At 71.2% G+C, this 57,671-nt stretch carries 44 protein-coding genes (1 of these 44 running past the window's edge); 24 read left to right on the top strand and 20 right to left on the bottom strand.

Features of this window, described 5'->3' with window-relative positions; all coding sequences use genetic code 11:
* Window positions 1-733 carry the 3' portion of a threonine--tRNA ligase gene (gene thrS, locus ACIBSV_RS20235; protein WP_395864826.1) on the top strand. The gene continues 530 nt to the left of window position 1, outside the view, so 733 of the gene's 1,263 nt are visible here — the last part of the coding sequence; its start codon lies off the left edge, out of view; its stop codon occupies window positions 731-733.
* Window positions 734-1,093: 360 nt separating this feature from the next.
* Complete coding sequence (locus tag ACIBSV_RS20230; RefSeq protein WP_395864824.1) at window positions 1,094-2,284, top strand: serine hydrolase domain-containing protein; 1,191 nt, start codon at window positions 1,094-1,096, stop codon at window positions 2,282-2,284.
* A gap of 246 nt (window positions 2,285-2,530) precedes the next feature.
* On the opposite strand, the gene ACIBSV_RS20225 is transcribed toward ACIBSV_RS20230, so the two are convergent.
* Both ACIBSV_RS20225 and ACIBSV_RS20220 read right to left on the bottom strand, forming a co-directional pair.
* Entirely contained in the window at window positions 2,531-2,875 is a 345-nt protein-coding gene (locus ACIBSV_RS20225; RefSeq protein WP_395864822.1) for a hypothetical protein, read from the bottom strand.
* Between the two features lie 348 nt (window positions 2,876-3,223).
* Window positions 3,224-3,793: a TetR/AcrR family transcriptional regulator gene (locus ACIBSV_RS20220; RefSeq protein WP_395864820.1), complete on the bottom strand. Its 570-nt coding sequence runs from the start codon at window positions 3,791-3,793 to the stop codon at window positions 3,224-3,226.
* A gap of 175 nt (window positions 3,794-3,968) precedes the next feature.
* On the opposite strand from ACIBSV_RS20220, the gene ACIBSV_RS20215 reads away from it, so the two are divergent.
* Entirely contained in the window at window positions 3,969-4,610 is a 642-nt protein-coding gene (locus tag ACIBSV_RS20215) for a DUF2867 domain-containing protein (RefSeq protein ID WP_395864818.1), read from the top strand.
* Window positions 4,611-4,671: 61 nt separating this feature from the next.
* Here ACIBSV_RS20215 and ACIBSV_RS20210 read toward each other — a convergent pair whose 3' ends face one another.
* On the bottom strand, window positions 4,672-5,064 hold the full coding sequence (locus tag ACIBSV_RS20210) for a DUF1801 domain-containing protein (RefSeq protein WP_395864816.1): 393 nt from the start codon (window positions 5,062-5,064) through the stop codon (window positions 4,672-4,674).
* A gap of 203 nt (window positions 5,065-5,267) precedes the next feature.
* On the opposite strand from ACIBSV_RS20210, the gene ACIBSV_RS20205 reads away from it, so the two are divergent.
* Complete coding sequence (locus tag ACIBSV_RS20205; protein WP_395864814.1) at window positions 5,268-5,462, top strand: hypothetical protein; 195 nt, start codon at window positions 5,268-5,270, stop codon at window positions 5,460-5,462.
* 35 nt (window positions 5,463-5,497) lie between these two features.
* On the opposite strand, the gene ACIBSV_RS20200 is transcribed toward ACIBSV_RS20205, so the two are convergent.
* The 4 genes from ACIBSV_RS20200 to ACIBSV_RS20185 form a co-directional block, all read right to left on the bottom strand.
* Window positions 5,498-6,289: a DNA polymerase beta superfamily protein gene (locus ACIBSV_RS20200; RefSeq protein ID WP_395864812.1), complete on the bottom strand. Its 792-nt coding sequence runs from the start codon at window positions 6,287-6,289 to the stop codon at window positions 5,498-5,500.
* A 309-nt stretch (window positions 6,290-6,598) separates the two neighbouring features.
* The gene (locus ACIBSV_RS20195; protein ID WP_395864810.1) at window positions 6,599-7,585 is read right to left on the bottom strand and encodes a ricin-type beta-trefoil lectin domain protein; all 987 of its coding nucleotides are present in this window, start codon (window positions 7,583-7,585) and stop codon (window positions 6,599-6,601) included.
* A gap of 47 nt (window positions 7,586-7,632) precedes the next feature.
* On the bottom strand, window positions 7,633-10,266 hold the full coding sequence (locus ACIBSV_RS20190; protein WP_395864808.1) for a right-handed parallel beta-helix repeat-containing protein: 2,634 nt from the start codon (window positions 10,264-10,266) through the stop codon (window positions 7,633-7,635).
* Entirely contained in the window at window positions 10,263-18,884 is an 8,622-nt protein-coding gene (locus tag ACIBSV_RS20185) for a hypothetical protein (protein WP_395864806.1), read from the bottom strand. Before ACIBSV_RS20185 ends, ACIBSV_RS20190 begins: the two co-directional genes overlap by 4 nt.
* 183 nt (window positions 18,885-19,067) lie before the next feature.
* On the opposite strand from ACIBSV_RS20185, the gene ACIBSV_RS20180 reads away from it, so the two are divergent.
* The 3 genes from ACIBSV_RS20180 (at window position 19,068) to ACIBSV_RS20170 (ending at window position 20,893) form a co-directional block, all read left to right on the top strand.
* Window positions 19,068-20,084, top strand: a complete 1,017-nt coding sequence (locus ACIBSV_RS20180) for a serine/arginine repetitive matrix protein 2 (RefSeq protein WP_395864804.1) — start codon at window positions 19,068-19,070, stop codon at window positions 20,082-20,084.
* Window positions 20,085-20,193: 109 nt separating this feature from the next.
* Window positions 20,194-20,502, top strand: a complete 309-nt coding sequence (locus ACIBSV_RS20175; protein ID WP_395864802.1) for a hypothetical protein — start codon at window positions 20,194-20,196, stop codon at window positions 20,500-20,502.
* Between the two features lie 52 nt (window positions 20,503-20,554).
* Complete coding sequence (locus ACIBSV_RS20170) at window positions 20,555-20,893, top strand: hypothetical protein (RefSeq protein ID WP_395864800.1); 339 nt, start codon at window positions 20,555-20,557, stop codon at window positions 20,891-20,893.
* A gap of 83 nt (window positions 20,894-20,976) precedes the next feature.
* Here the strand turns inward: ACIBSV_RS20170 and ACIBSV_RS20165 are convergent, their stop codons facing one another.
* From ACIBSV_RS20165 to ACIBSV_RS20150, 4 genes are all read right to left on the bottom strand, one after another.
* Window positions 20,977-25,668: an FtsK/SpoIIIE domain-containing protein gene (locus ACIBSV_RS20165; protein WP_395864798.1), complete on the bottom strand. Its 4,692-nt coding sequence runs from the start codon at window positions 25,666-25,668 to the stop codon at window positions 20,977-20,979.
* Between the two features lie 91 nt (window positions 25,669-25,759).
* Window positions 25,760-27,430: a hypothetical protein gene (locus ACIBSV_RS20160; protein ID WP_395864796.1), complete on the bottom strand. Its 1,671-nt coding sequence runs from the start codon at window positions 27,428-27,430 to the stop codon at window positions 25,760-25,762.
* Between the two features lie 123 nt (window positions 27,431-27,553).
* Entirely contained in the window at window positions 27,554-28,117 is a 564-nt protein-coding gene (locus tag ACIBSV_RS20155; RefSeq protein ID WP_395864794.1) for a sigma-70 family RNA polymerase sigma factor, read from the bottom strand.
* 624 nt (window positions 28,118-28,741) lie between these two features.
* Window positions 28,742-28,960, bottom strand: a complete 219-nt coding sequence (locus ACIBSV_RS20150) for a hypothetical protein (protein WP_395864792.1) — start codon at window positions 28,958-28,960, stop codon at window positions 28,742-28,744.
* Window positions 28,961-29,190: 230 nt separating this feature from the next.
* On the opposite strand from ACIBSV_RS20150, the gene ACIBSV_RS20145 reads away from it, so the two are divergent.
* The 5 genes from ACIBSV_RS20145 (at window position 29,191) to ACIBSV_RS20125 (ending at window position 35,292) form a co-directional block, all read left to right on the top strand.
* A complete protein-coding gene (locus tag ACIBSV_RS20145) occupies window positions 29,191-31,350 on the top strand; it encodes an MMPL family transporter (protein ID WP_395864790.1) in 2,160 nt (719 codons plus the stop codon).
* A 178-nt stretch (window positions 31,351-31,528) separates the two neighbouring features.
* Complete coding sequence (locus ACIBSV_RS20140; protein WP_395864788.1) at window positions 31,529-33,007, top strand: MFS transporter; 1,479 nt, start codon at window positions 31,529-31,531, stop codon at window positions 33,005-33,007.
* Between the two features lie 53 nt (window positions 33,008-33,060).
* Window positions 33,061-33,651, top strand: a complete 591-nt coding sequence (locus ACIBSV_RS20135) for a TetR/AcrR family transcriptional regulator (RefSeq protein ID WP_395864786.1) — start codon at window positions 33,061-33,063, stop codon at window positions 33,649-33,651.
* Between the two features lie 544 nt (window positions 33,652-34,195).
* Window positions 34,196-34,492 (top strand): hypothetical protein, encoded by a 297-nt coding sequence (locus ACIBSV_RS20130; protein WP_395864784.1) that lies wholly within the window; start codon window positions 34,196-34,198, stop codon window positions 34,490-34,492.
* A gap of 104 nt (window positions 34,493-34,596) precedes the next feature.
* Window positions 34,597-35,292, top strand: coding sequence for a DUF305 domain-containing protein (locus ACIBSV_RS20125; protein ID WP_395864782.1), 696 nt, complete (start codon window positions 34,597-34,599; stop codon window positions 35,290-35,292).
* Between the two features lie 196 nt (window positions 35,293-35,488).
* On the opposite strand, the gene nadE is transcribed toward ACIBSV_RS20125, so the two are convergent.
* Entirely contained in the window at window positions 35,489-36,331 is an 843-nt protein-coding gene (gene nadE / locus ACIBSV_RS20120) for an ammonia-dependent NAD(+) synthetase (RefSeq protein WP_395864780.1), read from the bottom strand.
* Between the two features lie 252 nt (window positions 36,332-36,583).
* Between nadE and ACIBSV_RS20115 the strand changes: the two genes are divergently transcribed.
* Window positions 36,584-37,726 carry a hypothetical protein gene (locus ACIBSV_RS20115; protein WP_395864778.1) on the top strand — a complete coding sequence of 381 codons (1,143 nt, stop codon included), beginning with the start codon at window positions 36,584-36,586 and terminating at the stop codon, window positions 37,724-37,726.
* 361 nt (window positions 37,727-38,087) lie between these two features.
* Entirely contained in the window at window positions 38,088-38,318 is a 231-nt protein-coding gene (locus tag ACIBSV_RS20110) for a hypothetical protein (RefSeq protein WP_395864776.1), read from the top strand.
* A gap of 232 nt (window positions 38,319-38,550) precedes the next feature.
* Here the strand turns inward: ACIBSV_RS20110 and ACIBSV_RS20105 are convergent, their stop codons facing one another.
* Window positions 38,551-38,751, bottom strand: a complete 201-nt coding sequence (locus ACIBSV_RS20105) for a hypothetical protein (protein WP_395864774.1) — start codon at window positions 38,749-38,751, stop codon at window positions 38,551-38,553.
* Window positions 38,752-39,368: 617 nt separating this feature from the next.
* Between ACIBSV_RS20105 and ACIBSV_RS20100 the strand changes: the two genes are divergently transcribed.
* Window positions 39,369-39,668, top strand: coding sequence for a hypothetical protein (locus ACIBSV_RS20100; protein WP_395864772.1), 300 nt, complete (start codon window positions 39,369-39,371; stop codon window positions 39,666-39,668).
* A 398-nt stretch (window positions 39,669-40,066) separates the two neighbouring features.
* Window positions 40,067-40,432: a hypothetical protein gene (locus ACIBSV_RS20095; RefSeq protein WP_395864770.1), complete on the top strand. Its 366-nt coding sequence runs from the start codon at window positions 40,067-40,069 to the stop codon at window positions 40,430-40,432.
* A gap of 86 nt (window positions 40,433-40,518) precedes the next feature.
* Here ACIBSV_RS20095 and ACIBSV_RS20090 read toward each other — a convergent pair whose 3' ends face one another.
* Window positions 40,519-40,764, bottom strand: coding sequence for a hypothetical protein (locus ACIBSV_RS20090; RefSeq protein WP_395864768.1), 246 nt, complete (start codon window positions 40,762-40,764; stop codon window positions 40,519-40,521).
* A gap of 413 nt (window positions 40,765-41,177) precedes the next feature.
* On the opposite strand from ACIBSV_RS20090, the gene gyrB reads away from it, so the two are divergent.
* A complete protein-coding gene (gene gyrB / locus ACIBSV_RS20085) occupies window positions 41,178-43,268 on the top strand; it encodes a DNA topoisomerase (ATP-hydrolyzing) subunit B (RefSeq protein WP_395865272.1) in 2,091 nt (696 codons plus the stop codon).
* A 144-nt stretch (window positions 43,269-43,412) separates the two neighbouring features.
* Here the strand turns inward: gyrB and ACIBSV_RS20080 are convergent, their stop codons facing one another.
* Window positions 43,413-43,943: a MarR family winged helix-turn-helix transcriptional regulator gene (locus ACIBSV_RS20080; protein WP_395864766.1), complete on the bottom strand. Its 531-nt coding sequence runs from the start codon at window positions 43,941-43,943 to the stop codon at window positions 43,413-43,415.
* Window positions 43,944-44,046: 103 nt separating this feature from the next.
* Between ACIBSV_RS20080 and ACIBSV_RS20075 the strand changes: the two genes are divergently transcribed.
* The 4 genes from ACIBSV_RS20075 (at window position 44,047) to ACIBSV_RS20060 (ending at window position 46,897) form a co-directional block, all read left to right on the top strand.
* Window positions 44,047-44,991 carry an EamA family transporter gene (locus tag ACIBSV_RS20075; RefSeq protein WP_395864764.1) on the top strand — a complete coding sequence of 315 codons (945 nt, stop codon included), beginning with the start codon at window positions 44,047-44,049 and terminating at the stop codon, window positions 44,989-44,991.
* 2 nt (window positions 44,992-44,993) lie between these two features.
* On the top strand, window positions 44,994-45,893 hold the full coding sequence (locus tag ACIBSV_RS20070) for an SDR family oxidoreductase (protein WP_395864762.1): 900 nt from the start codon (window positions 44,994-44,996) through the stop codon (window positions 45,891-45,893).
* Window positions 45,894-46,035: 142 nt separating this feature from the next.
* On the top strand, window positions 46,036-46,476 hold the full coding sequence (locus ACIBSV_RS20065; protein ID WP_395864760.1) for a helix-turn-helix transcriptional regulator: 441 nt from the start codon (window positions 46,036-46,038) through the stop codon (window positions 46,474-46,476).
* A 10-nt stretch (window positions 46,477-46,486) separates the two neighbouring features.
* Complete coding sequence (locus ACIBSV_RS20060; protein WP_395864758.1) at window positions 46,487-46,897, top strand: VOC family protein; 411 nt, start codon at window positions 46,487-46,489, stop codon at window positions 46,895-46,897.
* A gap of 165 nt (window positions 46,898-47,062) precedes the next feature.
* On the opposite strand, the gene ACIBSV_RS20055 is transcribed toward ACIBSV_RS20060, so the two are convergent.
* Window positions 47,063-48,208, bottom strand: coding sequence for an isochorismate synthase MenF (locus tag ACIBSV_RS20055; RefSeq protein WP_395864756.1), 1,146 nt, complete (start codon window positions 48,206-48,208; stop codon window positions 47,063-47,065).
* 869 nt (window positions 48,209-49,077) lie between these two features.
* Here ACIBSV_RS20055 and ACIBSV_RS20050 point away from each other — a divergent pair.
* On the top strand, window positions 49,078-51,546 hold the full coding sequence (locus tag ACIBSV_RS20050; protein WP_395865270.1) for an ATP-binding protein: 2,469 nt from the start codon (window positions 49,078-49,080) through the stop codon (window positions 51,544-51,546).
* A gap of 147 nt (window positions 51,547-51,693) precedes the next feature.
* On the opposite strand, the gene ACIBSV_RS20045 is transcribed toward ACIBSV_RS20050, so the two are convergent.
* The 3 genes from ACIBSV_RS20045 to ACIBSV_RS20035 are packed head-to-tail and all read right to left on the bottom strand — an operon-like array spanning window position 51,694 to window position 54,779.
* Entirely contained in the window at window positions 51,694-52,950 is a 1,257-nt protein-coding gene (locus ACIBSV_RS20045; protein ID WP_395864754.1) for an MFS transporter, read from the bottom strand.
* Entirely contained in the window at window positions 52,941-53,441 is a 501-nt protein-coding gene (locus ACIBSV_RS20040) for a MarR family winged helix-turn-helix transcriptional regulator (RefSeq protein WP_395864752.1), read from the bottom strand. Before ACIBSV_RS20040 ends, ACIBSV_RS20045 begins: the two co-directional genes overlap by 10 nt.
* A gap of 33 nt (window positions 53,442-53,474) precedes the next feature.
* Window positions 53,475-54,779: an MFS transporter gene (locus tag ACIBSV_RS20035; protein WP_395864750.1), complete on the bottom strand. Its 1,305-nt coding sequence runs from the start codon at window positions 54,777-54,779 to the stop codon at window positions 53,475-53,477.
* A 154-nt stretch (window positions 54,780-54,933) separates the two neighbouring features.
* On the opposite strand from ACIBSV_RS20035, the gene ACIBSV_RS20030 reads away from it, so the two are divergent.
* Window positions 54,934-55,923 (top strand): ArsR family transcriptional regulator, encoded by a 990-nt coding sequence (locus tag ACIBSV_RS20030; RefSeq protein WP_395864748.1) that lies wholly within the window; start codon window positions 54,934-54,936, stop codon window positions 55,921-55,923.
* A 30-nt stretch (window positions 55,924-55,953) separates the two neighbouring features.
* Here ACIBSV_RS20030 and ACIBSV_RS20025 read toward each other — a convergent pair whose 3' ends face one another.
* On the bottom strand, window positions 55,954-56,913 hold the full coding sequence (locus ACIBSV_RS20025) for a hypothetical protein (protein ID WP_395864746.1): 960 nt from the start codon (window positions 56,911-56,913) through the stop codon (window positions 55,954-55,956).
* A gap of 412 nt (window positions 56,914-57,325) precedes the next feature.
* Here ACIBSV_RS20025 and ACIBSV_RS20020 point away from each other — a divergent pair, with 412 nt between their 5' ends.
* Window positions 57,326-57,529 carry a cold-shock protein gene (locus tag ACIBSV_RS20020; protein WP_331771990.1) on the top strand — a complete coding sequence of 68 codons (204 nt, stop codon included), beginning with the start codon at window positions 57,326-57,328 and terminating at the stop codon, window positions 57,527-57,529.
* The last annotated feature ends 142 nt before the right edge of the window (window positions 57,530-57,671 follow it).

The following is a 57,671-nucleotide window of genomic DNA, read 5'->3' as shown; positions in this document are numbered from 1 at the left end:
GATCGCTCGCGCGTACCGGGCGCTCGGCATCGGTGCGGCGCGATATCGACTCTCGCTGCCGGGTGCGGGAGGCAAGTACGTGGCCGCGCCCGAGATGTGGCGGCGGTCCGTCGCGCTGCTGACCGACGTGCTCGACGGCTCGGGGGTCGCGTACGAGGCGGTCGAGGGCGAGGCCGCCTTCTACGGCCCCAAGATCGACGTCCAGGTGGTCGACCCGGCCGGGCGCGAGTCCACCCTTTCCACCGTCCAGATCGACTTCCACCAGCCCGAGCGGTTCGACCTGCACTACATGGGCGCGGACGGCGCCAAGCACCGACCGGTGATGATCCATCGCAGCATCATCGGCAGCGTGGAGCGGGCCGTCGCGCACCTCATCGAAGAACACGGCGGCGCCTTCCCCGCGTGGCTCGCGCCCGTGCAACTGGTGGTGCTCCCGATCGCGGCGACCGAGCTCCCGAACGCGCACGCGTTCGCGCGGCGTTGCCTGGAGTTGGGACTGCGGGTCGAGATCGCCGAGCCCGAACGCGGCACCCTGGGTGCGCGTATCCGCGAGTCCCGTCTCGTTCCCTACCAGGCCGTCATCGGCGCCAAGGAGGCCGCGAACGACCACATCGCCCTACGCCTGCGGGACGGCCGCCGCATCACCCCGCAACCCGCCGAGGATGTCCTCGCACGCGTGGGCGCCCTCGTGGACGCCCACGTGAGCGAACTGTGGGACGAGGCGGCGGTGTAACGCCCGCATCCGCCGTTTCCGTCGGGCCGCCCGCCCGTTCGGCCGACAGGGAGGCCGAACGGGTCGGCCCGGCTTCTCGAGCGGAGCCGCCGGCAGGGTGTACACGATCGAACCGGTCGTGCTCGGGGCCGCGCGAGAACCGGCTCCGGATTCCCGGTGTCGGGCGGGACGGTGGGGCGAACACGCCCACCGGTGGCGCAACACCGGGCACGCGTGGGACGTGGCCGGTATCTGTGGGGTCCACCGCTCCCCAACGAAACGGACCACCTCGTGCGAACCCGACTGTCGAGCCCGCTCCCGCCCGCCGAACGAGGTTCGCGTCGAACCCGGCCGCGCCGGCGCCGCCCCAGAGCCGCGGCCGTGCTGGCGGCGGCGCTGCTGAGCCTGACGGCCGCCGCGCCGGCGCCGGCCACCGCGATTCGATCCGACGCGCCGGCCGGGTCCGCGGAGCGGGTTCCGTCCTTCGCCGAGACGCTGACGCCCGAGCTGATCGCCCTGATGCAGCGAATGCGCGTGCCCGGCGCCATCGTCTCCATCCGCACCCCCGAGTCGGGTACGTGGACCACCACACTCGGCACCGGAGACCTGGCCGACGGGGCGCCGATCCGGTCCACGGACCACATGCGGGTCGGCAGTGTCACCAAGACCTTCACCGGGACGATCATCCTGCAACTCGTCGAGGCCGGGCGGCTGTCCCTCGACGACCCGGTCGCCGCCTACCGGCCCGACGTACCCGACGGGCAGCACATCACCATCCGTCAGCTCCTCCAGATGACCAGCGGGCTGTACAACTACAGCGAGGATCCCGCGTTCAACCGGGCGCTCGACGAACATCCACAGGCCCCGTGGACCCCCGACGAACTACTGGCGATCGCCTTCGCGCACCCGTCGTACTTCCCACCCGGAGGTGGGTTCCACTACTCCAACACCAATACCATCCTGCTCGGACTGATCGCCGAGGAACTCACCGGACAGCCACTGGCCGAGTTGTTCCGGCAACGCATCTTCCGGCCGCTGGGCATGTCCGAGAGCAGTCTGGCCACGGACTCCCGCTTTCCCCGCCCGCACGCGCACGGCTACGAGTTCATTTCCAACGTCGACAGCCTGACCGCGCCGGTACTCGAGGGCAAGGAAGCGGCCTGGGCCGACTGGTCGGCCGGCAATCCCAAGGACGTCACGAACTCCGATCCCTCGTGGGCCTGGGCGGCCGGCGCCGCCGTCTCCACCGTCGACGACCTGCTCCGCTGGGCCCCGGCACTGGCCACGGGCGCCTTGCTGAGCCCCGAGGTCCAGCGCGAGCGGTTGACCTTCGTCCCGGCCTCCGATCAGCCCGGCGCGCCGACCTACGGTCTCGCCATCGCCGACTTCGGTGGTTTCCTCGGCCACGACGGCCAGTTGCCGGGTTATAACAGTTTCGTGGGCTACAACCCGCAGTCGCGCGCGACCGTTGTCGTCCTCGTCAACCTCAACCAGTCTCCCGACGGCAAGGCGCCGGCCGACGAACTGACCAAGCTGATCTTCTCGAAGGTGTTCCCGGCGCCGTCCTCGTAGCCCTTGCGGGTGGGGACGCCTCGTCGGGTCCGGGGGAGCAGAGGGAGCCGGGGGAGCCGAGGGTCCGGCGGATCGACACGCCGGGTGGTTCGGTGCGGCGGATCGGGTGCGGGTGCGCATGCCCGCGTGCCCGATCCGTACGACCCCGCAGAGGTACTGCCGACACCGAGGAAGATCCCGCCTCCGGCGCGCCGACCGGCTCCGTGACTCGACGGGCAGGCCCGAACGCGCGCCGGCCGGCGTGCGCTACGCGGGAGACGCGTTCAGTTCGTGCTCTCGGGCAACGAGTTCGCCGCCCTCGTGGAGCAGCGCGGCGCGCATCTCCGGTGTCGCGGTCCGCCAGGTGGGGCGCAGGCCGAGGAGGAAGGCGTGCCGGTACGCGGATCCGATCGTCGCCGCACCCGCCTCGTCCAGCACCTCGGTCGCCACGAGGTCGAACGTCACCTCGACGACGTCGTCGGGCAGGGCGTTGATCCGCGCCACGAGGTCCTTGCGCAGCCGGTGGGCGACGGACGCGTCCACGACCCTCGGCACCACCACCCGTGCGCGGCCGTGCTCCACCAGACACTCACAGCCCCAGGTGTCGGTCACTGTCTCCCCCATCACGCGCCGAAGAACACGCCGCTCCGGGCGGGCGGTTCCGCTTGTTCGAGTCCACCGCACGTCGGGAGTCCCCGTACGGTCCGATACACAAACGAGACGAAAGCGGTGAAGCTCGCGGACTCGACGTCGTCCGGCCGACCGGAACCGGCACCTGCGGCAGGCGCCGCAGCGTACCCGGGTGCGGATCACGCCGCCACGGGCATCGGCGACGAATCGCCCGCAGGGCATGTGAAGTTGGACTCCTGGTGGGGTTCGGGCCCGCCGAACGCATCACCGGGCAGGAGCATGGGCGGTCGGCGTAGAGCGATCCGTACCGCACGGGCGTCGCGGAGTGCCCTATCGGGAGTCGGGGCGTGGGCGGTCGAGGATCAGGTCGGCCGCGTGGGCGATGACCTCGGCGCGGGTGCGGCCCTCGTGATCGGTGGCAAGGGAGCGGTGTGCGATCGCCACGCAGAAGGCCAGCAGACTGCGCGCCTCGACCTCGTCGGGATCGGAGCAGAAGGTGCCGATCATCTCGCGCAGCAGGGCCATACGCCGGTTGTCCACCCGGCGCAGGCGTTCGGCGACCGCCTCGTCGCGCCGGGCCCAGTCGCGGACGGCGAGGTCGAGGGGGAGCAGTCGGTCGTCGGAGAAGGTGAGCATGCCCGCACGCTGGATCATGGTTTTCGGGTCGCCGCCCTCGCGCTCGACCTGGTCGATCACCTCATCGGTACTCTCCCGTTCCCAGGCGTCCAGCATCGCCCGCAGCAGCGCGTCGCGGTCGGCGAAGTACCCGTAGAACCCGCCCTTGGTGACGCCGAGCCGCTTCGCCAGCGCCTCGACGCGCACGGCGTCCGGGCCGCCGTCGGCCAGCGCGCGCAGGCCCTCCTCGACCCACCTGTCGCGCGGTGTGCGAGCAGCGCCCACGGTGTGTCCCTTCGTGCCCGTCGTGCCGGTCGTGCCCCTCGTGCCCGTGCACCGGACGTATGCAGCCGCCCGTCCGATTATGCGTAACCGCATATTCGATCTTGCCTGGCGTTATACGCAAGCGTATAACAGAGGTGGCAGCAATGGCCCGAGGCAGGAAAGGCGGCGGCGCGCCGTGAGACTTCCCCGCACAGCCCATACCGATCAGCCGTGGCGGATCCACGAGCTCGCCCGTGACTTCCGGGTGGAGGACGTATGGTCCTACCGTGCTCCCGGCTCCGGTCCGGACGACTTCCCCGTCATGCTCGCCGCGATGCGCGCCGGCGGCGGGCTCGGCAAGCAGGCGCTCCCGGCCCGGTTCCTGTTCGCGGTGCGTTGGAAGCTCGGCGCCCTGCTCGGTTGGGACAAGCCGAAGACGGGTCTGGGTACGCGGGTCCGGCCGCTGCGCGACCGCGTGCCGCGCGAGCTCGCGGAGACCGTGGACCTCTCCCTCCCCGCCGGCAGTCCGTTCACGCCCGTGTACGACCTCGACAACGAGTCCGCGCGCGAACTGGCCAACCGGACGGTGCACGGGATCATGCATCTGGGGTGGGTGCGAAGCGGGGACACCGGCGGCGGTGACGGTGAGGGTGACGGTGATGGGAACGGAGACGTCGGCGACTACGAATTGCGGATGGCGGTTCTGGTCAAGGCCAACGGGCGGTACGGCAGGGTGTACATGTCCCTCATCGCACCGTTCCGCTACCTGATCGTCTATCCGGCGCTGACCCGTCAATGGGAACGGGCTTGGCGCGATCGCGAGCAGTTGCTCGCGTAAGGCGCCGGGCCTCCTCGACCTCGATGGTTCGGATCGTCGATCGCCGACGGGGCGAGCGATGTCAGCGCTTGAGCTTGCGCCAACCGCCCGCACGATTGTTGGCGATGATCTGCTCGAACATGGCGGTCAGGGCGGGTGCGTTGATCGTCTCGCCCCGGCGTACGGCCACGGTGCGGGCGGTCTTGTTGTCGTGGCCGCCGGTGATGATCCCCTCGGGGTCGGGGACGATTGCCCCGTCGTACAGGAACACGTTGACGTGGTCCTTCGCCGCCAGGAGCGCGCAGATGTTGCCCTGAAGGACGAAGTACGGTCGAACGGTGCGCTTGATGGTCTCGGCCACCTCCGGGTCGGCACCATGGACCAGGTCGCGGACCTCGCGACAGATGGCCTGCTGCCAATCGGGCAGGGCTTCGATGTAGTCGTCGACGCGCGGGTCGGTGACGTAGGAGGTCATGGTCATTCACCGTAACCGAACGACGCCGAGAAATCGGCACCATCGTCGGCGCATGTCCACGATTCGGATCCGAGGGTGTGTCCACCAGGTCCGGGACTTCCGTGCTCCTGTGACCCCCGCATGCGCATCGTCTCGCCGAGCCGGAGGTGGTGTTGGTCGTGCCATGCGGATTCCCACCCGAACGCACCGAGGCGGAACGGGACTTGCTGACGCGCCTGCCGGGCTGGTCGGATCTGCCCGCGGTTCGCAACGACAACGTGTGGGTGCTGGACGGCCCGGCGTACTTCAACCGGCCCGGACCGCGCGTGGTCCGCGGTGCCGAGATCCTCGCGTACGTCCTGCACGGCGTACGGCCACCGGTTCCCGTGACGCCTCGGGAGGCGCGGCGTCCGGGATGACTACCCGTTGCCGGCAGGTTCCGGCTCCGGAACGATCAATGGGGACAGGGTGGGCCGGTTCGGATGCCGGTCAGGCGTACCCGTACCAGGAGGTCGTGCAGCGCGTCGTGGCCCTCGGGGCGTTCCGCGAGTGTGGACGCCTCGTGCGCGTCGTCGAGGGCGGCCCGCAGCCGATCGATGTCCGCCCGTGCCGCGTCGACGGCCACCGACTCGTCCAGCGCGCCGTGCTCGGCTTCGCGTTTCGCGGCCACCAGGTCGCCGAGATAGGCCGGAGCGATGTCCCGGCACAGGTCGGCCAAGGTGGGGAGATCGGCCACGACCTGTCCCGAGCGCATCAGGTGGATCCCGGTCAGCAGGACCCGGAATGTGTACAGCAGCGGCTTGAGCTCGCCGGTCCGCTCGAACAGCCGTAGCTGCGTGCGCGCGAACCCGGCGTAGTGGTGCGCGTGGTGCCGGGTCACCAGTCCGGGGGCGAGCGCCACCAACTCGGCGTGCGCCGGCGTGGTGTGTACGACGAGTGGAGAAAGCAACTGCTCCAGGACGTAGCCGTTGCGGCGCAGCAGGAGCCGTACGAACTTTCCGAGGTCGTGGGTGACGAGGTCGTTCTCCACGCCGTCGGCTTCCCACATGCGCCCGCGCGTGTGCTCGCCCTCGCGCAGGCCGACCAACGCGGTCAGCGGCAGCAGATGCGCGCCGCGCAGGTCGACGTCGGAATCCCGGGAGGGGAAGCCGTACAGGTGCGCGCCGGACACGGTGGCGAACACGAGCGGATCGGGTTGTTCGGCCACGATCGCCGACAGGCGCTCCGGTTCGATGTCCAATGCCACGACGGGCCCTTTCCTGACGATGCTGCGGGACCCGGAATCCTAGCCCGCCACCCGCCTGCCGCGTCCCACCCGCCTGCGGCGGTCCATATGTTGGGTTGATCGCACGCGTCCCTCGGCGCGAAGACGAAGCCCACCGAACCCGGAGCCCGGCAACCGCCTTTCTCCTCGTCCCCACCGGGCCCGGACCTGATCCCGAACCGGCCCGAAACAGGGGCCGGCTCGGACCGTCTGTGCGGTCGGAGCCGGCCCCTGTTTCGGGGCGGAGCGGCCCGTGGTTCGGTCAGGGCCGTCGAGCGGGCGTTGCGGCACTCAGGCGCGGGTCCACACCTGGTTCTGCCCGGCGTGGCAGGGGTGGAGGCGGATTGCCGCGCCGTCGTTGGTCTTGAAGTCCCAGACGTCGGCGCACATGTTGGAAGCCTTCGCGTAGATGTTGTTGCCGCGCAGCGTGAACTGTTGGGCGGGGTTCCCACTGCAGTAGGCGAGTTGGATGACGGTGCCCTTCTGGGTGGAGCCCCAGGCCGCGTCCATGCACAGGCCCTTGGTGCGGATCGTGCCGTCGGATCTGATGTCCCACTTCTGGTTCACGTCTCCGTTGCACGACCACAGGACCAGCGGCGTGCCGTCGGAACCCGCGGACCCGCTCAGGCACTTGCCGGAGTACCCGTTCCGCAGCGGGTTGCCCGGGACGTTCGGCTTCGGCTGGGCCGGCGGGGGCTGGGGAGCCACCTTGGGTTGCTCCGGGGCGGGTTTGGTCAGCGGCATTTGCCGGGGCTCCATCGCGGGTTGCGTCGCGGGCCGCCCGGCGGCAGGGGGTCGCTCGGCGACCGGCGGCGCGGGAGTCGTGGCGGGCGGTGTCGACCCGGCGCCCGTCGGGGTCGAGCCGGCCTCACCGGGCGCGCCGGCCTCCCCCGGTGCGCCGGGTGCACCGGGTAGGCCGGGCGCGCCGGGTGCTCCAGGCGAACCCGGTGCCCCGGGTGAACCGGGCAGACCACGCGCACCCGGTGCGCCGGCCGCCCCGGGTTCCCCGGGCGGCACGGCGCCCGGCACCCCCGCCCCCGCCCCCGCAGCCGCGACCGTGCGATCGCCGGCCGACGTGTCGCCGCTCGCGCCGGTCGGGGTCAGCGCCACGGCCAGCGTCGTGACCGCGGCGATGCCCGCGGCCGAGCCGAGCGAGACCCACACCCGGCGCCCCGGCGCGAGACCGCGTCGGGGCCGGGTCGGCCGGCGGGCGTACGCCTGCGCCAACGAGGGCGCGGACGAACCGACGTGCGCGCCGGTTTCGTTGGGTTCGGACACAAGCTCTCCTTCGTGGGCACGACATTCTGACGGGGCGGTGTGCGCCGTCAGTCGGAGCCGACCAGTCGCGGGAGGTCCATCTCGTCGAGGACGACCAGTTGCCGCTCGTCGGGCGTGTCGATCTCGGCCATCCGCATGGCCTGACGCTCGGTCATCTGCTGGAACACCTGGCGCGCGGTGCGGCCGTTGCCGAACTGCGCGCCGCGCGGCATCGCGGTGAACAACTCGCCGAGCGCCTTGCGCGCGGGGACGCTGAGTTCGTAGCGGTGCAGGCCGGCGTGGTGCTCGACGATGCGCACCAGGTCGTCGGCCGAGTAGTCGTCGAACAGCAGGCTGCGGGTGAAACGCGAGGACAGGCCCGGGTTCGAGGCGATGAACCGCTCCATCTCGCCGGGGTATCCGGCGACGATCACGACGACTTCGTCCCGGTGGTCCTCCATGAGCTTCACGAGCGTCGCGACGGCCTCGCCGCCGAAGTCGTTCGCGACACCGGCGGGCACGAGCGCGTACGCCTCGTCGATGAACAACACGCCGCCGCGGGCACGATTGAACGACTCGGTCGTCTTCGGGCCGGTGTGCCCGACGTATTCGCCGACCAGGGAACTGCGGTCGACCTCGACCAGATGGCCGCGTTCGAGCAGGCCGAGCGCCTTCAACAACCTTCCGTACAGGCGGGCGATGGTCGTCTTCCCGGTGCCCGGGTTGCCCGCGAAGACCAGGTGACGACTCAGCGGTGGCGCGGGCAGCCCGGCCTCCTGACGCATGCGCACCGTCTGCATCAGCTTGACCATGCCGCCGACATCGCGTTTGACGCCGCCCAGTCCCACGAGTTCGGCGAGTTCGGCGAGCAGGTCCTCCAGGGTCTCGGGCGGCGGCGGAGCCTCGCCCGACTCGGCCAGGTCGGCCGACACCGGCGCGGCGACCGTGGGCGGCCCGCCCGCCGAAGCGACGCCGGCCGCGACCCCGGGCGGTGCCGCGGGTTGGCGCGGTGTCCGCGTGGACGCCTCCGACAGGGTGGGCAGCGAGGGCGCGGCCACCCGGACGGACACGCACTCCTCGAACACCGGGCGCGCACCCTCGCTGTGGCCGACGTCCTGTGCGCAGTCGAAGACCCGACAGCCGACGAAGTGCGGTTCGGCGTCGCGGCCGATGTGCAGGGCGGGGTACGCGCACGCCGACAGGTCGCTGTGTTCGATCACCCCACGCGCGCCCTCGCCGAACAGGATGCCGTTCTTCGCGGTCCCGTCCACCCGGATGCCGCGCACCGTCGGCTCGGCGCCGCGCCCCACCACCAGTCCGCTGCCGCCGACCGCGAAGATGCCGCCACCGTCCATCCGCAGCCGCGCACCGGCGTCGACGCTGACACCCGCGCTGCCGGTCTCGGCGATCCGGGTCGCGTACAGCGCGGCGACCGCGTCGGTGCCGATCTCGACGCCCGTCCTGCGCTGCCCGCTCACCACGCATTCGCGCAGCTCGCAGGCCGTGGAGGAGCGCAGACGGACGCCCGTCTCGCCGCCCTCGATCCGGCCGGCGCGCATCGAGAGCGTGGCCTGGTCGGCCACGTGCACTCCGCACATGCTCGCCCCCGTGACCGTGGTGTCCACGATCTCCGCGTCGGCGGACCCCACCACCGCGAAGCCGTGTTCCTCGCTGCCGTCGAGACGGCAACCGCCGATCCGGGCTCGGGCGTTCGCGCCGAGGTGCACCGCGGTGAATCCGGTGCGAGTGATCAGCGACGCGGTCACGGTCACCTCGGATTCGCCGAGCGCGACGACGCCGTTGGCGGCCGGGCCGGCGATCCGGCAGCCGTGCGCGGTGAGGTGCGCCGTACCGCCGACCGCCACCGCGCTGCCTTTGGCGTCGGTGATCCGGCAGTCGTCGAGGTGGACGCGGGCCTCGTGTTCGGCCTGGACGCCGCTGCGCCCGACGTCGCGCACGCGGCAGTCGTCGAGGCACACCTCGCCGCGCTCCTCGACCAGGACGCCGTTGCGTCCGGCGCCGTCGAGCGTGCTGTCCCGGGCCAGCAGTCGGGCGTCGCCGCGTACCCGCAGCGCCGAACCGGAGGTCTCGCGCACCCGCAACCGGTCGGCGATCAGTACCGCGTGACCGGACAACACCACCCCGACGCCGTCGATGGTCTCCAGGGTCGTGTCCTCGACGCGGGCCCGGGCGTCGCCGTCCAGCACCACCGCGGCGTGTCGCGCCCCGCGCAGCCGGGTCCGGCGGATCAGCAGGACGCCGCCGCCGGTCGGGTCGCCGAGGTCGGCGTCGAGGGTGTCGGCGAGGGTGAGTGTGGCGTTCCGCGCGTTGCCGCTCGCCTTCGCCGAGCCGAGCACGTCCACGCGGCCGCGGTCGAGTTCGCACGCGTCGAGGGTGAGGCCGGCCGCGTCCTCCACCCGGACCACCGGCTCCGCCGGGTCGGCGCCGTGCAGGACGAGGCCGCGGACCACGCAACCGGGGGCGGCGACGGTCAGGGCCACTCCGGCCGGCGGGCGGAGCACGACGGTTCCCGCCCCGTTCTCCGGCCGCAGGACCACCCGCCGCTCCAGCCGCAGGCGCTCCTCGTACTCGCCGGGCGCGACGAGGATTTCGGCGCCGGCGGGTGCGGCGGCGAGTGCGGCCCCGATGTCGCGGTGGGCGCCTCGGCCCCTGGGGCCGACGCGGAAGACCGGTGTGCTCATCCGGTACCCGTTCCTGGCAGTAGGTTGTCGGACGACGTTCCGTCGGGCACATGGCCGATCCAGCGCACGGTCGCGGGACTGAACACCAGCAGGCCGACGAGCTTGTCGACCAGCTTGCCCAGTGCGCCGACCACGAAGATGTCCATCGGCCCCTGGCGGTGGATCCACCGACTGCCGACCAAGTGCTGGACCAGGGTGCGGAGCGCGCCGACCGAGACGGTGTCGAGAGCCCCGCCGACCATGGACGCCAGGCCGGCCAACGCGGCGTCTCCGCCGGTGAGTTTGATGATCGCGCCGTCGGCGCTGCGGACCCCGAAGATGGCGGACTGCGACGCGCCGCTGACGAACCCGGCGAGCGCGCCGGTGGCGAGGCCGAGGGTGAACTCGTAGGTGCCGCCGCGCCACCGCACCGGACGCTCGTTCGCCCCCCACTCGGTGTTGTGGCTGTCGTCGTTGGGCCGCCAACTCCCCGGCATCCCGTAGTCGATGTTCGACCAGTGCACCTTCCAGCCGCCCCGGTTGAACGCCATGTGCGCCGCCGAGACGCTGCCCTTGGTCATCGAACTCAACGAGGCGCCGAACGCGGCGCGTCCGACGTCCACCATGCTCAACGCGCCGCCGGAGATCATCCGGACCATGGACAGGACGACGAGGTTCATGGCGAAGTCGAGCAGGAACTCGTGCGTCATGTCGATGCCGATGGACTGGATCGCCCGGAGCGCGAACGGCGCCGGGACCGCCTCGCCGTCCACGGACGGACCGAAGGTCCAGCGGTTCGGTTCGCGGAACGTGCGGTTGAGGCCGCGGTATTCGTTGGCCCAGCCGGTGAAGTGCGTCTCCCGTCCGATGATGGTGTCGACGCCGTTGACGTCGTACTCGTGGATGTACCCGGGGATCGTGCGGTCGTTGATGACGGTGACGCCGTCCGTGTCGTAGCGCCGCGCGTGCTTGTTGAAGTTGTTCGTCTCCAGGAACGTGCCGTCCGAGAGCCGAATCTTGACCTGGGCGAGGATGCCTTGGTCGGACTCCTGCCACACGTGCCGGTCGAACGCCGTGGTGGGCGAGGGGCGGAAGTCGCGCACCCGGAACGGGCTGTCGGTGAGAGAGTCCCGGAACGCGTTGGTGAACTTGCGCTCCGGGATCTCCTGGACCACCTGGTCGTCGAGGCTGCTGATCCGGTCGGACCACCGGGCGCCCTTCGCCCAGCCGGGGAGCCGGTTGCCGTCCGCGTCGAACCAGTGCCGGACGCGGTCGCCGACGCCGTCGCCGAAGGACATCACATTGCCGTTCGGGTCCAGCTTGTTCCAGTGCCAGACCTCATTGCCCCGGGCGTCGACGCCACGCCACGCCACGACGCTCAGACCCTCGCCGAGTTGTCGATGGTCGCGGATGAGGTTGCCGGTCGCGTCGTAGTCCTGGAACGACTCGCGGTCGAAGTGCCACGGCGTGATCTGCCGCTCGAACGCGGTGGTGCGGATGCCGCCCGTCTCCGGGTGGGCCGCGTCGTGCCACCGGAACCGGCGGGTGTTCGCCCCCATGGTGCCGACGATGTCGAGGTGCCCGGCCCCGTTGGGATCGGGAAAGGAATCCGAACGACCGACGACGACGCCGTGGTGGTTGTACATCGTCCAGTCGCCGTTGTGGGCATCGATGGAGGTGCGGGTGTTGGGCCCCGCGCCCCCCGCGCCGTCGTTCGGCCTGGGCCGGTAGTCGATGAACGTGCCGTCGTCGAAGCCGGTCCGGACCACGGTCCACGGCTTGGCGCCCGGGGTGTACCAGTCGCCGTCGGCCAGGTCGTTGGTGACGCGGTCCTGCCAGGTGACGCGCTTGCCGCCCACGCCCGGGGTCGGGACGAAGTCGCCCTGTACGAACGTCCGGTGGCCTTGGAGACCGTCGGCGCCTTCGGTCCACGGGAGGTAGTGCGGTCGATGTGCCACCGGCTGCCCCACGTTCGGCCCCGCGTGGACGGCGGGCAGCCGTACGTCGCCGACGGTCAGGGTCTTGCCGCCGAGCAGCGTGCGTGTCTCGCGGACGATGTCGCCGTTGCTCGCGACGTCGATCACGGTCTTGTTGTTGGTGGTGAACTGCACGCCGCGGGTGCCCGCGCCGCCGCCCGCCGGCTCCTGGGTCCACGTCGCCACGCGCAGGCGATTGTCCTTGGCCAGCCACTGGTGCCCGCTGAGGTCGGTGGTGCGGATGTCGGAGCTGAACATGTTGCGGAAGAACACCGGAGGCCGCTGCTCGGCGAACCGCTCGACCTTGAGGAAGTCGCCGTTTAACAGTGTCTTGCCGAACCCGTTGACGTTGCCGTCCGGGTGCCGGGAGACGAAGTCCCGCTTGGGGATGCCGTCCGGGCCCATCTCGACCTGGTGGTAGCGGCGCACGTCGTGCAGACCGAACTGGAAGCGGCCGTACTTCTCCTGGGAGGTGAGGAGTCGGTTCGTGATCGGATGGTTCATCTTGTCGGTCCAGCCACGCCCGGGACCCCAGTGCCGGGTTCCCGAGGCGATCTGCCCGAAGTCGGCGTCGTACCGCACCCATGTGGTGTCCGCGAAGCTCTGCCCGGCCGGCACGGTGTCCAGCCTGGCCAGCACGTGGCCGCCGTCCGCGCTGAGTTGGAAGTGCCGCACGCGGACGTCGAAGCCGAACACGCTCTTGACGTCGAACCAACTGCGCGTGCTTTCGCCCCAGTGCCGGGTGCCGTGCTGCACCAGGTTGCCGTTCGGGGTGAACTCGGCCCACGGTCCGCGCTGATTGAACCAGCCGAAGGTGCCCAGGCTGGCCGTCGAGTGGTGCGCGTCGAGCATGCCGCCGTCGGGCAACCAGCGACGTTCGAAGACGGTGACCTTGAGATGGCTGATCAGGTGGACCCGGCCCGCCGCCGCGCCCTGCATGTCGACCGGGCCGCCCTCGAACCACTTCCGGGTCGGCGGAGCGGGCACCGGTACGCCGTGCGCGTCGGTCTTGACCAGCGCCCACGTGGGATCGCCGTCGGCCGGGTGGGTGATCGCGAAGTGCCGATTCGGGTGGATCCGGCCCTTGGCGTCGACCATGTCGATGCGCTGGAACTCCAGGCGACCGCCCGCGTCGAAGAGTCGGAACTCGCGGGTCTGCGCGCCGATGCCGTCGACCCGGTATCCGCCGCCCGGTTGCGGGATCGCCCGCAGGCCCGGGAGCGCGTCGAGATTGCCGTCCAGGATCCGCAGGTTGCCCGCCGTCGTGTCCAGGAATCGCGTCTGCCCGGGCTTGCCGATCCGGGCGTCCGACAGCCCGATGCCGTCGAAGCGGTGGACGCCGGCGCCGTCGTTCACCCGGAAGACGGTGATGTGGCCACCGTCGCGCGGCACCTGGTGCGGAGTCGCGGTGAATTCGAGCCCGCCGTTCTCGTCGAACAGGCGGAACCCGCCGTCGGCGGTGCGCACATTGAACCCGCCGCCGTCGCGCGGATGCACGGTGATGTTCGGGATGTCGACGAGGTCGCCGCCGACCAGGGAGTGTGCCCCGCCCGGGTGCACGCGGACGTTCTGCGGCAGGTGCGCGCCGCCCACGTCGCGCAGGCGCAACACCCGGAAGTCGAACTCGCCGGTGTTCGAGAAGACCCGAATCGACGGCGATTCGTGGCCGGCGACCTGGAGGGTACCGTCGGGGCGGGTGTGCACCGAGAATTCGAGGTTTTGGCCGTTCGCGTGCTTGACGAGCGGCAGCGGGCCGGGCGCGGGCGCCCCGGCGGCCCCGGCGGCCGGGGCGGGGTTGAAGAAGACGAACTCGCCCGTCGGAGCCCCATGGGGGCCACGCAGGCCGATGGCGTCGAAGCGGTGCTCGCCCCGCAGGCCCACGACGACGTGGTCGGTGTCGTCGAGGATCCGGAAGCCGTCTCCCCGCAACCCGTTCTGCCGCACGACGTGCGTGTCCGGGACGGGGCCGAGTCGTCCGTCCACGAGGGTGACGGTCCCGGCGGCGTCGACCCGGACGAACCGCCCCCCGAACGGGCCGCCGACCACGTGGATCGCCTGGTACCGGCGCACTCCGTCGAGACCGTGCGCGGCGAACGACCCGTCGGGGTCGGTGAGCCGCAGTTCGTCGCCGACCCGGGTGATGGTGACGTTCGGATCGGGTACGCCGGCCTGGTTGCTCGGGTGCGGCACCGGCACGTCGGGGGTGTCGACCGGCGTGTGCACGTACTGCCCGACCGACGCGTCGCCGACCCTGAGTTCGAGGACGTTGTGCGTGCGCGCGCCCGCGCCGTCGACGAGGATCGCGCCGCCGCGGTACTCGACCAGGTACCCGCCGCCGTGTTGCGGTGTGACGCTCGTGTGCGGCACGGTCGTGCCGTCGCCTCGGGTGAGGTGCGGGACGCCGCCGACGTTCTCGGGCATCCGGATGAACCCGCCGGGGGCACCGCCGCCGGTGAGCGGGAGCGCGGTGTGCGAGAACACGCCCTGTGGCGTGTGCACGTCCACCGTCCCATGCGGTTGCCCGTCGGGGCCGGTGCGGGTGATGTGGAACGTGTTGTCGACGTGGGCGACGGTCGCGGTCGTGGACGGCGTACCGTCCACGCCGCGCGGGGCGGGCAGCGGGTCCGCGGCGCCGACCGGGGTGAAGACGTGCAGCCCCGTTCCCCGGTTGTCGGCGGTGGTGAGGGTGACGACGTCGTGTCCGCGGGCGCCTGTGGCGTCGACGTGGAACTGCCCGCCCGGGTGCTGGATCCGGAACTCGCCGCCCACTTGCGGGACGACCCGGGTGCCGGGGATCGGCGTGCCGTCGGCGCCGGCCAGATGCGGCGTGTCGACATGCGGCGAGCGGATGTGACCACCCGGCACGCCCAGCCCGTCGATGCCGCCGAGCGCAAGCGAGTCGTGCGAGAACCGGCCGTTCGCGCCGAAGACCCGGACGGCGGGACCGGCGTCGGTGGGGACGACATGGAACATGCCGTTCGCACCCGGCGGCACGGTGACGGAGCCCAGTGTCCTGGTGGCGCCGGCGTCGACGAGGGAGAGGGCCCCGCCGTCGTCCGGGGTCAGCACGTGCATGGGCAGCACGTGGCCGGTGGAATCGGTCAGCCGCAGGCCGCTGTGCGAGGGTGCGCCGGTCGTCCGGTCGTGGATCCGGAAGCCGGTGCCGGTGGGGATGTTGACCCCGGTCGCGCTGACCCGTACCGGTGACCCGCCCGGGTTGTGCACCTTGCCGTCGGCGTCGAAGTGGGTGATACCGAGGGGTTGGTCCTCCACATCGACGCGGATGACGACGAGGTTGCGGTCGAAGTCGCCGCCGCTGAGCGTGATGCGCCGCTCGATGCCGACGAGTCGGCCGCCGGCCGCGGACATGTCGAAGTCCCAACGGCGGATCTCGACGTTCGGCACCACGTCCTGCTCGACGCGCACGATGGTGTTCCCGGACGGTCCGGTGTGGTGCGAGGGGATCAGCGGGGGTCCGTCCGCAGCGCCCACCGTGCGGATTCCTTCGATGCCGTCGGCGCCGAGGCGGACCTCGATCCGGGTCCCGGGCAGCCCCGGGATGTCGACGAGGTGCGAGCCCGGGCCGGTCACGGTGCCCGGGCCGGGCACCGTCGGCACGGTCGTGCCGGCACCGAGGGTCGTCGACCCGGTGATCGTGCCGGCCGGGGGCATGGTGGTCAGCTCGACGGACTGCCCGGGGACGGGGCCGGTGACGTGCGCGTCGATGATCTGGTCGTCGAGGAGTCGGTGGTTGTTCAGCGCGCTCAGTTCGTAGTCCCACCGGTGCACGCCGCCCGCGAAGGCCTGTTCGATCCGCAGGATCTGTTGGTCGCCGACGGTGATGTGGGTCGCGCTGATGTCGGTGCGCCCGCCCGAGGCGACGTGGATGTCGACGAGCCGGTCCGCCCGGGAGCTCGGCAGCACCCGCACCTCGACGCCGCCCAGGCCGGGGATGTTGCTGAAGGTGTGCGCGAAGTCGTACCGCACGTTGTTCACCATGAACACCGTGAGGTCGTCGGCCGTCGGGCGCAGCGTGGGGAAGTGGCCCCCGGTGGTGGGGACGCCGCCCACGCCCGCGGTGCCCGCGGGGTCCACCGGCGGGGTGTCGCCCGGTCCGCCGCGCGGCGACAGGGTGCCGAACGTCACGCGGCTGCCGTTGACGTCGACGTGTGTCGTCGCGCCGCCGGCGCCCTTGAGGTCGGCCGTGTTCGGGGCCGGCGCGGTGGGCGAGGTGGCGACGTGCCCACCCCGGACCGGGGGTATTTCGACGGCACCGGTGTTCGGCGCCCCGACCCCGGGGCCGGTGTGCGGCGTTCGGAGGTCGGGCGTGCCCACCTGGGTGATGCCCGACACTCCGCCGACGTTGGGCGCGGCCGGCTGTGCGACGTTGGGCACGCTGCCGAGGTTCGGGGTCGCGACGTGTCCGAGTCCCCCGGTGACGCCGATCCCCGGCGTGGAGACCTGACCCGTGTGGGGTAGCGCGCCGACGCTCGGCGCCTGGACCTGCGATGCGAGCGGGACCGAGCCGATCTCCGGGACGTTGACCCGGGCGCCGTCGTGCAGCCCGGTGACCTGCGGGGTGGAGAGGTTGGCGGAGGAAACGGCCGGTACGTCGGCCAGTTGTGCGCCGACGGTGGGCGGTTTGAGATCGCCGAGCAGTTGGCCCGGGAAGGCCCCGGCATTGTGGCCGAGCGTGGGGGCGAGGGAGCCGGTGAGGCCGGAGACGGGTGTGGTCGACACGGTCGGGAGATTGACGTGTGCCGGCGTCGGCGTCGCCACGTTGGGCAGCGCGGCGGTGCCCGAGTGCGGGAGCGAGACGTTGCCGATCTGCGGGAGGGCGACGGTCCCCATGCCTTCGACATGGGGGAGGGCGATCGAGCCGGTCGAGGGCAGGTCGTGCACCAGCGCGCTCGATCCCGGCAGCCCGACGTCGACCTTGGGCAGTGCGTTGGTGACCGTGTCGAGGTTCGGGATGCTGATGTGGCCGAGCGAACTCGCCGGTGCGTGGAGCCCGCCCGTGCCCAGCGCGGTCACGCCCGTCCCGGTGACGGCGGGCGGCACGCCGAGTCTGCCGCCGAGGTCCAACGTGCCCAGTCCGTTGAAGGAGAACGGCGGCAGGTCGACGATCTTGGCACCGAACCCGGTGAGCGGCACCACCGCGCCGAGGTTGCCGCTGTTGGCGAGATAGGTGTCCAGGCTCGGGAAGGTACCCGCGTGGAACCCGTCGCCGAACTTGCCGAGCGAGGGGACGTTCACCATGCCCAACTCGCCGAGTCCGCTGGTGAATCGCGTGGACAGGGGCGGCATGTCGAACCCGCGACCGAGTGGACCGGTGTTCAGCGCGTCGAGGCCACCGATGTCGACATGCGGCAGCTTCCCCAGACCGCCGCCCGATCCGAAGGCGGTGAAGCCCGCGTGTACGCCGCCGGTGATCTTGGAACCCGCGCCGATGAACTTGCCGTCGATGAAGGCGCCGTAGCGGTACATGTTGAACATGCCGCGGTCGATGAAGCCGATCCGGAAGGCGAGCCCCAGGCCCTGGCCCATCTCGTCGGCCGCCACCGGCAGGAACAGCCGCAGACTCTTGAAGCCGCTCAGGCCGCTCGCGATCGAACCCCCCAGCCCCTTGAAGGCGTTGACCGTTCTGACGATGCTGCGCAGGCCGAAGAACGTCTTCGCGCCGGCCAGGTTGATCACGGTCAGGTCGGCGCCGATCGGGAAGACGCGGATGCCGCGCCCGACATTGACGCCGAACATGGAGAGTTCGGGTATGTGGGTCAGGGCGGGACCGAGCTTGATGCCTTGGATCCCGCCCTTGATCCACGCGCCGCCCGCGGCGAGCGCGTCGTCGATACCCAGCCCCATCCGGCCGAGCAGCCCGAACGAGTTGGCGCCGCCGCGGAAGAAGGTCTTCGTGCCGGCGAGGCCGCGCGTACCGGTGCCCTTGATGACGTTCCACAGACTGCCGAGATGCAGTCCCTTGGTGGTCGGGGCGATCATCCCCAGGATGCCCAGCACGAGCTCGGTGACGCCCGCCTTGCCGTGCGCGAAGTCGATCGCGGTCTTGATCATGAGCGCGACATTCAGGGCGATGGACAGCAGCGCGACCACGCCGCCGAGGAAGATCGCCGGAACGACCAGGAACATCGCGATCCAGGAGAGCGCCTTCCAGAACTCGTCGCACTCGTCCACGGGGGAGGCGATGGACTCGGCGGCGGCGTTGAGCGCTCGCGCGGCGGTGTCGGCCGCGTCCTCCAGGGTGGTCTTGGCATCCGCCGCGGTGGCCTTGTGCGTGTCCCGGCCCGCGTCGTCGTCCTCGGACAGCGCGGCGGCCGCGGACAGGGCCGTGTCCGCGCGTTGTTGCTGCGTGCGCACGATGGCGACGTAGGTCACCAGGGCGGCGCGTACCTTTTCGTGCGCCTTCTTGTACGTCGAGATGTAGTTGCGCAGATTGCCGTCGATGACGCCGCGCATGGCGTCCGCCGTCTTGCCGATGAAGACGGTGCTCGCGGTGTTCTTGACCTCGTTCAGGCCGTTGTCGATCTCCCGTGCGAGATCGATGAATTCGAGTTCCGCGGCGATCACGCGGTCGATCCGGTCGGGGTCGCCGGGGGTGGGGTCGCGGTCGAGACCGAGCGCACTCCAGTCTCCCGGACGAGCCATCGAGGTGCCCCTTTCGCTCGATCGTGCAACCACGGCCGCCTTCTGTACGCGCCTTCCTCGGGAGAGGTTCAATCTTTCTCCGAGTAACGTCGTTGAACCTCCATCGGTTGCAACGCGTACAGAAGTGAAGGCAGTTCGAGGAGCGGTGCACGACGCGGTCTCGTCGAGGGGCAGGAGGTCGAAATGGTCGATTTCGCGGTCGACTACAACAACCTGTACACGATCCAGAGCAAGCTGCGAAACCTTGCCAAGCAGGCCGATTCGGGCAGTGGCGGAGCATTTCGGGAGCTCGGCGAGGCGGCGGCCGGCGAACGAAAGGCGTGTCTGGGCACGTCGAGTCTGTCGTACGCGTTCAACAGCTTCCACCGCCACTCGAAGTCCCGTACCGGTAAAGCGAAGGAGGGTCTCAACCAGCTTGCGGACACCTTCAAGGCGGTGTCCGACCGGTTCTTCGACGCCGACCAGCGGATTGCCGCCGGGGCCGGTCTGATGACCGTGGGTCTGGGCCTGGACAAGTGGCGGAACATCAAGGCGACGCACGACAAGTGGGTGGCGGACAAGGCCAAGTGGGACGCGTACCTGGCCTCGATCGGTGCCACCGACTACTTCCGCGACCATCCCGACCAGAGAATCCGGTCGGTATGCCACGCCCCGGACGCCCCGGCGTGGTGTGCCGCGTGGATCGCCAAGGGCGAGGACAGCGCACCTCCCAACCCCGGGAAGGAGCCGCCCAAACCCGACGACAAGCCCCCGACCTCGTACCACCACGAGGACAAGGACGGCAAGATCGACGTCAGCGTCGAGTTGGACAAGGACAACAACGTCGTCAAGGAGACCTCGAAGATCACCACCGCGCAGGGGCAGAGCTACGAGACGATCACGACGTACAAGGGCCCGCCGGAATGGGTCGAGATCCCGGACGGCGACGACAAGGGCAACGAGCCGGACCGGATCGACGTCCGCGACTACACCATCACCACCAACTTCGGTGACGGTACCTCGAGTACGGCCGTCTTCACGATCAACAAGGACGGCGGCGGCACGATGGTCTCCACCGCAGACGGCAAGTCCGAGCACTACATCCGGAGCGGACCGAAAGACAAGTGGAAGCCGGATCCCGCGTACGCCGACAGCGACTCCGGTCGCGACAAGAAGACGGGCACCGGCACCGGCGACAAGGGAAAGAACCACATCATTTGACCCCCGCCCCACCGGCGTTCACCCGCGCACTCGTACCCGCCTCCGCACCGACTCCCGTTCCCGCTCCCGTTCCCGATTCCGTTCGCTTCCGTGACCGAGGAGATTCGCCATGGCCGCCAACATCAAACTCACCTACGCCGAGATAACCCGGGTGTCCAATCTGTTGGACAACAGTGTCGACCACACGCTCGTGCCCCGGATGAAGGAGGCCAAGGACGAGGTGGACACCCTGCTCACCCAGAACCTCGTGCTGACCAAGGCCAGTCCGGCGTTGCAGAGCCAGTACGAGAAGTTCAACACCGCGCTCACCCAGGCCACCGAGAGCATCAAGGGCTACGCGACGCAGTTCCGCCAGATCATGACGTCCGTGCAGGACCTGGACAAGGACATCGCGGACAAGGTCAACTCGCCCCAGTAGCAGCCCGTTTACCCATGCAAGCAACCGTCCAGCGACCCCTTGGGAGGACCTCATGGCCGATATCCACGTCGATGTCGACGAAATCGCCCGCGGCGCAACGAGAATGGCTGCCAAGCTGGCCGACATCTCCAAAGAGCTCGGCGACCTGGAGACGGCCGTGAGCGGTCTGCTTCAAGACGGCCTGGTGTTCGAGAAGGCCAGCCCCGCCCTGACGGAGGCATACAACACGTTCAGCGCGCAGATGAAGTCGTCCGCGAAGAACATCGACTCGTACGGCCAGAACTTCCGCGAGATCGCGAAGTCGCTCACGGATTCCGACGAGAACCTGACGACCGAGATCAGGAAAGCCATCGACAAGATGCAGGCCGACGCGGCGGCCCAGAAGAAGTAGCCGCCGCAAGGGCGGCGGGCGGCGCACACACCGCCGTTCCGCCGCCCCACCTCGCGCGCAGGTGCCGTGCGCGCTCCCGCCCGTCAGCCGTCCAGGACCGTGAGCGGCACCTGCACCGCGATCGCCGACCCCGCGTCGCCCGCGGTCCAGCCCCGACCCGGACCCAGTGACGCGCGCACCTGCTCGGCCGACAACCTGACCCCGATCAGGTCTCCCTCACCCAGGGTCTTCGGCCCCAACAGCAGGCCGCGGCGCGACCTGCGGGCCATGCCCACCCAGCCCAGCGAACTCATCGACTCCGCCGTGCCGGCCAGCAACAGACCCTGCCCGCGGTCGCGGCCCGACGTCGCCAACTTCCGCAGCACCGAGTCGGCGTCGCACGCCAGCATGAGATCGGCATCGTCCACCACGACCACCACCGGCTTCCCCTCTACCGCGGCCAACGCCTCGTTCAGTTCCTCCGGGGACGGATCGGGGTCGGTGAGCACCTGGGCGAGGCCGTGCGCGGCCAGCTTGCGCAACTGTGAGTCGCGCGGCGTGAGCACGATCAGATGGGTACCGCCCATCAGCAGCGACACGCACATGGCGGCCAACGCCGTGCTGCGCCCACTGCGCGGCGGCCCGGTGACCATGAACGACCCGGCGCCGTCCGAGAAGTCGTAGCTCAGCGGCTCGACCGCGTCGCCCCCCACGCCCAACAGGGCCCGCAGCGGCGTGCGCAGCGCCTGCGGCACCCGGTCGTGGGCCTCCTGGAAGCCGATCAGCGTCGGCATCTCGTTGACCCGGAACGGTCGCCGCACGCCCGGCACATTGCTGTCGCGGATCGTCGCCCGCCGAGCCAGGTCCCGCATCGCCTCGGCCTGGTCGCTCTGGTCGCCCGCGGAGGTGTCGCCTGCCTCGACGGCACCCGCGGCGGAGGCCGTCGACGGCTGATCGATCGACGGCCGGCCGATGGACGACTCGGCGGTCGACGGCAACAACGCGATCTGGGCCTCGACCGCCCCCGGCGCGAACCAGCCGCGCCCCGGGGGGACATGCGTCGGAACGCTGTTGCGGGGAATGCCGATGAGCGTGAAGTCGCCCGGGTCGGTCTGCCGCAACAACAGTCTGCGGTCGTTGTGCGCCGCGAGGCGTCCACCCAGCAGCAGGCGCTCGGAGGTCGCGATCACGTGGATCCCGGCCGCCTGCCCTTCACGCAACAGCCGCACGAATTCGGCGTACAGTCGGCCGCCGTCGTAGTCGTCGAGCATGTTGCTCAGCGCGTCCCAGCCGTCCACCATGAACACCAGGTGCGCGGGGCGGCGGTCCTTGGGCAGCTTGGCCCGCAGTTCGGTGACGCCCGCGCAGTCGTGCTGCGCGATGAGCCGCTGTCGCAGGGTCAGTTCGCCGGACAGGCGGGTGATCAGCCGTTCCATGCGCTCCGCGTCGTGGCGCGAGACGACCGCGCCGCAATGCGGCAGCGCCTCCAATACGCCCAGCCCGCCGCCCGCCGCGTCGATGGCGTAGATGTGCAGGTCCGAGCAGGGGATGGTGAGGGCCGCCGCGCCCGCGATGCTGCGCAGGACCTGGGTGCGGCCCGAGCGGGGTGCGCCGATGATGTACAGGTGCCCGAAGGTCGCAAAGTCGATCGCGGCGAGCCGTCGGGCCTGCAACTGCGGGATGTCGAGCAGCGCGTAGGGGACCATCGGCAACGCGCCGGGCTCGGGTTCCGGGATGGCCGGCAGATCGTCGAGACGCAGCCGGCTGTCGAGCGCCGGCAGCCAGGGACTGGGCAGCGGCTCGAAGTCGGGCAGTCGGTCCGCCGCCTCGCGCAGCACGTCCACCAACGCGCGCAGGTCGGTGGGCTGTTCCTCGGACAGCGTGGTCGTACCGCCCTCCTGCGGGTCGGCGGGCGAGTCCGGAGCCAGGACCGAGAGGTCCAGTGGGCGGCCCAGGCGCTGCCAGCCGAGTTGCACGCCGCGTACCGGCCGGGCCACCGCGGCCTCGGCGACCGCGCTCGGGATCGCACCGGGCCGCTCCGCGCCGACGAACGCGGTCTGGAACGGCGTGGGCGCGCCCTCACCCCGGCGGACCAGTGCCCGACCCGGATTGTTCGGTGAGATCCCGGCGGCGTCGCCGCTGTCGATGATGTCCTGGCTCTCCGAACGGTCGGTCACGCGCAGGGCGATCCGCAGGTTGGTGTTGGCCTTGATCTCGTTGCTGACCGAGCCGCCCGGCCGCTGGGTGGCCAGCAGCAAGTGCAGGCCCAGTGAACGGCCGCGCTGGGCGAGGCTGATCAGACCGGGGACGAAGTCCGGCAGTTCGCGGACCAGGGTGGCGAACTCGTCGATCACCAGAATGAGTCGGGGAAGCGCGGGCAGTCGCGGATCGCGCGAGCGCTTGATCCGGTACTCGGTGTGGTCCTTGGCCTCGACCTCGTTCAGGACCGTCTCGCGGCGCCGGAGTTCGGCGTCCAGGGAGGCCAGGGCACGTTTGACCAGATGGCCGTCGAGGTCGGTGATCATGCCGAGGGTGTGCGGCAGTTCGGCGCATTCGCGGAACGCGCTGCCGCCCTTGTAGTCGACCAGGACGAAGGTGAGTTCGTCGGGCCGGTTGGCCGCGGCGAGCGAGGCGATCACGGTCTGGAGCAGTTCCGACTTGCCCGAGCCGGTGGTGCCGCCGATCAGGCCGTGCGGGCCGTCGCGGACCAGGTCCAGCCGCAGGGTGCCCTCGTACCCGGAGCCCAGCACGAACGTCGTGGACGCCGGGCGGCGCGCCCACTCGCCCACCACGACGTCAGCGTCCGGCGGCTCCTGGCCGATCAGCGGCAGCAGCGCGACCTCGGCCGGCAGGCCCGAGTCGCTCTCCACGCTGACGTCGCGCATCGGCGCGATCGCCCGCGCGACCTCCTCGCACCAGGCCGGGTCGACCAGATCGGCCCGCACGTCCGCCACCTCCGGAACGTGCGACGCCTTCACGTTCAGGCGAGCGCCGTTCGCGGTCACCACGGCCGTGCACTCCTCCGGCAACTGGTGTTCGCGTTCCTCCAGGCACAGACTGAACACGCGTACGGCCGGTCCGGTCGTCAACACCTCGATCACGCCCGGCACATCGCGCAACCGACGGGCGCCGTCCAGGATCACCAGGACGTCCGGTACGCGCAGCAGCGTGCGGCCCAGCGCCGACTGCGCGGAGTCGACGCGGGTCTGGATGTCGGCGATCAACTCGTTGACCCGATGCGCGGTGCTCTCGGGATCGGTGCCCAGCCCCACCACCGCCGCGCCCGCCCGGCCCGGCCGCAGGTGCGGCAACCAGCGGACCCACTGCCACGCGTCGGCGTGTTCGTCCTCGGTCAACACGACGATGCGCACGTCGCGCGGGCTGTGCAGCACGGCCGTCTGGATCACCGCCCAACTCGCGATCCGGCGCGGCGCGGCCCCGGGACCGCTGATGCCCAGCACGCCGAAGTCCGCCATCTCCACACCGAACGGCACGTCGGCCAGGCGCCAGTTGACCTGCCGGTAGTGCGTCTCGCGCGCCTGGTCGTCGATGCGCTTGAGCGACGCGCGGGTGAGCGTGCCCAGCCGGATGGTCATGTGGTCGGTGTCCCGGCGGCGGCGCTGCCACAGACCCAGGCCCGGCCCGGTCGCGGTCAGCAGGACCGCCGCGGGATCCGGGAACGTCGAGTTGCGCAGCCCGCGTTCCTCCACGGTCGCGCGCCGCATCTCCAGTTCCAGGGCCGACCGGCGGATCCGGAAGACCCGCTTCGCCTCCTCGTACTGCTTGCGCCCGCTGCGCCGACCGGAGACCCAGTTGCCGACCGCCATGATCGGTGTGAAGAAGATGAAGACGACGAAGAACAGGCTCCGGAACAGGAACATCATCGCCAGGCCCATCACGAGCGGGGCCATCATCATCAGGAAGGGGAACGGCCGCTTGGTATTGTCGGTCGGCGGACCCATCATCCGGATCGACTCGCCGTCCAGGTGCGGCGCGATGCGCGGCGGTCGGTTGTACTCCACGCCGAGTCCGTCCGACGACGCGCGCACCGCCGCCTCGGGCTCGTCCGGCGGGCCCAGGCGCAGGAGATGGTCGCCGAGCGACAGGTCGGCGTACGTCGGCCAGGGGAGCGAGCCGTCGTCGGGCGGTGGAAGGTAACCGATCGGCGGCAACGGCGGCACGCTCGGCAGCCCGTCCGGCCCCGGTGGCGCGGGCTCGGTGGAATGCCCGCCGGGGCCGCCCTCCTGCGTCCCGGCCGGCTCCTCGGCGGTGAGGGGCGTACCGGTGATCGGATCCACGGGCGGCGGCGGGGTGAGGCTGCGCAGGCCGCACCGGTCCTCGTCCGCGTCCTCCGGCAGCGCGACCGCGACGGATCCGTTCGTGGCGACCGTGATCCACGTGCCCTGCGCGGGTGCCTCGCCGCCGTCCAGGCGCAACGAACACGCCCGGTCCGTGCCGACCTCGTGACGCCCCGGGCCGAGCCGCCACACCCGACCCGCACCGGGGCCCGACACGTGGCGCACGGTGACGAGCACCGGATCCGACCCGGGCGGTCGCCACGCGCGCGTCGCCGTCTCGGTCGGCGCGGGGGCGTCGAGGCCGAGCAGCGCCCCGGTGCGGATGCCGCTCGCACCCACGCGCACGTCGGGGTTGAGCCGTCGACTCCCCAGGAACAGGTCGGCGGCACCGAGCACTGAACCGAGTTCGGCGACGGTCGCCGAATCGGGGACGTCCAGCAGGTGATCGGCGCGGCGGCCCTGCGGATCGGTGGTGGTGACGGCGAGATTCACGGGCATCCAACTCTCTCGCGGGGAGGGCGAGACGGCGAGACGGCGGGGTGGGGGTGGGCAGGGACCGCGGGGGACGGTCGGGAAGCGGTGGCGGGGCCTATGACGGCGGGGCGGGGGGAGCTGGGGGCCGGGGGCCGACCGTCGGGCGGTTCGCGGCGTCGGGCTCTCGCGTGGGGTCGGTGTCGGGTGCCGGGTCGGGATCGTGGGTGGGTTCGGGCTCGGGTGTCGGGTCGGGTTGGAGGGTCGGTTCGGGGTGGGGTGTCGGGTCGGGCTGCGGTGTCGGTTCGGGCTCGGGTGTCGGGTCGGGGACGGGAGCCCGATTCGGACCGTCGTCCGGAGTCGGCGGCTTCGGCTCCGGCTCCCGCTCCGACGTCGGATTCCTTCGGGCCGACACGGCGGGTGAGAACGGCGGTTCGTGGTCCGATGCCAGGGTTGCCGACACCGTCGCGGTCGACGTTCGTGCGGGGGGCCCGGCCGCCGGTTCGCCGACCGAAGGAGCGGGCACGGGGCCCGCGTCGGCGACAGGCGACGCGGGGCGTGTGCTCCACGCCGCCGGCCGGGACGTACCCGGAGCGGCCTGTCCGCCCGACGATCGCGCGGGCGGCTCCGAGACGGCGGTACGTGCCGAGACCGCGGACGCCATGGTTCCGGCCGGTTCCAGGGTCGTCACCGGATCCACCGTTGCCGTCCGCGCCGCCTGCGGTTCCGCGAGCGCGGTTCCGCTCTCCTCCTCCGTGAACCACTCGGCGTGACCCGCTCCGGACCGGGAAACCGGCGCGGGGACGGGCGGAAGCACCGGCGGAACGGTCGGCAGTACCCGGGCGAGGGCAGCCCCGAGTGCGTTGCACGAGACCACCAACGGGGTTCCGGGTACGGCGACTCGACCGTGCACATCGGTCAACAACGTCCGTACATGACTCCGCCCCGGTCCGCCGAGCAGCACGCGCAAGGAGGGTGAATCGCCCTGCGGCTCTGCGAGTTCGGGCGGCAATGGGTCGGGCAGTTCCGGGGTCGCCAGGAACACCGGCAGGCCCAGTCGAGGCGGCGTGGCGCGGGCGGCCCGGTACGCGTCCCGTACCGGCGCTCCGGGTACGTCGCGGTGCACCCCGTCGGCGACCACGACCTGTCCACCGGGCAGCCGCGCGTCCAGCTGCGCCGCGACGGCCTGGAACAGTGCCGGTCCCGACCGAGGATCGCCCTGCACGCACACCATCGGCGGGCCGACCACCAGGTCGAGGAACACACAGTCCCGGTCGCGCTCGCCCAAGGCGACGACGACCGGTCTGCTTCCCTCGGCGTCCGGCGTGACCGACGGCAGCTGTGCCCTGGAGGCCGTCCACGCCCAGGGGTCGTCCGGCACCGGCTGCCAAAGGCCCGAAGGCGGCGGCATGTCGGCGGCGGCGAACAGCACCGTCACCGTTTCGTCGCCGACGACCGCGGCGTACGGCTGACCGGGAGCGGCGGGGAACTTGGCCGCCACCAGGGCACGTTCCGCGTCCCGCCAGGTCGTGCTCGCACCCAATCGCCCCACCAGCAGCCGCACCGAGCGTCGGTAGCGCAGCCAGGTCCGCATCGGGGCACCGAACGCGTATGCCGTCAGCGCGATTTCCCGACCCAGGCGACGCGATGCCGCCTTCCATCCACCGAATCGCATCGCGATGGATCGGATGATCAGGAAGAGGACCAGGGCGGCGGCGGAGATGCCGCCCCAACGGAGGATCGTGTCACGGTGGTTCGTGAAGAAGTCGAGCGGATCGGTGTTCCTCATGTGCCGGGTAACTCCTCCCAACGGACTTCCAGGGGATCACCCGGTCGCGGCGCCGCGCCTCTCGGGCGACACACCATGGAATCCCGAGTGCCTATCGTGCGCTGCGCTCCCCCTGCGCCGCGTTCATCCTGCACTGCCCTCGTCCAGAGCCTGACGCAGGGCTCGGATCGCGTAGTGGATACGGGACTTCACCGTTCCCACCGGGATGCCGAGGATCTCGGCGGCCTGCTTGAGTCCACGGTCGCGCAACACCGTCTCGGTGAGGATCTCGCGATGCGCGTCGGTGAGCGAGGGCAGTGCGTCGGCCACGGCCATCTTCCAGAGCAGGGGTTCCCACTGGTCGTCGGCCGGTACGTACTCCAGCGGTTCGGGGCTGCACTCCTGCGGCCTGGCGCGGCGCGCACGACGATCGTCCATGACGATTCGGCGCGACACCGTCGCCAGCCATGGCATCAGGTCCGACGCGGCGTCGGCGATCGAGTCCGCGTGGCGCCATGCCCGCAGCATGGTCTCCTGGACGACGTCCTCGGCCCACGGTCGGTCTCCCCCGGTGAGCTTGAGGCAGAAGGACAACAACTGCATGGAGTAGCGCCGGTAGACCAGTTCGGCGAGTTCGGCGAGTTCGCTCTCGGGTGTCGGGTGTGCCTGGCTGCCGGTGTCACGGTCATGGGTACAGATGGCTGTCACGTCCCCGGATCCTCGCTTCCCCCGATGTGTCGGCTCGGAACCGCGAACACTAACCAGGGCGGGCTACAGGTTCGTTGGATCTGTGCTGAATTTGAGGATTCGACATCCGTGGTTTGCCGCGGACGCCGCGGATCGACGGGGAAACGTTCCTGATCGCTTTGCCGGGATTACTTGTCGCGGACGTTCCCCCGGGATTGATACGGCCGGGATGCGCGGGACGTCCGATCGAGTTCGCCCGCTCCGTGTCCGGATCCGAACGCTCACCGCGCTAGGCCTTTCGATTCGAGGTTCGCGCCCCAGGTATCGATGAATTGATGGCTGCGACGCCGAACCGACACCGGATCCTTTGCGTCTTCCCGGGGAAATTTCGGTAGGGAAAGGGAAATCGGGTGAAGGATCCGACTTCCAAAGACCCGAGCACGTTGCTCGAACTGGTTCGCGATATGAACGAAGTGGGGTAATGCCGACGATGAGTTGGTCGCCGGCGGGATTCTCGATCGCCTCGATCGCCTCGTCGGGCGTGATTCCGTCTCGTACAACCGGTTCGATCATGAGTCGTCGAGGGTTCGGTCCGTGTGCCCTTGGCTACACCGCGTGCCCTCCGTCACGCGGAGGGTGGTCGGGTCATCGGGCGTCGCTCCGGGGCCACTCGTCGCCGCCCTCCCACGCGACCCGGTCGCGGTCCGTGGGGTCGAGGCCGAGATGCGCGGCGAGTTCGTCGAGTTCGCGACGGCTGTGCAGTTGGCGGTAGGAGCCGTCGGCGAGCATCACCAGTCGGTACGGCTGCCCCGGGGGATACGCCTGGACCACCAAATCGAAGTGGCCGTGTGCCTTGTCGCTCATGTCCTCCACGGTCGCGCGGCGGGCAACGATCGGCGAATCGCCGTGCCGCAGGCGGGTCGCCCCCACCCGCGCCGGACGCGGATCGCCCTACCGGGGGCGCCTGTTCGCAGCGTTCCGCTCGTGCGGAGGGTTCCAGCGGGCGCGTGATCGAGGGCCCGATGCCATCCTGGTGAGAGTGCACCTCGGGGGACACCACATCACATCACGTTCGAGCGGTGGAGGTGGCCACGATGGGCGGAGCGGGGCGAGCCGCGCGGCTGGTATGCGGTCGGCGCGCCAAGTGGATCATCCTTGTGCTGTGGGTCGTGGTACTCGCCGCGGCCGGGCCGGCGGCAAGCAAGTTGACGGACGCGGAGAAGAACGACGCCTCCGCGTGGTTGCCGGGCAACGCCGAGTCGACCAAGGTCGTCGACCAGTCCAAGGACTTCCTGCCGCAGAACGTCTCAGCCGTGGTCGTGTTCGCGCGCTCGTCCGGTCTGACGCCGGCCGACGACCGGATCATCGCCTCCGACGCCGCACAGATGCGCACCCTGACCGCTCACGGGATCGTCGGCGCCCAGGTGCAGGGCCCCATCCTCGATCGGACGGAGGCACCACGCGCCGCGCTCGTCCTGGTGCCGATCACCTTCGGTGACAACGGGTGGAACTCCATCAGCAAGGCCGTGGACGAGATCCGCGCGGTCCTGGACGACAACCCCGACAACGGCCTTCAAACGCACATCACCGGCCCCGGCGGGGTCGCCGCCGACAGCAACGAGGCGTTCGAGGGCATCGACGGAACCCTGTTGTTCGCGGCGCTGGCCGTGGTCGTGGTGATCCTGCTGTTCACCTACCGCAGCCCGACGCTGCTCCTGGTCCCGGTGGTGTGTGTGGTCGGTGCGCTGTTCGTCGCGCAGGCGCTGATCTACGTGCTGGCCCGACACGCGTCGCTGGTGGTCAACGCGCAGAGCGCGGGCATTCTGACCGTCCTGGTGTTCGGTGCCGGCACCGACTACGCACTGTTGCTCGTCGCCCGCTACCGTGAGGAACTGCGCCGTCACGAGGATCGACACGAGGCGATGGCGCTCGCCCTGCATCGGGCCGGCCCCGCGGTGATCGCCAGTGCCTCGACCGTGATCCTCGGCATGCTGTGTCTGCTCGCCGCCGAGATGAACTCCACCAACGGCCTGGGTCCCGTCGCCGCGATCGGCGTCGCGGTGGCCCTGCTCGTGATGCTGACCCTGTTCCCGGCGGTGCTGCTCATCCTCGGGCGGTGGATCTTCTGGCCGGTCATCCCGCACCTGGGCTCGCCCGAGCCCACCGAGACGGGCCTGTGGGCCCGGACCGGTCAGCGCATCGCCCGCCGGCCGCGCGCGGTGTGGATCGGCACCGTCGCGGCCCTGGGCGCGTTGTCGTTCGGCCTGCTGGCGCTGAACGCCGAAGGGCTCACCACCGCCGAGAGCTTCACCGGCAAACCCGATTCGGTGGTCGGCCAGACGGTGCAGGCCCGCTACTTCCCGGCGGGTACCGGGCAGCCGCTCCAGGTCGTCGCGAACACACCATCCCTGGACGCGGTCCGCGCGTCGTTGGCGACCGTACCCGGCGTGGTGCCGGAGAGCATCGTGGTGCCGCCGGACGTTCCCGCGGAGCGTGACGGGCGGTCGTACCTGGAGGCCACCCTCACCGACGCCGCCGACAGTAGCGCGGCCCAGGACACGGTCGACGACGCCCGTGCCGCGGTACACGCGGTGCCGCGGGCCGACGCGCTCGTGGGCGGCGGTACGGCGGCCCAACTCGACAGCAACCGGGCGTCGGTGCGGGACGAGAAGCTGCTGATCCCGGTCATCCTCGCGGTCGTGCTGATCATCCTGGCGCTGCTGCTGCGGGCCGTGGTCGCCCCGGTGGTGCTGATCGCCACGGTGGTGTTGTCGTTCACCGCGGCGCTCGGTGTCAGCGCGCTGGTGTTCCGGCACATCTTCGACTTCCCCGCCGAGGACACCTCCTTCCCCCTGCTCGTCTTCGTCTTCCTGGTCGCGCTGGGTATCGACTACAACATCTTCCTGACCACCCGGGTACGAGAGGAGAGCATCCGCAGCGACACCCGGACCGGTGCGTTGACCGGCCTCGCGGCGACCGGCGGCGTGATCACCTCGGCCGGTCTGGTCCTCGCGGGCACCTTCGCCGCCCTGGCGACGCTGCCGATCGTCGGTTTCGCCGAGATCGGCTTCGCGGTGGCACTGGGTGTGCTGGTCGACACACTGGTGGTGCGTTCCGTGGTCGTCACCGCGCTGATCCTCGACCTCCGCGAACGCATGTGGTGGCCGAGCGCCCTGTGGCGCAGGGACGCGCGGCACACGCCCCCGACACCGCCGGCCGGGCCGGATTCGAGCGAGTCCCGAACGCACCCGTGAGCCGGGGCAAACTCCGCTCGACGCGCGGGTCGGGCAGCTAACTCGAACACGGTTGTACACGTTCGATGCATGCGGTTCGCTATCCCGTACACACCTGTACGGGATATCGGCATGTGTCGACGGGCCCGGATTCGGAAGGCCGGCCCGGCGGCCCGTGTCGGCGGCGAAGGAGCGGACCTTGACCCACGAAACCCACGGCGTCCACCACACAGGCGGCGGCGCCGACCACCACGCGCACGACGCAGCACACGAGTCCGCGCCGAGCCGGCGGTGGTTCGTGCTGACCCTGGTGTGCGTCGCGCAGTTCATGCTGATCCTGGACGTCACGGTGGTGAACGTCGCGCTGCCGAGCATCGGCGCGGACCTGGGATTGGGGCGGGAGTCCCTGACCTGGGTGGTCACCGCCTACGCGCTCACCTTCGGCGGCCTGATGATCCTCGGCGGCCGGATCGCGGACACGCTGGGTCGGCGGACCGGATTTCTGCTCGGCCTGGCCGTCTTCACCGCCGCGTCGCTGGCCGCCGGCTTCGCGCCCAACGGCGCGGTACTGCTGGCCGGCCGCGTCGCCCAGGGAGCCGCTGCCGCGCTGTTGTCGCCGTCCGCGCTCGCGCTCGTGACGGTCACCTTCCACGGCCGCGAGCGCAACCGCGCGCTCGGGGTGTGGGCCGCGATCGGCGGCGCGGGCGCGGCGGCCGGGGTCCTGGTCGGCGGACTGGCGACCGCCGGGCCGGGTTGGGAATGGATCTTCTTCGCCAACGTCCCCATCGGCCTTATCGTTTCGGTCCTGGCGGTGTCGGTGATACCGGCGGAAGTGCGGGTCGCCTCGGGCGCACGTCCGGACCTGCCGGGCGCGCTCGCGGCCACCGGGGGCACCGTGGCGCTGATCCTGGGTGTGACCCGTGCGGGCGAGGCCGGCTGGGGGTCGCCCCGGACGCTGGTGCCGCTGGCCGGTGCCGCCGTCGGGTACACGCTCTTCGTGCTCGTCGAACGCGCGACCCGCCATCCACTGGTGCCCTTGGCGCTGCTGACCCGACGGCCCGTCGTCTCCGGCGCGTTCGTGATGACGGTGGCGAGCGCGCTGATGATCCCGCTGTTCTTCCTCGGTTCGCTCTACATGCAACACACGCTCGGATTCGGCCCGTTGCGCACCGGAGCGGCCTTCCTCCCGGTCGCCGTCGCGGTGACCCTCGGGGCGCACGTCGGGGGACTGCTCGTCGGCCGCCTCGGCGCCCGGCCGGTGGGAGCCCTCGGCCTGACGGTCGCCGCGGCCGGGGCACTGTGGCTGAGCCGGTTGCCCGCTCACGGCGGCGACACGCTCGACATCGTCCCCGGACTGGCCCTGGCCGCGGCCGGCGTGGGACCCGCATTCGTCGCGGCGACCACGACCGCGATGGCCCAGGTGCGACACCACGAGGCGGGCATCACCTCGGGGGTCGTCAACACCTTCCACGAACTCGGCGGCGCGCTCGGCGTCGCCCTGGCGTCGGCGATCGCCGCGCCCAGCCTCGTCGCCGGGGCCGATGCCGGCGTCGTCGACGGCTACACCGACGCGTTCCGGGCCTGCGCGGGCACGGCCTTCGTCGCGGCGCTCGTGGTGGTCGTACTCGTGCCGGCGGGCAGGCCGCCGGTCTCCGACGGCCCGCGGCACGTGCACTGAGCAGCCCCGCCCGCACGACCCCCACCACGTTCCCGACCGTAGGGTTGACCACCATGGGCGCGACACCACCACCCGGCACACGTCGACGGGCGGACGCCGAACGCAACATCGCCGCGATCCTGGCCGCCGCGATCGGCGCCTTCGCGCGCGATCCCGATGTCACGATGACCGACATCGCGCGAGCGGCCGGGGTCGGACGGGTGACCCTGTACGGGCACTTCGGCTCCCGCGAGGTGTTGATCGAGGCCGCGATCAAGGAGGTCCTGGGCGAACTGCACGCCGCGATGGACGACGCCGGGATCACCGTCGGACCCGCCCCGCAGGCGCTGACCCGACTGGCCCGCGAGGGCTGGCAGGTGTTGGACCGCTGCCGGGGCCTGCGTACGGCGGCCCTGAAGGCACTGGGCGAGGCGAACCTGCGCCGGCAGCATGCCCACGTCCTGGCCAGGGTCGACGAACTCGTCGAGCGCGGTCGGCGCGAGGGCGACATCCGTACCGACCTGCCCGCCGCGTGGCTCACCGCGGCGTACTACGGCCTGATCCACACCGCCGCCGACGAGGTCGACGCGGGCCGCCTCGATCGCGCCGCCGCGGGCGAGACCATCGCCGCGACGCTGCGCACGGTCCTGGCCGTACCCGGGTGAGGCGCCGACACCCGGTCGTGGACGCTGCGTTCGGCCCCGGCACGCCGGTTCGGTGGGCGTCGTGGCCAGGGCGGTGGCGGGAGGGAACAGCGCCGGCGGTCGGCGGCAGGGTCGGTCGATCGCGCGGTCGGCGGCACAGTCCTTCCGAGTACGCCCTGTCGGCGCGGGACATCGCCGAGCCGGCACCATGGGACGCGACCGGTGCCGGCGCGGGCGTCGGTACGCCGGCGACGCGAGACGGGAGGTGAGCGACGTGGTCCCCACGACCCGATCCGCCTCCCGCGGGCGAAACCGGCGGGTCGGTGTGCTCACCCGGTGGATTCTGCTCGTCGTCCTCGCGTGTGGTGTGGTCGGCATGCACACCCTGGGCCACCCGGCGAGCGCCGCTGTCGGGTCCGGAGGGGTGTCCGGTTCCGGGTCCGGCGGGGCCGCGGGCGTCGCGTTCGTTGCCGGGTCCGGCGTCGCGTCGCGAGCCGAGCCCGTCGTCGCGTCGGGTGCCGAGTCCGTCGCCGGGAAGCGGGTCGCGGCCGACGCGGATCATGCGGTGACGAACGAACCCGCGATCGGTCACGGGGAGGCGTGCCCGCGCGGTGACTGCGCGCCGGGGGACGGGTCCGGTGACAAGCACGGGTCCGAGCACGGGACCGACCCGGCCTCGATGTGCCTGGCGGTCCTGTTCGCCGGCCTCGGCGCGCTCGCCACGGCGCTGGCCCTGCTCGCCCTTCGCCGCGCTCGCGATCTGCCCGCGTTCCGCCCGCGGGCGCGAGCGGCGCGGTTCGTGTCGGGCCTGCCCCCGCCCGGGCCAGCGGAACTCTCGCTCCTGCAGGTACTGCGCATATAGGCCGCCGCTCGGTCACGAGCCACGGCCCGTGACGTCGCGCCCTCTTTCGCATCCTCGGGCCGTCGCACCGCGCGGACCCGGGTACCTCCAGGAGACGAACCACCGTGAAACGACTGTCCCGCAGCATCGCCCTGACCGCGACCGCCACCACCGCGGCGCTCGTCCTCGCCGCCTGCGGCAGCGACGACAAGGGTCACGACATGGACGGCATGGACAAGCCGTCGGCCTCGGCCCCGGCGAACCCCCAGGCCGTGCCGAGCACTTCCGCCCCGGTATCGGCGGGTGCGTTCAACGACGCGGACGTGATGTTCGCGCAGATGATGATCCCGCATCACGAACAGGCCGTGGAGATGGCCAAGGAAGCCCCGGCCAAGGCGGCCGACCCCGAGGTGAAGAAGCTCGCGGCCGCGATCGAGGCCGCACAGGCCCCGGAGATCGCACAGATGAAGGGTTGGCTGGCCGGCTGGGGCAAGCCCGCGGCCGCACCCGGCGGCATGACCCACGGCGACGGCATGATGTCGGACGCGGACATGACCACGTTCAAGGCGTCCACCGGCGCCGAGTTCGACAGGCAGTTCCTCGCCATGATGATCGCCCACCACAACGGCGCGATCGCCATGGCCGACACCGAACTCGCCAAGGGCACCAACCCCGACGCCCGCAGGCTCGCCGAACGGATCAAGACCTCCCAGGCGACGGAGATCCGGCAGATGCAACAACTCCTCGGCGGGAAGGGCGGCGCGACGCCGAGCATCCCCGGTACGCCGAGCACGTCGGCGATGCCCGGCATGCACCACTGACCCACCCCGGATTCGCCGTCGCCCGTTTATCGGGCGACGGCGGAATCGGCCCCTCGTTCGGGCCGGCACCGGGGAAGGGCCGGCCCGGGCGGCGGCGACGGTTACGACGTGGGCGTGGCGCTTGCCGGCAACGCCGACCCGAGCGACCCGAGCGACCCGAGCGCTCCGGACGATCGCCGGCGGTTGCCGTGCCGGATCAGCCCTGCCACCAGTCGTCGAGCGGCGTGACCGGGACGGCCCGCTTGTGTCGTGTCGCGAGGTATACCGACTCGACCTTCGCCGCCAGGTCCGGCGTGACGTCGGTGCCTTCCAGGTAGTCGTCGATCTGGGCGTACGTCAGGCCCAGGGCCACCTCGTCGGGCAGCGCTGGCCGGTCGTCCTCGAGGTCGGCGGTCGGCACCTTCTCCCAGGTGCTCGGCGGTGCGCCCAACTCCTGCAACAGCGCGGCGCCTTGGCGCTTGGTCAGACCGGTCAGCGGGGTGATGTCGACGCCGCCGTCGCCGTACTTGGTGAAGAAGCCGGTCACCGCCTCGGCCGCATGGTCGGTGCCCACGACGAGCAGGCCGAGCTGGCCGGCGATGGAGTACTGGATCACCATGCGTTCGCGGGCCTTGATGTTGCCCCGTACGAAGTCCCGCAGCGTGGGCTCGTCGCCGAGCAGCTCCCGCAGGCCGAGTGCCGCCTCGGCGGCGACGGCGTCCGCGCTCGGCTTGACGTTGACCGTGATCGACCGGTCCGGCTTGACGAACTCCAACGCGATCTGCGCGTCGTGCTCGTCGGCCTGTACGCCGTACGGCAACCGCACCGCGACGAAGACCGCCTCGTGTCCCTCGGCCCGCAGCTCCTCGCTCGCGAGTTGGCACAACCGCCCGGTCAGCGTGCTGTCCTGGCCGCCACTGATCCCGAGCACGTAGCCCTTGGCCGGGGTCGACCGCAGGTAGTCCTTGAGGAAGTCGACCCGTTGCCGGATCTCGACCTTGGGCACGATGGTCGCCTTGACGCCGAGTTCGGCGAGAATCTGCTCGCGTGGGTTCGCCATCCACGTACTGTACTGGCCGGAATCGACGTGGTCGGCGACCGGGCGGCGCTGCCCGGTGTCCGCCTGCGTCGGTGCGGAAGGGGGCTCGTCCGGGCCCCGCGCAGGGCCGACCCCGGCGCCTGTCGGCCGGGGCACGGAGCCGGCCGATCGCTCGTGCGTGAGAGGAGGGCGACGTCGTGACGGCGGGGTTTGTCGCGGCAGCGCACGGTGAGCCCTCGTCGGGCCGGGCAGGCGTCGACGCAACGTGCGCGGGTGCCACGGCCGGGAGGACCGGCGGCGGCCCGGGAGCCCTTCCCGCTCGACGGGGAGATGTACCTGGGCACGCTGGTCTGCCGGGCCTACGTCGAGGCGGCGGTCGGCGACTGGGACGCCGCCGTCGGGCTGATCGCCTCGGTCATCGTCTTCGACCCCACCACGCCCTGGACCCCGGCGGCCTGGCCGGCCGCGACGGAGCCGGCACAACTTCTCGACCCGGACGCGCTCGCGGAGGCGGTCTCCCGCGCAATCGCATCCCTGCCCGACCCGACGTCCGAGGAACAGCGGTTTTTACTGCGGCCGTTCGAGCAACTCGTGCGCTCGGTCGCGGCCCGACACCCCGACCACGCCTTGTTGTCGGTGATGACCTCCGCACTCGTCAGGCGCATGGGTGACACCGCCGAGGCGGTCCGTATCGCCGAACACGCGCATCGGATCGCCCCCGGCTACATGCCCGCGGTGATGCTCGGCAACGCCCTGCGCGCCGACGGCCGCCCCGGCCGGGCCCTGGCGGTCTGGGAGGCCCAACCGGCTCGCGAATTCGACACCCACCTGGCCGTGGACGTCGCCGAACTGTACGGCGCGACCGACCGCCCGGCCGAGGGCCTGAACCGGCTCGAGCGGGTCTTGGCCACCGAACCGGATCACCCCACCGCGGCTCCCGCCCGATACGGTCTGCGCCCCCGGGCCGACGGCGACATCGCCCACCCGCTCGGCCTGGCCGCCGGCTTCGCGCTGGTCGCCGTCGCGTGGACCCACCCCGACACCCGCGACGACATCGGCGCACTCGTGCTGGAACGGCTGGTGAACATCGCCGAGAGCGTTCGACACCGCGAGGTGACGATCCTGCGCTCGATCTGCGCGCTGATGCTCTGCTGCGCCTGGATGGACGAACACGCCCTGCGCCTGGCGCGGAATCTGGCCGAACGGGAGCGCCGGGAGGCCGACGAGACCTCCGATCAGGACGAGAACGAGCCATCGGACGAGCCGGACGAGGGCGTGCGCTCACCGACGGACGATCGCACCGCGAAGGCCGGCGCGGGCACGGACGATGCCGCGCCCGTCGCGCCCTCCGCATCCGCCGCGCCGCCCGCCGGATCCCGGCCGGGCCGATTCAAGCGACTCTTCGGACGGCGGTGATCGGACGGCAGTGAGCCGCGAGTCCGACCACGAACGCTCTGATCGGCGCGTGCGCCGTGCCCACTCGCGTGTGGGGTCGCCACCGACAGCCCGGGGCGACCCCACACGCCTGCGGTACGGCCGCCTCAAGGCCACACGAGGATCCGGCCGTCCCGCGATCGCCGGGACAACCGCATCGTCGGCGTCCGGGGTGTCGCCGGCGCGCACCCGCCCTGTGTTCACCCGATGGAGTGGCGGACCGTCCGCCTGCGGAGCGTCACGGCCCGGCCGGAGGTGTGGACTGGAACCCTCACAACCGGCGGGGAACTCCCGTGCAGAGTCGACCTTGGCGCAGGGCCAAACCCTCGGAGGATGAGTTTCGTTGGCGACGAGCATGCATGTGGTCTGGAACTCGGAGGCGGCCGAGCACGTCGTGTACGAGACATATTCGATCGAGGTGGTCGAGGACGGCGGCGTTCACGGCGAGGTGGTCAGCAACCGGCACGACACGGTGATCCGTAGCCGGGCGCATGCCCGGGAAATCGCCGCGGAGCACGGCTACGAACTCTTCAGCGACGGCGACGCGTGGCAGAGCCTCCCGGAAGAGGGCTGAAGCCCCCGCTCGACTCTCCTTGGCCGGTGGCGGCGCGCCGGTACGTCCGGGTACAGACGTCGATCCGGGATCGGCTGACCGGGATCGGGCCGAGGTTCGTCCGTGCACGATCGGGGCCGCTCATCCGAGAGCACCGTTCGGCCCGCAGCGCGCCGCGAATCGTCGCGGTGCCTGCGGCCCGGCCCGGAAAGCAACCGTGGTGGCGCCCTCGGACCCGGTCGGAATTCGAGCTTCACACGGTCACGACCTGTGTGGGATCGACGGGAACGTCGACGCTGCGGGTACCGCCGAAGACTCCGGGCAGCACGAACCGGACGATGATTCTTCCGCCGAACGCCTTGCCGGTCACCACTCCTTCCGTCCCCTGGGGCACTCGCTGCTGCAGGCCCTCACCGATGTCCTGTTGGGCTTTGACCTTCGTGCCGATGTTCACGCGTTGGTTCCCAACTTTCCTCAGGGCGAGCGGAGTTCCAGTCGCCGAAGGTCGACCGGGCGCACCTGGGGAGGGGCCGGTCGAGGGGAGTTCGAATATCGCCTCGCACGGCCGGGGCGAGCCCGGATCGGCGGCGTTCGCTCATGGTGGTCAACGGCCGGGACCGGCGACAGAGCGCGTGGATGTGCGAGTAAGGCGTGCGGCGGTCACGTCCCACTCGAACGCGCGCCCGACCAACCGAGTGGCTACCGCCCGACCCCGGGCCGGTCCGCCGACCGGCCCCGCAGTCGCGGTGGCACACCGGGTGCGCCGGGCGCGGCGCCGGTGGTAGGAAGGTGGCCCGCGGCACGTCGCGCCCAACCGTCGGTCGAGGCGAGCACCGCCAGCAAAGCCCCCGAGATCCCGCGGCGCTCGGGTCGTGCCCTGATCCGGCCGGGGCCGGGGCGAACTCGGGGGTCGGGTGGGTGATGTGTTGGGTGGTCGTGGCAGCATGCGTGGCATGACGACGAACCGAAAGGTCCATGCCGCGTAGGCGGCCGGGATACGTCCGGGCCGGCATGTCGCGTCGGCGGGCACCGGGGAAGAGGACGGCGATCGACGGACTGTCCGCACGGGCGATGTCCGAGATCTTCCGGCTCGAACGCACCCGCAACTACCTGCAACCGGGAGACGTCGGCGCGGCCGTGCGTCTGTGGAGGAACCACGTCGGCCGTTCCGAGCGCGAACTGTGGCACGACTACGAGTGGGGCAACGCGCACTGGTACTGCTGCGGAAATCCCCTCGAAGCCCGCGCTCTCCTCGACACCCTGACGTCGGCTCTGTCGCGTCGAAGCGCACGGGAACTCCACCTGGTCATCGACAGGTTGGACGGCTTCAGGAACCGACCGTCACCGCCGTACGAGGCAGGCGAAGGCTGAAGGATGGGTCGGCGGTCGGCGGTCGGCGGTCGGCTGCATCGGAGGGGAACGGATCGTCGACGGCGCACGCACGTCGTCGCCGCCGGGGGATAGCTCTCGCTCACCGTTCGTGGCATCTCGCACGGGCTGGGCGGATGCCGATGGCCGAGCGACCGGGGTAGTCCCGGGACGATCACCGAGGTGGCATCGGCGTGTCGCCGACTTCCTCGCGCAGTGTCACTCTGGAAGGGGCTGCACCGCAGCCGCGGTCGAGACGGCTTGTGGCCGTGTCGACCGCGGTCCGTGACCGGGTCGGTGCCGGTTTCCGGCGGTCCGATGGGCGTGGTCGTCGACTCGGTGGTTCGGTGCGTCCGAGCGCGTGCCCACCGCCACCGCGCCCATCGCCACATGGAGGAGCCATGACGGCAACGACACGTTACGACGCACCCGTTGCGATCGAAGGCGACGGTGTCGAACTTCGGATGCGCGAAGTCGGTGGTGGGATGTCCGTCGCATTCGTGCGATTCCCGCGAGGCGCCGACATGGCACCGGGGCTCGAAGGACTGCCCGACGGTATGTGCCAGTGCCCGCACTGGGGTTACCTGCTCAAGGGGCGGCTGAGGATGCGCACGAAGGACGGGAACGAGATCTACGAGGCGGGCCAGGCGTTCTATTGGGCACCCGGTCACGTGCCGGAGGCGCTGGAGGATTGCGAGTACGTGGACTTCTCGCCGACCGAGGAATTCACCGAGGTGATCGACCACATCAAGGCTCGGATGAGTTGACCGGCACACCAGGCAGCTCTGCCGGCGGGACTGGTGTGGTGCGCGACCTGTGACGAGCGCCTGCGGTTCGAGGTCGAGGGCGATGTCTATCGCTGCGGGGCGTGTCGGTTCGCCGTGCGGGGGCTGATGCCGGAGGAGGTGGTGGCGACACAGGTCGTGACCGCCATCTGCGCGTCGAGGAAGCTCGCGTCCGCGAAGCGCACCGTCGACGAGGTGGTCGAGATGTGGAACGCGTCTCGACCGGGACCGCAACGCGGGCTCGGTGGCCGGGTGACGGCGCTCTCGGACGCCTTGTCGGGTTCCTCCTTCCCGGCCTCTCGTTGCGTGTTCACGGGCCGGCGTCCGGAGGAGGTCCCGTCACCTTCGGGAGGGGGAACCAGCGGCTCCCAGGCCCCTCCGGCGGCCTGCGAAGGGGCACTGGGAGTCGGGTTCAGGGGTGCTCTGCCCGTTGTCCATCGAGGCTCTGTGTGGCGATCTGCGGGCCTGGGAGCATTTCAGCGTGGGGGGACTTGTCGGTCGGTATTTTTGGATCCTGGATCGATGATGAAACGGCTTCCATGCCTGTTTGATGAGCGCGCGATCGGTATGCTGGAGCCCGTTCTCGCTTGAGGAGTACCGCCCCTGGAGGGCCTTGTTCGGCCTGCCCGCGTGCGGCCGGCTCCACCCGACGACACGTACGCTCCCGCCGCCCGGCGGGAGCGCGGCTTGTAGTGCCAGAAAAGAGTGCCTTGTGACTGATTCCGGCATCCTCTCCGTCGCCACCGAGTCCGAAGCCGACGGTTCCCTCGATCCCACCGCCGTCCGCGCCCCCGGCTCGGCCGCCGCCCCCGCACCCACGTCCGGCGACGGCGGGGAGGGCGTGGCGTACGGCGCCAACGAGATCAGCGTGCTGGAGGGGCTGGACCCCGTTCGCAAACGGCCCGGCATGTACATCGGTTCGACCGGTGAGCCCGGCCTGCACCACATGGTGCAGGAGATCGTGGACAATTCGGTCGACGAGGCCCTGGCCGGTTTCGCGGACCGGATCGACGTGACGCTGCTCGGCGACGGCGGCGTTCGGGTGATGGACAACGGGCGTGGCATTCCCGTGGGTCTGCACCCGGAGAAGCGGAAACCGGCCGTCGAACTCGTGTTGACCGTGCTGCATGCCGGCGGCAAATTCGGCGGCGGCGGATACGCGGTCTCCGGCGGGCTCCACGGAGTGGGGCTGTCGGTGGTCAACGCCCTGTCCACGCGCCTGTTCGTGGAGGTGCGCGCCGACGGATACCGGTGGAGTCAGGGATATCGCAACGGTGTGCCGACCGCGCCGTTGGCGCGGCACGAAGGCGTGACCGACACGGGCACCTCACTCACCTTCTGGGCCGATCCGAACGTCTTCGAGACCACCGAGTACTCCTTCGAGACGCTGGCCCGCCGCCTCCAGGAGATGGCCTTCCTCAACAAGGGCCTGACCCTGACCCTGACGGACGAACGCGCGGGCGCGCGGGCGCCGTCGGGCTCGGGCGACGACGGTGTCGAGAAGGCGGGGGCGGACCGGGCCCGATCGGTCTCGTACCGCTACCAGGGCGGCATCGTCGACTTCGTGCAGCACCTCAACTCCCGCAGGGGCGACCCGGTACACCCCTCGGTCATCTCCCTCCGGGCCCAGGGCACGGGGCAACACCTGTCCGTGGACGTCGCGATGCAGTGGAGCACCCGCTTCAACGAAGGCGTGTACTCGTTCGCCAACACCATCCACACCCACGACGGCGGCACGCACGAGGAGGGATTCCGTACCGCGCTGACCGGCGTGGTCAACCGCTACGCCCGAGAGCGGAGGCTGCTGCGGGACAAGGACGACAACTTCTCCGGTGAGGACGTGCGCGAGGGGTTGACGGCGATCGTCTCGGTGAAGTTGGCGGAGCCGCAGTTCGAGGGCCAGACCAAGACCAAGTTGGGCAACACGCAGGCGCGGACGTCCGTCCACAAGGTGGTCCACGAGCAGTTGGCGGACTGGTTCGACCGGAACCCGAACGAAGCGGCGGACATCGTCCGCAAGGCGATCGCGGCCCGGAGTGCCCGTGTCGCCGCCCGCAAGGCGCGTGATCTCACCCGCCGCAAGGGCATGTTGGAATCCGCAGCGCTTCCCGGCAAGCTCGCGGACTGCCAGTCCACCGAGGCCGACGCGTGCGAGATCTTCATCGTCGAGGGCGACTCGGCCGGCGGTTCCGCGAAGTCCGGCCGCGACCCCCGGTACCAGGCGATTCTGCCGATTCGCGGCAAGATCCTGAACGTCGAGAAGGCGCGCATCGACAAGATCCTGCACAACCAGGAGATCCAGGCGCTCATCTCGGCGTTCGGCACCGGGGTCCACGAGGACTTCGACCTCGGCAAGCTCCGCTATCACAAGATCATCCTGATGGCGGACGCCGACGTCGACGGCCGGCACATCAACACCCTGCTGCTGACCTTCCTCTTCCGCTTCATGCGGCCCCTGATCGAAGCCGGACACATCTACCTCTCCCGACCCCCGCTCTACAAGATCAAGTGGAGCCGGGACGACAGCGAGTACGCCTACACCGACCGTGAACGCGACACCCTCGTCGAAATCGGTCGGCGACAGGGCAAGCGTCTGCGCGACGACACCATCCAACGCTTCAAGGGGCTCGGCGAGATGAACGCCGAGGAGCTCCGTGTCACGACCATGGACCCGGACCACCGTGTGCTGGGGCAGATCACGCTGGACGACGCCGCCCTGGCCGACGACCTGTTCGCCGTCCTGATGGGCGAAGACGTGGAGGCCCGACGCTCGTTCATCCAACACAACGCCCAGGACGTGCGCTTCCTCGACATCTGATCCACCCTCGGCGCCGTCGCCACCGGCCACGACGGGCACCCCTCGCGGAGCATCCCACGCCGAACCCCACAAGCGTGGCATACCCGAACGTTCGTGAGATCGACCCGTGTTCCGCGGCGGATCGCCCGTACTCCCGCGTGGGGGCTACGCGTTGGGTCGGTCGGTTTTCAGGGGGTTGCCGGGGGCATGGTCGCCGAGGCTGTTGAGGAGTTGGCGCAGGAGGCCGGCGAGGCGTTCCTGGTCGCCGTCGCTCAGTTTCGCGAGGAGTCTCGCCTCCAGGTCGACATGGTCGACGACGACGCCGTCGATGAGTTCGCGGCCACGGTCGGTCAAGGTGATCAGCACGCTGCGCCGATTGAGCGGATCGAGTTCGCGGGTCACCATCTCCCTCGCGACGAGACGGTCGATCCGGTTGGTGATCGCCCCGGAGGTGACCATCGACGACTCGACGAGTTGCTTGGCGGTGAGCCGGTACGGGTGACCGGATCGGCGCAGCGTGCCCAGGATGTCGAACTCCCAAAGCTGCAGGTCGTGCGTGGCGAAGTGGTCGCGAAGCTCCCGCTCGAGCAGTCGGCAGGCGCGCTGGATCCGGGCCACGACGCCCATCGGCGTGGGGTCGATGTCGGGCCGCTCGACCCGCCACTGGTCCATCCGCCAGTCGACGTTGTCCTCCACGGGCTGCCGCCTCCCAGAACCTCTTAACGTGAAACTGTTTGACGTCATCCTAACAGGGAGCTACATTCGCCAACGTTGAATAGTTCAACGTTAAGGAGAATTGATGCTCCGGGACCCAAGCCGGTCCGGAACGGGACGTGCGTCCCCGCCCGGCGGCACGCTGGGACTGACCCTGCTGACCGCGACCGCACCGGCCACGTGGGGCACGACATACCTGGTCACCACCGAGTTCCTCCCGGTCGGCTATCCGCTGGTGTCCGGAGTGATCCGCGCGCTGCCGGCGGGGCTGATCCTGCTCGCCGTCACCCGGCGACTGCCGCACGGCACGTGGCTGTGGCGCTCCCTGCTGCTCGGCACCCTCAACATCGGCGCGCTCTTCGCCCTGCTGTTCGTGGCCGCCTACCGCCTGCCGGGTGGCGTCGCGGGGACCCTCACCGCCGTCCAGCCGCTGCTCGTCGTCGGCCTGGCGTACCTGCTCCTGGGCGAGAGGCCCACCGGCTGGCGGCTGGGCTGGGGGCTGGTCGGTGTGCTGGGCGTCGGGTTGATCGTGCTGCGCGGCCGGCTCTCCTTCGACCTGCTCGGCGTCCTGGCCGGAATAGCGGCCGCCGGCGTGATGGCAGGCGGGATCGTCCTGACCAAACGCTGGGGGCGTCCGGACGGCGTCGGGCCGGCGACCATCGCCGCGTGGCAGCTCACCGCCGGTGGGCTCGTGCTCCTGCCGCTCGCGCTCGTCTTCGAAGGACTTCCGTCCGGACTGGACGCTCGTGCGCTCGGCGGCTACGCGTGGTTGTCCGGTGTGGGCGCACTGCTTTCCTTCCTGGTCTGGTTCCAGGGCATCGGCAGGCTGCCCGTGGTCGCCGTGTCGTTCCTGGCCCTGCTCTCGCCCGTGGTGGCCACGCTCCTGGGCTGGTTGTTCCTGGACGAGTCGCTCACCCCGTGGCAGTGCTTCGGGTTCGTGCTCGCGCTGACCGCCGTCGCCGCCGCGCAACTGACCCCCGACGTCGTCCGTGACCTGCTCCGTATCCCCGCCACCGCCAAGGGAGAATGAACATGACGCGCACCGTGCTGATCACCGGAGCCACCGGAACCGTGTCCACCGCACTGCTGAACACGCTGACGGCGAAGGACGTGGCGCTTCGCGCGCTCGTGCACGACGAACGCAAGGCGGACGGCCCGCGCGAGCAGGGCGCCGAGGTCTTCGTCGCCGACCTCGACGACGCCCGGTCGCTGCCGCCCGCCTTCGAGGGTGTGCACGACCTGTGGCTGCTCACCCCGAACGGTCCGCGCGCCCCGGAGAACAACATGAACCTGCTCTGGGCCGCCCGCCGGGCAGGTGTGGAGCGCGTCGTACGCCTGTCCGTGGTCGGCGCGGCGCACGACGCGCCGAACCGCAGCGGCAGGCTGCACGCGCTGTCCGACCGGGAGACCGAACGCTGCGGCATGCGCTGGACGATCCTGCGCCCGCACTGGTTCATGCAGAACCTGCTGAACGAGGCCGGCGACATTCGTGCCGGCGGCACGTTCGCGCTGAACATGGCCTCGGCTCGGATCGGCATGATCGACGCACGCGACATCGCCGCGTGCGCGGCCCGCGTGTTGTCGGACGACCCGGATCGCCACCACGGCCAGACGTACACCCTCACCGGCCCGCGCTCGCTGAGCTTCGACGAGGTCGCCGAGCAGACCGGCCGGGTTCTCGGCAGACCCACGGCGTACCTGCCGGTCGGCGACGCGGCCAAGCGCGAGACGTTGCTCGGCTACGGCGTTCCGCCGTGGATCGTCGACATGCTCGAGGAGTACGCGCAGGCGTACGCCTCCGGGTGGGGGGACTTCACCTCCGGTACGGTCGCCGACCTGCTCGGTCGCCCGCCGCGCGACATCGCCGACTTCGTCCGCGACCACGCCGCGGCGTTCACGACCGACGACTCCCGGTCGGCCGTGGACGCCTGAGACCGTGACCGGCCGCCCGGCCCGATCGCGCGGGTGCGCGACGGGGCCGGCGGCGGGTCCGCGATCGCCCGGGCACGAACCCCGCCGAGCCGCTTTCACGCAGGTCGGCGGGGCTGTCGGGATGCGGCGGTAGGGTCGTGGCATGGACCAGCAACACCTTGCCAATCTCGCGCACCTGCGCCGAGCGCGGGATCTGGTGGACCGCGAGTACGCGCGTCCGCTGGACGTGCCGACCATGGCCCGCCACGCGCTGATGTCGCCGGGGCACTTCTCCCGGGCCTTTCGGGCGGCCTACGGCGAGACGCCGTACGGCTACATCATGACCCGTCGGGTCGAGCGGGCGATGGCGCTGTTGCGCGAGGGCATGAGTGTGACCGACGCGTGCATGGCGGTCGGCTGTACCTCGCTGGGCTCGTTCAGCTCGCGGTTCACCGAGTTGGTGGGCATGACGCCGAGCGCGTACCGCGCGGCGGACCACGAGGCCGTGCTGGCGATGCCCACGTGTGTGGCCAAGGTGCGCACCCGGCCGACCAGGGAGTCATCCGTCAGGATTGGAGAAGCGGCTCCCGGCACCGCCGTCTAGCGTTGTTCGCATGACCATTTCACTCCAGTACTGCCACATCACCGTCAACGACGTGGACGAGTCGCTCGCGTTCTACCGCGACGGACTCGGCTACGAGGTGCGCAACGACGTCGGCTCGGACGGGATCCGGTGGATCACGCTCGGCAGCCCCTCCCAGTCGGACGCCGAACTCGTCCTGTCGGTGCCGCACGCCGGCCGGTCCGAGGCCGACGGGGACACCCTGCAGGAACTGCTCGTCAAGGGTGTGCTGCCGATGGTCGTGTTCCGCACCGACGATCTCGACGCGACCTTCGAGAGGGTGCGCGCCTCCGGTGCCGAGGTGCTCCAGGAGCCCATCGACCAACCCTGGGGCCCGCGCGACTGCGCGTTCCGGGACCCCTCGGGCAACATGGTGCGCATCTCGCAGACTCCCAAGGCGTAGCAACCGGCACACGGACGCGGCTTTCGCGCGCCGCCGCCCCGGGGCTCGCCCGCCTCCGGGGTCGGCTGCGCGCGGAAGCCGGGCGTGCCGTCGATGGATCCCACGGCGGACCCGGCCCCGTGTTCGTGCCCGGGAACCGCGCCGGGGCAGTGGTGTGTTCGGGGATCACCGGAAGGCGGCGCTGGGGCTCAGGACGGCCGGAGTCGGTCGCAGGGCGTCCAGCATGGTGGTGAACTCGGCCCTGGTCTGCGCGAGTTCGCGTCTCGGATCGGATTCGGCGAGGATGCCCGCCCCCGCGTGCAGGCGTACGCCGTCCGGGTCGGTCTGCGCGCAGCGCAGGGCGACGACCCATTGGCCGTCGCCGTGGCGGTTGGTCCAGCCGACGAGACCGCCGTAGTAGTCGCGGGGGCGGGTCTCCAGTCGGCGGATCAGCGTGTGCGCGGCGTCGCGGGGCAGGCCGCACACCGCGGGGGCGGGATGGAGCAGGGCGGCCAACGCGAACGCGGTGGGCGCGGGCCGGCGCAGCCGGGCGCGGATCGGGGTGCACAGGTGCCATAGGCGTCCGGCGGCCTTGAGCCGGGGTCGGTCGGGGATGTGCAGGCGGGTGCACAGCGGATGCAGGACGCGGCGCAGTTCGTCGACGACCAGGGCGTGCTCGCGCAGCTCCTTGACGGAGCCGGCGAGCGCGTGTGCCGCCGCCAGGTCGCGGACGGGGTCGCGGTGCCGGGAGGCGGTGCCGGCGAGCGGGTTCAGGGCCAGCAGGTCGCCCTGTCGGGTGAGCAGTAGTTCGGGAGAGGCGCCCAGCAGCGCTCGGGCGCCGGGCGTGCCCGGCGGGTCGAGGGCGACGTGGAAGAGATGGGCCAGTGGGTGGAGACGGTCCAGCAGGGCCAGGGTCGCGACGGGGTCGATGTCGCGGCGCAGGGTCAGCGTCCGGGCCAGGACCACCTTGTGGGCCTCGCCGGCCCGCAGACGGCGCACGGCCTTGGCGACGGCTCCCACATAGGCCGCCTCCCCCCGCGTGTCGACGCGATGGGGTCCGGTCGGTACGGCCGGTGGGCCCGGCCGGCGCTGCCGGGGTGTGGCCGTCACCCGGCCGAGCGCGAGCGCCGCGGGGGTGTCCTCGTCGAAGGGCAGGGCGCCGACGACGCACCAGCGCGGGTCGGCGTCGCGCAGTGTTCTCGCGGCCGCATGCGCGGCTCGGGTGAACTGCCCAGGACCGAGCGGGACTTGGGTCGGAAGAGGGGTGGTGGACCGGGCCCGCAGGACGTGCCGGGACGTGGTCAGGAGCCAGTGTGCCAGGTCGTGGGACATGATCCGCTCCCGGGGGTCGTGCGGCCGGTGGTGCCGGCCGCGCGGGGACGCACCGTCGTCGACATGGCGGCGGTGCGGGTGATACGAGGGATGTGATCGGAGACGGGGGACGCGACAACGTCGGCGATGACGCGGGGTAGGTGACGCCGGCGGGATCCCCCCGCGATGCGCGGCCGCATGGCCGTGCGCACCGTGCGGTCGTTGCCGCCCACCGCGCCGGTGACGACGGGTGCATCCTGGTCCGCCCCGGTCGGTCGCACGCCGCTCCTTCCGGGCGGCCGCGTGGCCGCCCGGCTGCCACTCCACCACCCGAACCCCCTCGCGTGGCAGGGCGTGTGGGGGTGGTGCGCGCGCACCGGGTGGTGCGCGCGCACCCGAAGGCACCGACGCGCGACCGCGCGCCGTGGCCGCACCCGGATCCGACCCGCGAGACTCGAACGAGCGTAATCCGCCCCGGCTTCGCCCGTCGTCCCGTCGGCTCCGCCGACGCGGGCCCCGGCCCGGACCCATCCGATCCGGCCCGGCCGTGCCGACGTTGCCGCGCCCGCGGTCGTGCCGGCCGGCTCCACCCGGCGGTGGTCGGCGCGTTCGTCCACGACAATGTCCGGAGCCCGGTCGTCGGAACTACCGGGTGGCGGGTGGTCGGTGCACGAGCGGGGTCGGCACGCTCGACCCCGGCCCTCACCCGGCCGCGAGCGGACGAACGGAAGGGCTGAGCGCGGGTGCCATACGGACACGGCCGGTGCCGGAAGTCGTCGAAGCGCGCCACCGCGGAGGTGAGCGGATCCGTCCCGAAGACGAACACCTCGCGGCGCGGCGCGTTGCGGGTCTACCTCGGCGCGGCGCCCGGCGTCGGCAAGACGTACGCGATGCTCGACGAAGCCCATCGCCGGCTCCTCCGGGGAACCGATGTGGTGGTCGGCGTCGTGGATTGCGGCGGCCGGCCGCTCACCGAGGAGATGCTGGTCGGCCTGGAGATCGTCGCGCCACGCGAACTGGTCCACCATGACGGCGAGTTCACCGAAATGGACGTGGACGCGGTGATCGCCCGCGGACCGCGCGTGGCGCTGGTCGACGACCTGGCGCACACCAACGCGCCGGGATCGCGCAACGAGAAGCGGATCCAGGACGTCGAGGAGATCCTCGACGCCGGGATAGACGTGATCTCCACGGTCGACGTGCGGCAACTCGCGTCGCTCAACGACGTGGTCGCGTCGATCACCGGCGTCCCCCAGCGCGAGACCGTGCCCGACGGCGCGGTGCGTCGGGCCGATCAGATCGAGTTCGTCGACCTGACTCCCGAGGAGCTGCGCCGCCGAATCGCCGACGGGGACGTGTACACCCCCGAGCGGGCCGATGCCGCCCTCGCGAACTACTTCCGCCCGGGCAACCTGACCGCGCTGCGCGAGCTGGCCCTGTTGTGGGTGGCCGACGGGGTCGACGAGTACTTGCGCGAACACCGCAACCGGCACGGGTTCGACGCGATGTGGCCGACCCGGGAACGGGTCGTGGTGGCGCTCACCGGCGGGCCGGAGGGCGACACGCTGATCCGGCGGGCGGCGCGGATCGCGGGTCGGGGCCCGGGCGGGGAACTCCTGGCCGTGCACGTGGCCCGCAGCGACGGCCTGTCCGGATCCTCACCGGCCGACCTGGCCCGTCAGCGCCGGCTGGTGGACTCGCTCGACGGCACGTTCCACTCCGTCGTCGGCGACGACGTACCCGGCGCCCTGCTGGACTTCGCCCGTGGGGAGGATGCCACGCAGATCGTGCTCGGCAGCAGCCGGCGCAAGCCCTGGCAGTTCGTCCTGGGTCCGGGCGTGGGCGCCACCGTGGCGGCCCGGGCCGGCGACATCGACACCCACATCGTCACCCACGAGTACGCCGGTCGCGGGCGGGACGACCGACCCAGGCGCACGGTCACCGCCCGGGGGCGAGCGGTGCCGGCCTGGGTGGTCGCGCTGCTCGGACCACCCGCGCTGACCGCCGCGCTCGTACCGATCCGGGGCAACGCCGCGCTGCCCCACGACATGCTCCTGTTCCTGGCCCTGACCGTCGCGGTCGCGCTGTTCGGCGGCCTGTGGCAGGGGGTGACCACCGCCGTGCTCGGCTCGTTGTTCATGGACTACCACATGACGCCGCCGCTGGACACCCTGGACATCGCCGCGCCGGGAAACGTGCTCGCGCTGGTGGTCTTCGTGGTGATCGCGCTGGCGGTGGCGTCGGTCGTCGACCTCGCCGCGCGACGTACCCAGCAGGCCGAACGTGGTCGGGCCGAGGCGGAGACGCTCGGCTTCCTCGCCGGGAGCGTGCTCAGGGGCGAACGGGCGTTGCCCGCGCTGTTGGAGCGGGTTCGGGTGACCTTCGACATGCGATCCGTTTCGCTGCTGCGCCGGGACGGACCCCGCGGGTCCTGGGAGAGCGTCGGGTCGGTCGGCGTGGATCCGCCGGCGCGGCCCGACACGGCGGACGTCGAGGTCGCGGTGGACGAGTCGCTCGTGCTGGTGCTGTCCGGCCGCCCGCTGCCCGCGGACACGCGCCGCGTCCTGGGCGCGTTCGCCGCGCAGGCGGCGCTGGTCCTGGAGCGGGGTGCCCTGGTCGCCGAGGCGGCGGAGGCGCGTCGGCTCGACGAGGGCAACCGGGTCGACACCGCGTTGTTCGCCATGGTGGCCCGGGACCTGCGGGCGCCGCTGGCGGCGATCAAGGCCGGGGCGTCCGGTCTGCGAGTGGAGGAGGTCGACTGGGAGCGGGCGGACCGGGCCGAGTTGCTCGCCACGATCGAGGCGGGCGCCGATCGGCTCGACCGGTTGATCGGCAATCTGCTCGACATGAGCCGGCTGCGGATGGGCACGGTCGACCCGTTGCCGAGCGACATCGCGCTGGACGAGGTGATCCCGGGGGCGGTGGCGCGGGCCGCGAGGTCGGGGGTGCGGGTGTCGATTCCGGAGACGTTGCCGACCGTTCGGGCCGACGCGGAGTTGTTGGAGCGGGTGATGGCCAACCTGGTGGAGAACGCGGTTTTGCACACTCCGGCGGACACGCCCGTGACGGTCGTGGCCGGGACGGTCCGCGGCCGGGTCGAACTGCGGGTGGTCGATCGTGGTCCCGGCCTGCCCGACGACGCCAAGGACCGGGTCTTCGAGGCGTTCGCGCGGCACGGAGACGCCCCGCGAAGTCGTGGTGTGGGCCTGGGACTTGCCGTCGCGCGCGGCTTCGCCGAGGCGATGGGCGGCTCGCTGGCCGCCGAGGACACGCCCGGTGGCGGGCTCACCATGGTCTTCGTGCTCCCCGTCTCGACCGGGCCGAACCCGGGTGGAGTGCGGGGCGAACTCGCGAGCTGAGGTTCATCCGCCGTGCGCCGCCTCCCGAGCCCAGGTCACCCGCCGCGTTCCGGGTGGGCCTCCGGCCGACCTGCCGTACGCCGCGACGGTCACCTGCCGGCCGGAAGCCTACCCACGAAGTTCGGTGTGGCGCCGCCGAGTTGCCGATCAGGACTTGGTGAGCGCGGCCGGACCGGCAGGCGTTGTCGCGAATCGGCGGAGGCCCGGTGTGGCCGTCGCGACCAGGGCGACCGCGCCGACGCACAGGAGGCCGCCGCTGATCAGGGCCGCCGTACCCGAGGTGGCGTTCGCGACGAGACCGCCGCGCAGGTTGCCGATGTCCGGCCCGGCCTGTCCGACGATCTGTTCGGCGGCGCCGACCCGGCCGAGGAACTCGTTCGGGGTGTGCAACTGGACGATGGTGTTCCGGGAGATGACGGACACGGTGTCGGCGGCACCTGCCAGGACCAGGAAGCCGAGCCCCACCCACGGGTTGGGCGACAGACCGAACAGTGCGAGCGACCCGCCCCACGCGACGGATCCGCCGAGCATCACCAGGCCGGGGCGAGGCAGTCGGGTGAAGGCTCCGGAAAGCACGGACGCGATGACGCCGCCGACGGCGATGGCGGTCAGGAACAGTCCGAGGGTGCGTGGATTGTCGTCGAACCGCTCGGCGTTGATCAACGGGAACAGGCTGATCGGCATCGACAGCACGGTGGCGGCGAGGTCGGTCAAAAGCGCTCCGCGGATGACGGGGGTACGGACCAGGAAGGCCAGGCCGTCGAGCACGCCTCGGAGACCCGGGCGCACCTGCTCGTCACCGGGGCTCATCTTGGGCAGGCCCAGTGCGCCGTGGATCGCCGCGAGGAAGGTAAGGGCGTCGATCAGGTGGCAGGTGCCGACGCCGAATCCCCCCACGATCAGCCCGCCCAGTGCGGGGCCCACCAGCATGGCGCCCTGGAAGGACATCCCGTTCAGGGCCAGCCCGGCCGCGAGTTGCTCCCTGGGCAGCAGGTGCGGGATGAAGGTGCGGGCCGCCGGGCCGCTGCCGGCCACGAAGCAGGATTGCAGCGCGACCAGCAGCAGCACGCCCGTGGGCGGGAGGTGCCCGAGGAAGCCCTGGACGGCGAGCAGCAGCGAGCACGACGCCAGGCCGCAGGTGGTGAGCAGATAGAACCGCCGCCGGTCCACGCGGTCGACGAGCGACCCGGCGAAGAGTCCGAACACGACGATCGGAAGGGCCTGGGCCAGACCCACGGCACCGGTCCAGGCGGTACTGCCCGTCGTCTGCCAGACCTGGAACATCACCGCTACAACCGCCATTTGGCTGCCCAGGCCGGACAGGGTCCGACCGATCCACAACCGTCGAAACGGTGGTGACGTGCGCAGCGGGGACACGTCGATCAGCGCGTGCCTCACTCCCATGCGGGGTCCTGCGCCAGTTTCTCGGCGATCCGGTCGTGGAAGCTCTTGCGTTCGAGGGCCTGTTCGATGTCGGTGACGACGCGGGTGAGCGGGTAGGGGATCTCCGCCTCGATCTCGGCGATGGCGGCCTCGGTGGCCCGCCACTCCGCCGCCAGTCGGCCGACGATGTCGCGGGCCTTGTCGGTGAGCGTCACCTTCTTGCTGCGCGCGTCCTCGCCCGCGACGGTCCGCACCCAACCGGCCGCGCGCATCGCGGACACCTTCTGGCTGAGCGCCGAATGGGTCCGGCCGACGGACTCGGCGAGTTCGGTGATGGTCATCGGCCCGGTGGCGTGCAGCCGGAGCAGTTCCATCACGAAGCTCGGCTTGAGCCCGTCGATGCGCTTCTCCGCGTACAGCCGGGCGATGTCCGCGTCCATCGAAGCCTGGAGCAGCCGTAGAGGACGCCAGTGGCTGTGCCGGGAGGGATCGGGTGCGTGGTCCTGGGGCATGCGGGAATCATAACAGCACTTATATAAGTGCTGTCAGATTTCACCGGACGCTGGGCCTCGGCCGGTTGGTGCAGTCCGATCCAGGCCAGTGTGCCGGGCGCGCCGGGCAACTTCCGGTAGATCTCCTCCGGCGTCGCCGGCGCGGTCCGTCCGGCACGAACGGCTCGTGCGGGATCCTCGGCCGCGCGGCGCCACGAGGTGGCGGGCCAGGGCGAGCGCGGCGAGGAACGTCAGGAACGCACACACGCCAAGCCATCCGGTTCGGTCGTGGACCTGTACCCCGATCCAGGAACCCGCGCTGCCGCCCAGGTAGGCGCAGGTCATGTAGGCGGTGTTGAGCCGGCTGCGGGCGTCGGGGCGCAGCGCGAACACCCGGGCCTGGTTGGCGACCATGCCGGACTGCATCGCGATGTCGAGCAGCAGGGTGCCGAGCACCAGGGCGACCAGACCCGGCGTGCCGCCCACGGCGCCCGCGGCGAGGACCGGGGCACAGCCGAGGACCGCGAGCAGGCAGACCAGGTTCACCGTGTCGGGTCCCCTGCGGTCGACCAGGCGTCCGGCGATCGGGGTGCAGACCATGGTTGCCGCGCCGACCAGCGCGAGCATTCCCACCGCGTGGGCGCCCAGGTCGTACGTGGGGCCGGTGAGCAGGAGTGTCAGGCAGGTCCACACGGCCGAGAACCCGGCGAAGATCGTCGCCTGATGGAAGCAGGAGCGGCGCAACTCCGGTTCGGTGCGCAGCAGGCGCAGGGGTTCGGCCAGGAGGGCCGGGTACGGCCGGCGCGAGGGTGGGACCGTCTTCGGCAGGATGCGCGCCAGGACGCCGGCGAGCAGCAGCACCAGGACCGCCGCCACCAGGTAGGGCGCGCGCCACCCCAGCCATTCGCCGAGTGACCCGCCGAAGGTGCGAGCCAGCAGCATGCCGCCGATCGAGCCGCTGAGCAGGGTGCCCATCATCGCGCCGCGGCGCTCGGCGGCGACCAGCCCGGCCGCGAGCGGGCCGACGATCTGGGCGGCCACGGTGGTGACGCCGACGAGGGCGCTCGCGGCGACCAGGGGCGGCAGGGTCGGGGCGCAGCCCGCGGCCAGGAGGGCGACGCCGGAGAGGGCGAGCAGGGTGACCAGGAAGGCGCGATGGGGGAGTCGGTCGCCGAGCGGCACCAAGAGGAAGATCCCGGCGGTGTAGCCGATTTGGGTCGCGGTCACCACCAGCGCGGCGGCGTCGGGGGACTCGTGCAGTCCGGCGGCGATCAGTGGGCTGATCGCCTGCGGGAAGTAGATGTTGCCCACGCCGACGGCGCAGGTCAGAGACAGGATCAGGACCAGGCCGCGGCTCATCGCACCTCCACCGACTCGCGCGCGTCCACGGTGTCGGCGACGCGGCGGGTCGTGCCGGGGGAGGGCACCGGGGGCCGGGGGCGGGCTGCGTGTGTCATGCGTGGCAGTTCACGGCACCCGTGCCACGCCGCCAATGGATGTAGCGTATGGCTTAATGATCAGCTACGAGCTCGGCGTCGAGGATCTCGCCGACACGCGGTTCGCCCTCTCGCCCCTGCACGAGACCGTGGTCAGTCTGCGGGTGTTGCGCGAGCCGGGACTGGCCGCGTTGCACCTGCCGTGGCGCAGAGCGGTTCTGGGCGGGATTCGAGCGCTCGACACCGAACTGTTGATGTCGCTGGTCGCGGCCAGGCTTACCCTCCCCGACTTCCTGACGCCGCGGCCGGCGACCTTCGCGGCGAGCTTCGACGAGGAACTGGCCGTCGTGCGACGCACACCCGCGGATCTGGTACGGCGCGACCTGTCGGCCACGCACGCCCCGGACCCGCTGCCGGCCGCGCTGCTCGACGCCGGTGCCGAGGACGACGCGCCCGTGCTCGCGCTCCGCGACGCCATCTGCGAACTCCTGCGGCGGTACTGGAAGATCGCCGTCGAGCCGACGTGGCCGCGGATGCGCCTGCTGCTGGAGGCGGACATGACCTACCGCGCGCGGCAACTGGCCGTGGGCGGCGCCCGCCTGCTGTTCGCCGACATGCACCCGAATCTGCGCTGGCACCACGGGGTGCTGGAGATCGACAAGATGATCGGCCGGCATCACGTCGCGGCGTCGGGCCGGGGCCTGCTGCTCGTTCCGTCGGTGTTCGTGCACAAGCCCGCGCCCCCGGTCAGCCCGGAGGAACCGCCGTCGTTGGCCTACCCCAGCCGCGGAGTGGCGACGCTGTGGGCACGCTCGCCCGTCGCCGACCCGGCCGCTCTGGTGTCCCTGGTGGGTGCGCCGAAGGCGGGATTGCTCGGCCTCCTGGACGAGCCGCTGCCCACGGTCGAGATCGCCCGCCGGCTCGGTGTCACCCCGAGCGCGGTGTCCCAGCACCTGCGCGTGCTGCACGCCACCGGCCTGGTCTCCCGGGCGCGCGACGGACGGCACGTGCTGTACCGTCGCGCGCCGCTGGGCGACGAACTGCTGGGTGGCGGTCGGCCGGGGTAACTACGCGCGGTGCGCGAGGAGTTCGGGGGGTCAGTCGGGCGGGGCGTCCGAGGTGTGGCCGGTCGCGGTGGGGTCGGACGTGGCGGGGTCGGGGCCGGCGGCCATGCGGGCGGTGGCGACGTACAGCCGGTCGGCGCGTCCCGGGGGCAGGCATTCGCGCACGGGATTCCCGGTGGCGTCGACCAGGCCGCGCCAGGCGGGCAGTCGGTGGTGGAGCATGTCCTGGTAGTCGCAGCGCAAGCGCACTTCGACGCGCTCGGACCAGGCGGTCAGGATCCGTCCGTGGCCGTGGTCCCAGACGATCAGGCGCCGCCCTCGCCACGTCGAGGCGACGGTCTCGTCCGTGTCCCGGCTCGTGAGGGCCTGGTGCGTCTGCCGGCTCGCGGCGGCCCGCGAGGGGGCGTGCGGGGACACGGTGACCAGGGGTATCGACAGCGGCGGCAGGGGTGTCCGCGAGCGGTCGATCGCGGTGACGGTGACGGTGGCGGCGGCGGCCGGGCCCGATCGCCCGTCGGGTGCCGTGCTCCCGGGCGTCGCGTCCACGTGCACCCACGTCGACGTGGGGTCGGCGAGTACCTCGCGCGCCCACGCGGCCTGCCGGGCCCGTTCCTCGCGGGCCCTCGCCTGGGTGAGAGTGATCATCGTGACGGTCAGGCAGGCCGGACACAGATTCCGGCCGTCGCCGCATCGCGTCGTCACCTGCTCGGTGCGGGCGTCGCATCCCGAGCAGACGTGTCGGTCGCCGCGGGCGGTGAGGAGTTCCTCGATGCCGGCGCCGTCGGGCATTGAATCGCGTGCGTCGTACAGCGCGCGCACGACGTTCTCGTTGTCACAGTCCCGGCCGCGCACGCGCGCGACGACGCGTGCGGCGGGGTTACGGGGCAGATCCAGCCTGGCGAGCTCATTCGCCTGCAGCAGCGGCCAGGGGACGGTGCCCCAGCCCTCGAACGTGCGACGGTCCTCGAAATCGTGGTTCGGCCGTGTGGTCACAGGTTTCGTGGCTCCTCGTGCGGTGCCCGATCGGTGGGGCTTGCGCCCGTTCGCACCGATCCCCCCTGACCGACCAAGCATGGCCCAACGAGCGGGGGAGGGATAGCCGGAATTTCGTCGAACCGTCGGCAGACGGGTGCGCACTCCGGGAGTTCGACCGAAATCCGTGCCCATGGGCGCTGTCGGACCCCCGAGCCGGTGTTGCGCTCGTGACTGTTTGGTCGGGGACATGGCGCGGCGAACCCTGCTCGGGTACGGTCGTTCCCCAGTAGTCGTGGCTCGACGTTCGTTCGCCCGTGATCGCGATCACGGGCGATTTTGCTGTCCACAGCGCTTCTCGGACCATGGCGATCACCTCCGGGCCCGCACCTCGCGTGGCGCGATTCCATTTATCTGATCGAGGAGTTCGACCGTGGCCAGTGGCACCGTGAAGTGGTTCAACAGCGAAAAGGGCTTCGGTTTCATCGAGCAGGACGGCGGCGGCCCCGACGTCTTCGCCCACTACTCGAACATCTCCGGCAGTGGGTACCGTGAGCTTCTCGAGGGGCAGAAGGTGACCTTCGACGTCACGCAGGGCCAGAAGGGCCCGCAGGCGGAGAACATCGTCGCCTCCTAGTACGTCGCCGGCCGCGGGGGCCGCCGGCCCCCCCCCCCCCCCACCTATACGACGGAAAACCCCGCCCCCCCGACCCCGGGCCGACGGCGGGAGCCGACCGGGGGGCCGCCCCCCGAGGGGTCCCCCGGCGGGCGGGTCAGCT

Source organism: Embleya sp. NPDC050154 (assembly GCF_044460165.1).
Classification (GTDB): domain Bacteria; phylum Actinomycetota; class Actinomycetes; order Streptomycetales; family Streptomycetaceae; genus Embleya.
This window is presented reverse-complemented; position numbering and strand designations above follow the sequence as displayed.

What these genes read in the sequence shown, in the direction of transcription:
- ACIBSV_RS20160 (WP_395864796.1), bottom strand. Translation starts at nt 27,430, where the DNA reads ATGAGGAACACCGATCCGCTCGACTTCTTCACGAACCACCGTGACACG.
- ACIBSV_RS20035 (WP_395864750.1), bottom strand. Translation starts at nt 54,779, where the DNA reads ATGAGCCGCGGCCTGGTCCTGATCCTGTCTCTGACCTGCGCCGTCGGC.
- ACIBSV_RS20175 (WP_395864802.1), top strand. Translation starts at nt 20,194, where the DNA reads ATGGCCGCCAACATCAAACTCACCTACGCCGAGATAACCCGGGTGTCC.
- ACIBSV_RS20030 (WP_395864748.1), top strand. Translation starts at nt 54,934, where the DNA reads ATGATCAGCTACGAGCTCGGCGTCGAGGATCTCGCCGACACGCGGTTC.
- ACIBSV_RS20180 (WP_395864804.1), top strand. Translation starts at nt 19,068, where the DNA reads ATGGTCGATTTCGCGGTCGACTACAACAACCTGTACACGATCCAGAGC.
- ACIBSV_RS20190 (WP_395864808.1), bottom strand. Translation starts at nt 10,266, where the DNA reads ATGAGCACACCGGTCTTCCGCGTCGGCCCCAGGGGCCGAGGCGCCCAC.
- ACIBSV_RS20100 (WP_395864772.1), top strand. Translation starts at nt 39,369, where the DNA reads ATGTCCGAGATCTTCCGGCTCGAACGCACCCGCAACTACCTGCAACCG.
- ACIBSV_RS20060 (WP_395864758.1), top strand. Translation starts at nt 46,487, where the DNA reads ATGACCATTTCACTCCAGTACTGCCACATCACCGTCAACGACGTGGAC.
- ACIBSV_RS20135 (WP_395864786.1), top strand. Translation starts at nt 33,061, where the DNA reads ATGGGCGCGACACCACCACCCGGCACACGTCGACGGGCGGACGCCGAA.
- ACIBSV_RS20165 (WP_395864798.1), bottom strand. Translation starts at nt 25,668, where the DNA reads ATGCCCGTGAATCTCGCCGTCACCACCACCGATCCGCAGGGCCGCCGC.
- ACIBSV_RS20170 (WP_395864800.1), top strand. Translation starts at nt 20,555, where the DNA reads ATGGCCGATATCCACGTCGATGTCGACGAAATCGCCCGCGGCGCAACG.
- nadE (WP_395864780.1), bottom strand. Translation starts at nt 36,331, where the DNA reads ATGGCGAACCCACGCGAGCAGATTCTCGCCGAACTCGGCGTCAAGGCG.
- ACIBSV_RS20050 (WP_395865270.1), top strand. Translation starts at nt 49,078, where the DNA reads ATGCTCGACGAAGCCCATCGCCGGCTCCTCCGGGGAACCGATGTGGTG.
- ACIBSV_RS20075 (WP_395864764.1), top strand. Translation starts at nt 44,047, where the DNA reads ATGCTCCGGGACCCAAGCCGGTCCGGAACGGGACGTGCGTCCCCGCCC.
- ACIBSV_RS20095 (WP_395864770.1), top strand. Translation starts at nt 40,067, where the DNA reads ATGACGGCAACGACACGTTACGACGCACCCGTTGCGATCGAAGGCGAC.
- ACIBSV_RS20065 (WP_395864760.1), top strand. Translation starts at nt 46,036, where the DNA reads ATGGACCAGCAACACCTTGCCAATCTCGCGCACCTGCGCCGAGCGCGG.
- ACIBSV_RS20040 (WP_395864752.1), bottom strand. Translation starts at nt 53,441, where the DNA reads ATGCCCCAGGACCACGCACCCGATCCCTCCCGGCACAGCCACTGGCGT.
- ACIBSV_RS20045 (WP_395864754.1), bottom strand. Translation starts at nt 52,950, where the DNA reads ATGGGAGTGAGGCACGCGCTGATCGACGTGTCCCCGCTGCGCACGTCA.
- ACIBSV_RS20070 (WP_395864762.1), top strand. Translation starts at nt 44,994, where the DNA reads ATGACGCGCACCGTGCTGATCACCGGAGCCACCGGAACCGTGTCCACC.
- ACIBSV_RS20185 (WP_395864806.1), bottom strand. Translation starts at nt 18,884, where the DNA reads ATGGCTCGTCCGGGAGACTGGAGTGCGCTCGGTCTCGACCGCGACCCC.
- ACIBSV_RS20145 (WP_395864790.1), top strand. Translation starts at nt 29,191, where the DNA reads ATGGGCGGAGCGGGGCGAGCCGCGCGGCTGGTATGCGGTCGGCGCGCC.
- ACIBSV_RS20055 (WP_395864756.1), bottom strand. Translation starts at nt 48,208, where the DNA reads ATGTCCCACGACCTGGCACACTGGCTCCTGACCACGTCCCGGCACGTC.
- ACIBSV_RS20150 (WP_395864792.1), bottom strand. Translation starts at nt 28,960, where the DNA reads ATGAGCGACAAGGCACACGGCCACTTCGATTTGGTGGTCCAGGCGTAT.
- ACIBSV_RS20210 (WP_395864816.1), bottom strand. Translation starts at nt 5,064, where the DNA reads ATGACCTCCTACGTCACCGACCCGCGCGTCGACGACTACATCGAAGCC.